The following is a 54,301-nucleotide window of genomic DNA, read 5'->3' on the forward strand; positions in this document are numbered from 1 at the left end:
GATGGGGTACGTGGTGCTATTTTTGCGCAAATTCCCGCCGTCGTGATACCTGTTTTATTGATGTCATTAATAGAGTCAAAGTTCGTTTTACCTGCACACTTAAAGCACCTAAAACCCAGAAAAGTAGCACCACAGCCAGGTCGTTTTAGTCGTTTTCAGCAGCGTTTTGCCGATGGTTTTGAACGTGCGATTTTAAAATATTATCAGCCCGCATTAAAAGTCGCTATTTCTCATAAAGCGGCAACGTTGAGTGCGTTTGCAGGTGTTTTTATTATCATTTTGACTTTGATCACCAGCGGTTGGACAAAGTTTATTTTTTTCCCGCGTATTCCGAGTGAAACGGTAAGAGCAAACTTAACGTTGCCAACGGGGACACCTTTTGAAGTAACCGCCAAATATATTGATTTGATGTCTGATAAGGCACAGGTTTTAAAAGATAAGTATGTAGATCCGAGTACTGGTGAAAGCGTGATCACCCATATTCTAGCGACTACGGGTGGACGAGGCGGTGCATCTAATTCTGGGCGCGTGCGATTTGAGATAACACCGCCTGAAACTCGTTCCTTAAGCGTCGACTCTCGCCAGTTAGTCAGAGAATGGCGAGGCCTTATCGGTACGATTCCTGGAGCAGAAAGCTTAACATTTAGAGCTGAAATAGGTCGCTCTAGTGACCCAATTGATGTGCAATTAACAGGTACTTCTTTGGTGGTGTTAAAAGAAGCGGCTCAACAAGTGAAAGCGAACTTAGCTACATTTCCGACTGTATTTGATATCACGGACAGTTTAAGTGATGGCAAAGAAGAGCTACAAATTGAGTTAACTCCACAAGGCAAAGCGCTAGGTCTAACCCGCACAGACGTATCAAGTCAGATCCGCAGCGCATTTTTTGGTGCGCAAGTACAACGGATCCAAAGAGGTCGTGATGATGTTCGAGTGATGGTGCGTTTGCCCTTGAATGAGCGCAGCAACTTAGCAACGTTAAATACCTTGCTGATCACGACTCAAAATCAAGGTGCGGTGCCGCTGAATCATGTCGCAACGTTAACTCCAGGGCAAAGCCCATCAAGCATTTACCGTATAGATAGATATAGAACGGTGAACATAACAGCCGACATTGATAAAGAAAATACCAATATGACTGTTCTACAAGAAGAGTTAAAGTTTTATCTAGACCAACTTGTGGCGCAATATCCGGGTGTCACGCATTCACTTGAAGGGGAGGCTAAAGAGCAACGAGAATCTTTTGGCTCTCTGGCATGGGCGTTGCTGTTTGTGTTTTTCATTATTTATGCGTTGTTAGCTATTCCGTTTAAATCATATGTTCAACCCTTAATTGTGATGAGTGTGATCCCATTTGGCTTGATTGGTTCAGTGATTGGTCACTGGATCATGTCTATGGAGTTGACCATTATGAGCTTATTAGGCATGTTGGCGCTAATTGGTGTGGTTGTGAATGATTCATTAGTACTTGTTGATTACATCAATAAGCAACGCGCCAAAGGCGCTGCGTTAATGCAAGCTGTGCTCACCGCCGGAGCTGCCAGATTCAGACCTGTGATGCTCACCAGTATCACCACATTTTTTGGGTTGATGCCCTTATTGTTTGAGCAGCAAACCCAAGCACAGTTTTTGATCCCCATGGCGGTTTCATTGGGCTTTGGAATTATTTTTGCCACCTTGATCACGCTTATTCTGGTGCCGGTGAATTATTTATTGGTCGAGAAGCTAAAGGAGTTTGGACGTCGTTTGAATTATAAACCTGCATAAGTTAATTGAAGAGACAGATAGTTTGTATCGTTTTTAATTTTTCCTTGGCACAGACTATCTGAGCTCTACTTTTTGAGGTTAAAAACGTTTTTTAGTTTTTGCGTTGAGGCCTTACCCATTCACTTTTAATTTTTATCATGTCTTCCTAGTGATAATTAATCACGATTAATTTTTCTTGTACGAATTACGAGCGATAGTGGCTGGGTTTTCTTTTGAGGACTTAGTTTCTAGAAGCTTTTATGGCGAAAAAAAGACTAATTTAAAAATAGCTTAAAGGTGGTTTCTATGTTTTTGTTAATGTTTTTAGTGTTTATAAAACAACATCTTATGGATTTTATAGTGTTAATCTTATTTTGTTTTTCCACTCTGTTAACTTAAGCAATGCAGATTTGCACATTGTTCTAATAATTAGAACTCTATATAATTTATATTAATTGAACGTTCAATTAAAAAAGTTATGCCTAAAATTGGAATGGAACCGATACGTCGTCAGCAGCTAATTGAGGCGACGTTAGAGTCAGTTGCGGAGCTTGGTTTGCACGCGACGACAATAAACAGTATTAGTAAACGAGCAGGGTTATCTTCGGGGATAATTAGCCATTATTTTGGTGGCAAACAAGGCCTCATTGAGGCTACGGTTCGTTATTTATTAACTAATTTAAAAACCAGTTTGTTATCAAAAACATATTCGACTTGTGACCCCAAGTCGCGGCTGATGTTCATTGTAGAGGCCAACTTTTCAGTTGTACAACAACAAACAAATGCAACGAAAACTTGGTTGAGTTTTTGGGCGCAGTCCATGCACGATGAGCAATTACATCGACTGCAAAAAATCAATTCAAAAAGGCTTTACAGTAACTTATCTTTTTCGTTTTCAGCTCTTTTGGACAAAGAAGCCGCGCATAACGCTGCTAAATTGAGCGCAGCAATGATCGATGGTTTATGGCTTCGAGCAGTGTTAAGTAAAGCTGATGAGGCTGCGTTTATAGAAGCTGAGCAGTTGGCAAAACAATACATCTTATCTCTAATTTCATCTCGTGGAGTCTAAAATGACTACTTTGATTTATCAAAATTTTATCCATGGCGCTTTTGTTGCCAATAAGTCGAAAGAAACGTTTCCAGTTATTAACCCTGCAACCGATGAAGTAATGTATCACGTTGAAGTAGCCGACGAATATATACAAAGACAAGCGATAGGCAGCGCGCAGCAAGGGTTTGCGCAGTGGTCTGCTATGACGCCTGTTGAGCGTAGTCGTATATTAAATAAAGCGGTTTACTTACTGCGTGAGCGAAATGAAGAGCTGGCCAAAATCGAAGTTTTAGATACAGGTAAGCCAATTCAAGAAGCCGATTGCGTAGATATTCAAACAGGAGCAGATGTCATTGAATATTTCGCAGGGCTTGCGCCAACACAAATGGGCGCGCAGCAGCCTGTTGGTGACGATTTTTTTTACACACGTAAAGAGCCGCTAGGGATTTGCGCAGGTATTGGCGCATGGAATTATCCTTTGCAAATTGCTTGTTGGAAATCGGGACCTGCGTTAGCTGCAGGTAATGCTCTTATTTTTAAACCTTCAGAAGAAACACCGCTGGGTGCAATTAAACTTGCTGAAATTTTTATAGAAGCAGGCATGCCTGCTGGTGTGTTCAATGTTGTTCAAGGCGCTGCCAATGTTGGTCAATGGTTGACTACGCATCCAGATATCGAAAAAGTGTCTTTCACTGGTGAAGTAGGTACAGGTAAAAAAGTGATGCAGAGTGCGGCATCTAATTTGAAAGAAGTGACCATGGAGCTTGGTGGTAAATCACCTTTGATTGTTTTTGATGACGCCGATATCACCGAGGCTGTGAGCGCTGCAATGCTTGGTAATTTCTATACTCAAGGTGAAATCTGTACAAACTGTACACGTGTCTATGTGCACAAAGATATTTATCAAGCATTTTTAACTGAACTGAAAACACGAACAGAGCAAAACATCATTGCAGGAGATCCTCTTGACCCGAAAGTTAATCTTGGGGCGCTTATCTCAAAGCAACACCAGAAATTGGTACTGGATTATATTGAGCAAGGTAAAAATGAAGGGGCAAAACTGCTAACTGGCGGTCATGCTCTAACGCCTGAGTCGGCTCCAAATGGGTATTTTGTTGCACCGACGATATTTGTTGATTGTACGGATGACATGACCATAGTGAAAGAAGAGATCTTTGGCCCTGTGATGAGTGTACTGGTTTTTGAAGATGAAGATGAAGTTATAGCCAGAGCCAACGACACTGAACTTGGACTCGGAGCAGGTGTGTTTAGTTTGAATATACAACGTGCCCACCGAGTGATCCACCAACTAAAAGCAGGTATCTGTTGGATCAATAGTTACGGTAACTCGCCAGCAGAGATGCCTGTGGGTGGTTATCAACAGTCGGGGATCGGCAGAGAGAATGGTGTTGAAACACTCAATAGTTATACGCAGACTAAGTCTGTTTATGTTGGCATGAGCAAAATTGAAAGCCCATTTTAGGGGGTCATATGTCAACATTTGATTACATTATTGTTGGGGCTGGCTCCGCAGGTTGTGTGTTAGCTAATAGATTATCTAAAAACCCCAAACATAAAGTTCTGCTATTGGAAACTGGTGGGTCAGATAAAAGTATTTTTATCCAAATGCCAACAGCGTTATCAATTCCTATGAATACCGATAAATATGCATGGCAATTTCATACCGAAGCAGAACCCTTCTTAAATAAACGTAAAATGCATTGTCCAAGAGGCAAAGTACTTGGCGGTTCGTCCTCTATCAATGGCATGGTTTATGTGCGAGGTCACGCTAAAGATTTTGATGAATGGGAAGCCAATGGCGCACAAGGTTGGAATTATCAATCTTGTTTACCCTATTTTAAAAAAGCTGAGACTTGGCTTAATGGTGAAGATGCATACCGAGGTGGAAGTGGCGAGCTAGGCGTCAACAACGGGAATGACATGGTTAATCCTTTGTATGGTGCTTTTATTAAAGCGGGTGAGCAAGCTGGTTACCCTATTACAGATGATTACAACGGCGAACAGCAAGAGGGTTTTGGGGCAATGCATATGACGGTAAAAGGTGGTTACCGTAGCTCAACCAGTCGCGCTTATTTGGATCCTATTAAAAACCGCAATAACTTAACTGTTATAACTGGTGCGCTAGTGAGTAAGGTCTTGTTAGAAGGGAAAGCGGCTACAGGTGTTGACTATTCGTATAAGGGGGAGAGTGTCACTGCGCAGGCTAACAAAGAAGTTATTTTAAGCGCAGGTCCTATTGGTTCTCCACATATTCTTCAATTGTCAGGAATAGGTGATACCGATACGCTAGAAAAAGCAGGGGTGAAGGTAAAGCATCACCTGCCAGGAGTCGGCTTAAATCTTCAAGACCACTTAGAGTTTTATTTTCAGTACAAATGCAAGCAACCTATTACACTCAACGGTAAGTTGGGAGTATTTTCTAAAGGGTTAATAGGCGCGCAGTGGTTACTGAATAAATCAGGCTTGGGCGCAACTAATCATTTTGAGTCGTGTGCATTTGTTCGCTCAAAGGCGGGTATTGAGTGGCCTGATATACAGTATCACTTTTTGCCTGCAGCTATTCGATATGACGGCAAATCTGCATTCGATGGTCATGGTTTTCAAGTACATGTCGGTCATAATAAACCAAAGAGTCGTGGATCGGTCTTGATTCAATCTGCTGATCCTAAAGTGGCACCTAAGATCCAGTTTAACTATCTACAACACCAAGATGATATTGAAGGGTTTAGAGCTTGCGTGCGTTTGACGCGAGAAATCATTTCTCAACCAGCGTTTGATGCGTTTAGAGATGGTGAAATCCAGCCTGGTGAGCACATTCAAAGTGATGAAGAAATCGATGAGTTTGTTCGCCAATCGGTGGAAAGCGCTTACCACCCATCATGTTCATGTAAGATGGGTGAGGATGAGATGGCCGTTGTAGACTCTGAAACTAAGGTACATGGTCTAACTGGCCTTAGAGTAGTCGACTCTTCAATCTATCCGACTATTCCCAATGGTAATTTGAATGCACCGACTATTATGGTTGCGGAAAGAGCCGCTGATTTAATCTTAGGCAACACTCCATTATCAAGTAATCACGTCAGTGTACATATCCCTCCAAACTGGCAAGAGCAACAGCGCTAATTAAAGTGGTTTCGTCTGATACTTTACTTCAAAGGTAAGGCATTCGTTTGCTCAGGCGATTGCATGATTTATATCAATCGACGTAAATCATGCAACTCATGCAAACGACACAATAACAACCTTATATAGGGAACAACATGAGTTATTTTTATTTATTTTGGGAGGGCGATAATGACCATTTGGCTTAGCGCAGGTGTTCTTTTTACCCTACTTTCTATTACGTTCATCCTTTACAAATGGGGAAGTGTCCAAGTCGTTGGCACGACACCCGTCAAAACTTTTACTTTTATTGCAATATTATTTACTTCGGGACTTGATGTCGGTTTAGTCATGTTCCCGTTAACTGAGTTTGCTGGTTACGCAGACATAAACACAAGCCCAGAATATGGATTTACTAACCCACTAGCCATTGAGTTTGGTTATTGGGGATTTTTGATCTGGGGGTTTTATTTCCTAACCTGTTTTTATTTCTGCGTAATTGAACCAAAAGTTCGATTTTTTGAAATTCCATTGGTGAAGCTTGTTAACAATGTAGTAATTATCGGCACTTGCGCGTTTACCGCCTATCTATTGCTCTCAAATCTACCTTGGTATTTACCCAGTGTCGGGGATGGTGAATCAGTTGTTACTGAATTTTATCTTATTGTTTTTACTGCCATTTCTTTAGCTGTATATTCAAGTACAAACATCAAATATGTAAAGCTATTAAGTATTTCGACTACCTGGGTGTTTATTGGTCTGATTGCTTTACTCTGGTTAGACGCGTTTATCTTTGGTGACAGTCCTTTAGGAGCCTATTTTAATAACTTAGCTATGATGGGCGATTACTTCGCGAATATGTATCAGTTTGTATTACCTTTGAATGATTATCATGAATTTTATTTATTTTGGTGGTTTGCATGGAGCATCATGATAGGTCAATTTACCGCACGGTTTGTCGGTGGTTTAACGACTTATCAGGTACTTGCTGCAATGCTTGTTTTCCCATCTATTCCAATCGCTGCATGGTTTGCCGTCTTATACCACTATCATGAAGCAGGCATTGCAACCGAAGGCTTAATTAATTTTGCCATGGTGTTTGTTGGAGTGGTGTTTGTGATCAACTCCTTAGACTCGCTTATTAGGTTATACACAGATAATTTAAGCCTGACAGTTAAGCGCTTAGGTAAGCGCAATTATGTGTTAATTAATATTACAGCGCTTTCGTTACTTACACTCTTGTTCCAGCTGAACTTTTTACAGATCCAGTGGGTTGGGGCGGTAGTGATTGCTATTTTCTTTGCATGTTTTGGATTTATCTTGCTGAAAAAGCGCCGTGTGGTTACAGAGATAGAGAGTTCACCAAAAGATAATGAAATCGACTTTAACAAAATAAAAACAGTGAGTTAATTATGAAAGCGTCAAATAAAGTATCAGCCCTCTCTTTGCTGATATGTTCAAACTTTGCAATGGCGGACTGGAGTACGACGCTGACCGCAGCGTCTGATTACACTTTTAATGGTGTTAGTCAAACGCAGAACGATCCTGCGATACAAGCAAGCTTAGACAAAGCTTTTGAAGGTGGTGTTTATGCTGGTTCTTGGGTATCTAATGTTGATTTTGGTGATACTGACATTGAGTGGGATTTCTATCTTGGCAAATATGTTGAGCTTGACGAGCAATGGAGTGCTGATTACGGTATCGCTTATTACTCTTACCATGGTGCGAGCGCGTCAAGCGACGGAAATTACCCAGAAGCTTATGCTAAATTAGGCTATAGAAATGCATTAGGGCAAACTGAATTTAACTTTTGGTATAGCTGGGATTATTTCGGTGAAGGTGCTGATCATGTGATTGCGATGGTTGCACATACAATTGAAGTGATGCCTAATCATGCGCTCAGAGCCAGTGTCGATGTCTCTAACTCGCTTGATGGTGACAAATGGTTATGGCAGAACACAGACAAGTCATACTATCACTATCGACTTGCTTACCAGACTAGCTTACATAAATTTAATATCGAAATAGCGGCTGAAAATACCAGCTTAGACTTTGATACAGCTGATGAAAGACTGGTTGTATCGTTATCGAGAACATTTTCGATGTAACGCCAAAGTTGATTTACTTACACCAAGGAAGGTGTTTTTTATCATTTTAGTCATCAGAGCAAAATTTTTAAATTTGTAGCTTTTTACATTCATATCAAAAGTCCGTACAATCAGCGCCCATTGAATGACCGCGCTTTATTGGCGTTTATGCACCAAATATCTGACCTAAAAAATATATTCGATACACAATTTGCAGACTCTCATAATACCCGTTTAGTAAAAGGGGATGATGAGCCTATTTATCTGCCTGCCAACGACACGTGTTCACATCATCAAGTGGTTTTTGCACATGGTTTTTATGCCAGTGCATTGCATGAAATAGCGCATTGGCTGGTTGCGGGTGATGCCCGTCGGTTATTGGAAGATTACGGCTACTGGTATTGCCCTGATGGGCGAGATAAAGCTCAGCAGGCCGAGTTTGAAAAGGTTGAAGTCAAACCTCAAGCAATAGAATGGGCACTTAGTGTCGCTGCAGGTTTCGATTTTAATGTATCGGTAGATAATTTAAATGGTGAGCAAACATGCCGTTTTACTTTTCAAAAACGGGTTTATCAGCAAGTGATGATGTTGCTAGAAAGTGGCTTTAATAAACGTACAGAGCAGCTGATAAAAGCCTTATCCGCCTTTTATCAGACAACATGGCCATTGCAAAAAGAACAGTTTTCTTGGGATTGCCCACAGGAGTTAGAAGATGTCATTTAAACTTGGTTTAATTGTTAACCCTGTTGCAGGGTTAGGTGGTTCCGTTGCCCTCAAGGGGAGCGATGGTGCTGATACAGCGCAAAAAGCTTTGTCGCTTGGTGCTGAGCCTAAATCAAATAATCGCACAAAGTTGGCACTTGAACAGCTTTTACCATTTAAAGACGGTATTCAAATATATACAGTTTCTGGAGAAATGGGTGAGCGCATTTCCCATGAGCTTGGCTTCGACACCCATGTTGTATTTAATGTCAGTGACAATACCACTGCACAAGATACCGAAATCGCGGCACAAAAACTCATTGAGCAGGGTGTTGATCTTATTTTGTTTGCCGGAGGCGATGGCACCGCGAGAAATATTTGCACTGTGGTTGATGATAAAGCGCCTGTGCTGGGTGTACCTGCTGGATGTAAAATCCACAGTGGTGTGTATGCCATTACTCCAAAAGCCGCTGGTCGCGTTGTAGAAATGCTCATAAAAGGAGAGCTTGTCACGCTTTCTGAAGCGGATGTGATGGACATTGATGAAGTGGCATTCAGAGAAGGCTCTGTCAAAGCGAAGCGCTATGGTGAAATGCAAGTCCCCAGTGAAGTGCGCTATGTGCAAAGCGTAAAAAATGGCGGTAAAGAAAGTGATGAGCTAGTGCTGGCCGATATTGCGGCGTTTGTGATCTCAGAAATGGATGAAGACGTGCGTTATATCATGGGCTCTGGCTCTACTGTAGAAGCGGTGATGGAAGAGCTGGGTTTAGACAATACACTCCTTGGTGTAGACCTGATCCAAGATCACGAGCTGCTGGGACAGGATTTAACCGCAGCGCAATTACTTGAACTCACCCAAGACCAGCCGACAAAGCTAGTTATTACGCTTATCGGTGGGCAAGGCCATATTTTTGGCCGAGGCAATCAGCAACTTAGTCCAGAGCTCATTAGAAGAATTGGAAAAGAAAACATTGTAGTCGTTGCAACAAAACGCAAACTTCAAGCATTAAATGGTCGTCCGTTAATTGCAGATACCGGCGACCAAGCACTTGATGATGAATTGAGTGGATATATTAAAGTCGTCACAGGGTATAATGACCATGTGATGTATGCCGTTGGGCATCAAGATTAAATGAGGAGACGGAATGTCATTTGAAACCTATGTAGAGGCTGCACAGCAGTTTTTTGATGAATTAGTCGATCGTGCAGATGATGATGAACTGTTTGCTGGTGGATACTTGCGAGGTCATTTTGATTTAGCAGTGGGCTATGCACAAGTTGAAGAGCTTGAATTACAGCCTGAAGAGCTGAATACGAAAATTGAAGAGAGTCTAGTAAAAGCTTACCGCAATGGTGAGTTAACAGATGAAGACAAAGAGCACGTTGTTAGCATTTGGGAGCAGGTAAAAGCACTTGCAGCCTAATGTGTGATCACTCATGACTTACTGTCATGAGTGACATTCCCGCCATGGTTGGTTATAAAAACCAGCGCCATACGATAAATAATAAAGAAAACGACACAAGGTATATGAGACCTAGTACAGCAAAGACTTTGACAGCCTTTGGCTGTGAGTCGTATATATCACCCCGTATCAAAGACAAATTAAGCCAAGCGAAAAATGGGGTAGTTAAAAACGACATCGTCATGGCAAACATTAACATGTCTTTTAAATTTCCCTTGAAGAACAAAATGACTATCATGCCAAGTGCTGATTGTATAGCAATGACCACGGACAGACTGTATTTTCTGTTGTGTGGTTTGATGATTTTTAACGATTCATCTAACGTTCTTGCGTAGCCATCTAACACAGTGAGTGTTGTGCCAAACATACACAGAAAAGCGACGACAGCAATCAACCAACGGGACCATTCTCCTATGGTAAGAGCATACATATCAATGAGTTGTTTTGAGAATGCGACACCTGCCAATTCAATTTTTTGCTCCTGACCGTATTGCAGTAATACGCCGAGCGCGAAAAACATCAAAGCCAGTATTAATGTCATGGCATAACCTAAATTAAAATCAAACAAGCTTTGCTGCTTGGTCAGTGTGCTGTTTCTTAGCTTGCTCTTAAGCCATAAAGAGTTTATCGCTGAAATTTCAATAGGGGCTGGCATCCACCCCATTAAAGCAACCATAAAGCCGAGTAAGGCCAATTCGTATGGTGAGGGCGCAACCTGTGGAGCAGGGTGTGCAGGCCCATTGGCGAGCGTAACGACAAGGGCTGCGGTTGTTGCGACACACAGCAAAGCCATAATGACTTTACTTGCGCTATCTAACACCTTGTAATGCCCAAAAATGAGGATCCCAAGGCATACAAACAGTAAGCCAAAGCTCAGTGTCGTGAGGGCCAAGTCGCCCGGTAAAATATATTGGAGTAAAGCGGCGGTAAGGAGCAAGACACCCGCCGTGTTTACCACTGCTGCGAGTAAATTGATGATAAAAAACAAATAGAATAGCGATGGATTTTTGTCTTTATAGCCTTGCACCAGACTCTGCTTACTGTGCAAGGTGTATTCAACACCAAAACGGAAAAATGGATATTTTAGAACGTTGACTATCACAATAAGCCACAATAGCTGCCAGCCGAATAGGGCGCCAGCCTGTGTTGCAGCCACTAAATGTGATCCCCCTACGGCAGCGGTGGCCATTAATATGCCAGGCCCGAGCGCCTTAGATCTTGAAATTATGCCTGATAACACGTTGTTTCCTTGTTTTTGTTTGCTATGTTAGCGCGTGTAAAAAATTATCCAAGTGAAAACTTTATAAGTACGGCTGTTTGTTTTACTGAGCAGATAGCTCTGTCTTGAAATACAATTTCACAAATTGAATAAATGTTTTTAGCTTGTGTGATGGCAATGTACTTTGCGGGTAGAAAAGATACATGCCATTGCTTTTTCGCTCAGTATATTCATCGAGTACTGTGCTCAATAAACCAGCATTCAATTCTGTATTGATAAAGTAATCTGCAATTCGAATTAAACCTGAGCCTTGCAATGCATATTGTTTGGCTAAGTTGTTGTCATTGCTAGATAGCCAGCCAGAGACAGTGACTTTTTCGCTATTAAATGGCCAACAGGACTGCCCATTGATGACGATACACTCGTGGTCAACTAAATCACTCGGGGTATTGATATTCTGATGCGTTGTTATGTACTGCTGTGAAGCAACGATAATATGTTGGTAATCAAACAATTTCGCTGCCACCATATCGAGCGGTGGAGTAGTTGTTGCTCTAAATGCTAGGTCATAATCTTTGGTATTTAAATTGTGTGTTGTGTAACTGGCGTCGATTTCAAACTCGACATTTGGGTGCTGTTTTTTAAATTCAGCACAAAGGGTTGGCAGATATACTTGAGCAAACATACGTGGCGCGGTGAGCCTTATAACGCCCTCAACCTTCTCATTGTTTATGTTACGTTCTAAATTAAACAGCTGGGTTCGAATGGCTTTTCCTTGCTCGAATACTTGCACACCGTACTGGGTTAACTTTACATTGCGAGTCGTTCTGATAAGTAAAGGGGTATTCAATACCTGCTCAAAGCGTTTAATTTTTTCAGATAACTGCCCCTTAGAAATCCCAAGCGCCTTCGCGGCCTTAGTGTAATTAAGTTCTTCAGCGAGCTTTACGAAAAGCATCAATAATTCAATTCGTTTGTGTTCATTCACAGAGTTAAGTCCAGAATTTATTGTTTGGTATTTTGAACGCAGAGTTCTTAATTAAACTGTTTTATTCAATATAAAGAACAATATCATATAGTCATCTATCTATTTCGACTAGCTGGAATAAAGTATGAAAACAATATTACCAATTCAAAAGTATTTTCCAACCGTGGGCCCAATCGCGTATGGGTGTATGGGGCTTGGTGGCCAAGGGCCACACTTAACAAGTGCAGATGTCATGCAGGCACATAGCGTGATCGATTGTGCTTTAGAGTCTAATATCAGTTTTTTTGATCATGCTGATATTTATCGTGATGGCCGTGCGGAGCAAGTGTTTGGCAAAGTGCTCTCAGAAAGGCCTGATTTAAGAGCAAAGATGGTGATTCAATCAAAGTGCGGTATTCGTAAAAAAAATGATGAGCAGGTTGGTCGATATGACTTTTCGAGCGAGTGGGTGAAACACTCTGTAGATGGGATATTGTCGCGCTTGAACATCGAATATCTTGATGTACTTATGCTACATCGCCCAGATCCACTAATGCAGATTGATGAATTGGCAGAGCAAATTTCTCGTCTTAAAAGGCAGGGGAAAATCAATCATATTGCTGTATCGAATATGAACTTGCATCAAATGTCTTTCTTACAAAGCGCTTTAAATATGCCCATAATTTCGAACCAGATTGAGATGAGTTTGGCAAAGCTTGATTGGTTGAATGATGGGGTAATGGTAGGTAGTCAGGGTAATCACTTAGTTGACTTTGTAAGTGGTACTTTAGAGTACTGTCAACAGCATGAAATCCAATTGCAAGCATGGGGTAGCATGGCAAAAGGGCAATTTTCTGAACAAGGGTTATACTCAGATGAGCTAAGAGTACGAAAAACCTCACAATTAGTTAAAAAACTAGCGCACAAATATCATGTGAGTGTTGAGGCCATCGTGCTGGCATTTGTATTACGCCATCCAGCTAAGGTTCAGCCAGTGATTGGTACAACCCAAGAGATACGGATTAAAAATGCGGTAGAGGCGATAGATGTTTGTCTTGAGAGAGAAGATTGGTACAACCTATATGTCTCCTCAAGAGGGAACCCTCTCCCCTAAAGAAGATACAGTGAAATCATAGAGTAAGGGGTATAACTATGACAACGCACCCATTTGATAAGTTACAGACAGAGTCAGGATACACATTCTTTTTGACGCCCTGCCCAGGGACCAAAGGTGTCGCGTTATTTTCAAGTTTAAAGCAGCTTAAAGAAGCGAATGTCGCAGGCGTGATCACTTTGATGAGTGATGAAGAACTGATACAAAGCGGAGTAACTGGTTTGGAAGCTGGGTGCGCAAGTGTTGAGTTATTTTGGTGGCAATTCCCTATCTCGGATGATGGTATACCTACAGAAGTATTTAAGCGGCGTTGGCACAAGCACCTACAACACATATTGCATGTCATTACGCAGGGGAAAACGGTTGCTGTGCACAGCAAGGGAGGCTCGGGCCGAACGTGCTTGATGATAGGGTTGCTATTGTTGGCACTTGGCCATACCAAAGCACAATCAAGGCAACTGGTCTCGAGGGTGTGGCCAAACGCATTGAATAACCCTCATCAATCTCAGTTTTTTGAGTGCTTCTAATCCTCTTTTTGTATTAGATGGATTTTTCCATCTAATACTTCCCAATTCGCTAAAGAACGTAATTTCTTTCTTTAACTAAATATGTTTTTTAGTATCCTTCTGTTTTTAATAAAGATTCTTTATATTTCGACGGTTTTTCAATAACTTTTATAAGTGTAAATCTTTCACTCTGGTCGTATCAGTTGTTTATTTATATGAATTTTAAGAGTTTATTCCAACTTTAAAGGTTTTTTGTTCCTTTTATGAGCTAATACCAAAAGCTCATTTTTCGCACGTTTACTAGAGCTTTTGTTTAGATATTGGTAATAATAAGTGCAACTTTTGACATGGTCACTAGCTTTAACTAGGTACTTTAGTACTGGTTTTCCAGGGATGCTTGCTTATGACAGCTCGATACACACCACTGGAGTGTTTTATGCAACTATTTGAAACTGATACAACTCGCTTTACTAACGGTGCTCGCCCATTGGCTGCCTATGTACTATTCACCTTGCTGCTTTTGTTGCTCACCCTGTTAAGTTTCCCAAGTAAAGCCATGGTTGTGATGTCAGGGGAGTTAGATAAGCATTTAAAGTCTTATAACTATGGAACAAAGGCGGACAACAAATGGGTTCAACCAAGCCATGAATATCAGCAAAATTTTCACGTTTTATTTGAGGCTTTTCATCAGCAAAATTGGTTATTAGCTAGCGATTTAGCTGATGAATTAGACTATCAAGTTATCCAATTTAATGATGTCGATACAGACAAAACCTACTTTTTATTGCAAGAGAAGTATCAATTACCGAGTGAAAGGTTCATCGGCGGCGGAACTTATGTGTTAAATACTTCTGGTACTAATGCCGTATTACAAGCGCCACATCCAAAAAGAGATTCGTTTACGGGCACACAGGCAATAGACGCATTTTTATATACGCAGACAAAGTTACTTATGTTAGCAGGTACGCGACGTGACAGCAGCCATGAAGTGAGTGAGTGCACAGGCACGAATTATTCAGCCAGTGATGTTGCGCATCAAACAGAGTCCTTGTTTCAAGTAGTACATGAATATATGAGTGACTTTGACCAAGCAACCATATTTATTCAATATCATGGTTTTGGTAAAACAACGCGTGCAAAACTTCAAGCGCAATGCGGCACTGACAATGATCTGATGCTCAATTTGAGCGAAACGGTGCGCTATTCAACGAACCCTCAAGAGCACAGCATCCTGCACTCAATACGCCGCAGTGTAGAAAGCGAAGGTGTTATTAAGGCTTGTGTCTACGGCAATGATACAAAAAGCTTAGGTGGTACTTGGAATGTACAAGGGCGTCATAGCAATGACTCAGTAGACAGTTGCCATAAAAGCGCAGATGCATCTTCCAAGCGTTTTATTCATCTTGAACAAAGCTATGGGGTTAGGAAATATCACAGGGCTGCAATGCAAAGACACCTCAAAGACGCACTAGACGAGTATTTTCAGTAATCAATCTCCCACTTCAGTAAACCAAGTTGCTAAAGAGAGTTGTCGCTCTTTAGCAACTTTTATGAACTAACACTTTGCTTTGAATAAAAAATTCTGTAAAGTTTTCTGGTCTGGAATTTAGGTACTACAGTGGACATGTATACCAGCCCAGCACTTTCTTTATTTATTTGGAGTAAACAATGAAGTTTCCATTTATTATCTCAGGGCTTGCTTTTGTTACGCTATCAGCGCATGCTCAGTTGAATATTCAATTAACAAGTCAAACAGAAAACCCCTCAATTAGAAAGGAAGGTGGTGTCCTTGAGGTTCAAAAAACGCTAAACAACAATGGTTCAACGAATGTTGCCGTCAAAGTATACAGCCATGTTACTTTCCCTGATGGCAAAACTTTTGTTGATGCGATTCCAACTGAATTATATCTTTCACCAGGTGAAAGCTTTACTGATTCTAATTCAATGTTAGAAGTGCCAGCCAGCTTTCCCCGCGGCAGTTATAGCTATCATTACAGTGTTTATAATCAGGATAATAGTCAAATACTCAGTGACAGTATTACATTTGAAAAGAAAAGTCGCATTATTGATGTGGCTGTGAGCCATGATAGCGCATGCGGTACTGACTTGACAGGTACCTTATGTTGGAAGTTAACGGATGGTCGGCTTTATACCCCGACGCCTGAGCCAATATACGATATTAAAGATATAGCAATAAACAGTAAAGGTGGTTGTGCGATTGTTGGTAAAGAAGTGAAGTGTTGGAGTAACAGACATTACAGAACGCATGTTCAGTCATTTTGGAAGGCTTTACCTTCGGCTGTGACCTTTACGGATCCACAAAAAATATTTGTGGCGCACACTTACGATAATTATTGTGCTATTGATGGCGGTGAAATTATCTGTTGGAGTTCTGGAAAGTGGAACCCAGGCGCTGTAAACACTGCTCCACCTAAATACTCTGAGCTAAAAAACCCGAGTAGAATTGAAATTGGTCGAGCTGCTGCCTGTATTCGACATGATGATGGTATTGACTGCTGGGGCGCCAAGAGTTCTCCGACAGTATCGGATGTACCTACCTTTACTAACCCAACGCACCTTATTGTCGGGTTAGATTATGCGTGTGCTAAGGGCGATGAAGGAGTAAAATGCTGGGGTAAGGCGCCAGCTTCTGACCTCAATGCGCCTGAGTTATTGCCACATACAGAGCTGAGATTCGGCTACCCAGGAATATATTCTTATGATGAACGTGGTATGTCTGGTTGGTCTACTCGCCCTGCTCAGATAGGTCCATATCAGATGCAAGAATTGATCAACCCTATAGATATTGACTTTGACTACGGGTACGTATGTGCATTAGACGATACAGGTATCGTTTGTGGGGGGCGAAATAACGCTGCTAACACTGTGCCTGAACGGTTTAAATATTAATTTTCATTGAAGCCGTGCCCAAATATAGTTGGGCATGGTTTTGTGCTTGTTTGGGAGGACAAAGTCCTCTTTTGTTAACCCTCACATTGCTTTTTATCTTCTTGTATGTAGCTTAGTATTTGTTCAATCAAATAAAAAAATATAAGGAAGTAAAAATGCGAGAGAACGAAAATTCGGCACTTATTAACCAATATATTGAAAGTTATAATGCGTTTAATATTGAGCGCATGTTGTCGTTATTGGATGACAGTATTGTGTTTGAAAATGAAGCCAATGGTGCAGTGAACGTCAGAGCTGAAGGAAAGCTGGAGTTTGAAAATCTTGCCAAAGAGTCTGCAAAGCTGTTTAGTCAAAGAAATCAAACAGTGACGAATTTGATTGTAAACGACACGACCGCCCAAATAAATATAGACTATTCGGGCGTGTTTTCTGTTGACTTACCTAATGGTATGAGGGAAGGCGATGAGCTTACGGTACAAGGTAAGTCTTACTTTGAATTTAAAAATGAAAAAATCAGCTATATTAAAGACGTAAGCTAATCAATATTAAGGAATAGCTCTTGTGTAGTTAAATATAACATTAGCTACACAAGGTTATATTAAAGTGGAATTTAACTGGGTTAAATTCATATTTACATAGTTTACCCGGACAAACTCTGCCTATTTAGAATTTATTTACCTCAATAATAATTAGGCTCAAGGCCTAAACGTTTCAATAAACTCTGACTCTACCCAATATATGTCACCATTTCCCATGCTCGTCGTTCTATTGAAAAAGAAGTATTTACCATCTGGAGACATATAGCCGCCAGTTTCACTAGCGGCTGTATTCACTGTCGGGCCTAAATTAAGTGCTTTACCCCAACTTCCACCAGACTTACGAAAACTGATATAAAGGTCAGTATCCCCAAAGCCTCCGGCCCTTTCTCCATCCCAAATAATATAGCTGTCATCACGGGCGATAAATGGATGCGCATTCCATTTACCGGTATTAATATGTGCAGGTAATGGTTTTGGCGTTTGCCGAACACCATTTTTAACCTCAGAGATCCTCAGTAAATCCCCATTTTTATAATCATCGAGGATATAGGTACCTGAAGATGATGAAGATAAACGCATAATACCCCAATCCTTGTTATCGAACATTGGACCTAAGCTTTTGACTTGTGACCAGTCGGAGTCTGTTCTACTAATATATTTCTTGCCAAGATGTAAGGTATTACCATCTGGTGAAAGAGTGGGGCGGCCTACTCTTGGTGCTACTGTGGAACCATACCAGAGATTGTTTTTTTGCTTGTACGTCATTGTCCACCACTTGTTAGTATTGGCATCCATTCGCGTAAAATAGAGTTCCTTCAAATCTGGCGTAAACGAAATAGTGTACTCTCGGTCTTTAGGTGTGCTCAACAACCCAGGAGCAAAGACAATAGCTGTTTTCCCTGGTGGTGTTTGCCCTAAGTAAGGGCCATGTAATCCAGTAGCGACCTCCTTGGCTCCAACTGAGCTGCTGGCAATAATAGCGCTTGTGGCAATCAAAAAGCAGTTCATTGTTTTTATCATGTGTTCTCCGGTTTTGTAGTGTTAATTTCACTTTCAATAAGGAGAATTTACCTGAGCTGACTTTAATGACTTGAAGAAAGAGTGACTTTTGGTTGATGTTTGGATTGTTGAAAAGTAAGTATAACTTTCATAAAGTTATACTTTTTCTCGAAAGGCTTTAACTAGGAATAGGTAGTTAAACCTTGCTAGGAAGAAATACAGCGTTTAATAAAGAAATAGTTTATCCCTAGCATTCGAAAATAGACCACTGAAATATCGCTTTTTAGCTGTTCATGATATCTCTACTATTATCTTTTAAATTTATTACAGTGTGGTTGAAAGTATTCTTGAATCAGTACTATCTGAAGGTTAAATGCAACATAGTGTGGCATTACCCGCACTCATTTCAACACGATACCACTTAACCTTTAAAATTTTGCAATGCCACAGTTATTAGTGCAGATGAAATAATTGCTTGATTTATCCTCGCTTGACTTTGTTAACAAAACGTTTAAGTATCGGTGGTTGTTTAAAAATCAACCGTTAACTTGCTTTGAAAAGGATAATTAAATAGGTGATTTATGAAAAAGTCTTTATTAATACTTTCATTGGCGCTTGGGCTGTCCGCTTGTAACATTGATGACAGGCTGCAATTAGCTCATGAAACAAAAAAGAGTGAATATGTTCATTTGAGCGCACAAAATACGGGGTTGCTCATCATTGATGCTCAAAAAGGGTATGTGATGGATAGTGACGACTTTTGGGTCAAGGTCTTCTATCCAGAGTTGGAAATACCGGCACAAAATGTCGATCCTCAATTACATTCTAGTATTGACCGTATTGCACAACTGGCGCAAAAAGCCAATGATTTAAATATGCCAACTACGATTACGTATGAAGCATTCGAATCCGATACAGGTTTGGATTATACGCCCTACATAACGCGCATTGAGCAAGTGCTTGACGAAAATACCCAAAGCTATTTTAAGCAAACGTTTAACTCTACATTAGAAGATGATATTCATGCAGCAATGCAAGCTTGGTCAGATGCCGGCATTTCGCGAGTGGTAGTTGCTGGTGCTGAAACTGATGTGTGTGTTATGCAAACCGTTTTAGGGCTTAAGAAAATGGGTTTTGATGTCTACCTGGCAAGTGACGCGACGTTCTCGACAGAAATTTATGAGCGACCTACTTTTAAGCGTTTGCAGCAAGCAGGGGTTAAGTTGGCAAAGGCCAGTGAAATTATGGAGTCGATGGACTCCAATGACAAATTGATCTATAGCCCACGCTACGCAGTTGGTAAACGAGATGAATTATATCAAGGTGAGCGTCATAAAATGGCAATGATCAATTTTAATATGGATGACGCAAGCTTGAGTAAGGCAGAGCACGACAATAAGCCTGCAACAGAGCCTAGGTTCACATTTTTAGGTTTAGAGCAGGAGTTTTTGTTTAGCTACATGCCGAGTTTTCACGTGAATAAAAAAGGGAAGCCCTACACATCCAAATATCGTAAAAATGCCAATGTTGTGAACTATAAAAATATTGCCCCTGTGATTGCTGACATTAAAGCCTCTGGTAAGACGCAAGCAGTGATTTCTGGTGTGGTCTCTCAGTTAGGCTTGTATGACGCGGTCTATAAATTAATTGCAGCAGATATTACCCCAATTATTCTCGAAGATGCGTTGCTGGGATCAGATGTAGACCCAATTCACTATTTAGATTACATCTATCAATTAGGCGCGGTGCCAAGCACACAAAAGTCGCATGGCTATGAGATGTATGTCGAGATACAGCTAGGGGACTTTACGGAAGAAGAAATCGCTGCTTACTATGAAATGATAGCGCTGAATGAAGCTGTGATCCCTGAGGTATACCCGCGTTTGCGTTAAGTCTTTTACGCTTAATTTCGAGCGCAAAAGTGCGCTCGTAATTGAAATTAATTAGTGTCGTACAACGCGATGCCAATTAATTTCATGCTGCACAGCCAAAAATTCAGTTAGCGTGTTTTTTAAGCTCGATTGTTTAACTATTCACTTGACCCTTACGGTATTCGCTTGGGGTTTGTCCTGTTACTTGTTTGAATGCTTTATAAAAAGAGGAGCGTGCGTTAAAGCCGACATCTAAAGCAATATCGAGCACAGTACTGTGATTTGCCAAAATCTGAGGTTTCGCTGCTTCAATACGCCAGTGATTCACAAAATCAAAAAAGCTCATGGATAATGTTTCATTCAATGTTTGTGATATGTAGTTTGGTGAAATATTGAGGTGTTTAGACAGCTGCTGCAACGATAGATTTGAGTCTAAATAGAGTTTGTCTTGCTCCATTGCTGAGTTGATCTTTGTTGCAATCCGATCCGACTGTGTTTTATCTAAGGCTGAGCGTTGATATTTTTTTGCTGCAACGGGTTTGTCATTTGCGTTATTTCCATCTGAGCTATTACTTTGCTCTTTGGAGGACCCTCTAGTATCACAACCACCTAACGTAGCTAACGGAGGCTTTTGTTGCAGGCCAAAGTGGCTCATGCACCATATCAACAGCAAAGATAGGAACATCTCCATATTGTTATTAAATAAAGCTTGGTCGAACAAGCTCGAAGAAAAAACCGTTACCAAGGAGCATAGCCACACACTTACTGCAATTAAAAGCAGCCAATTCATCCAGTTAAGTTCTTTTTTATCGTGATTTGAAAAAACGTCTTTGAGTTTTTTGCGGTATTGATTCAGTCGGCGCACAATTTTTAGCAAGGTATAGGCACATTGGACCAACCAAAGCAGCATCATGATTAAAAGCCCTACGAGCAAGGTGCTGACAAATGAGCTGTTTATTTCTTCGTCATGAATGAAAACGGCGGTATGAACATCGCTTGGCAAAAATAAGATCATGCCAGAAATCAGTAAAGCGGGGAGTACCAAAATGTAGCGATAAAGCCGTTTTTTATTGAACTGCCAAGGTATATCGTCTGTCAGTCCCTCGACATAACACCATAATGATGGACAAAGCAAAAAAAGGGCTGGGAATGCAATGGCTGTGCACACAGCATAGTATTCAGGTAGTAGAGAAGAGGTAACAGAGTTTAACGCCAAAATACCACTGGCGAATAGAAACAATGCCAGAGGCCAGTTTAGTGCACTTTTCACTGCACGTGATAAAAGAATCGGTACACTGATACAAACTTGTCCAACAATCATCATCGTTAGAATAATTTCGATAGGGTCAGCCAAATTCTGTTCCTTTTATTGCGTGTCCTAGGTGACTTTAATGCAAAAAAATGTCCGCACTTATAGTCTCGGACGACCTAACTATTTATAAGTTATATCGTTTAGTTTCGTCAACCGCCCAATAGCATGGGCTTAATTTAAAACAACGGAGCTAATATGAATACGACAAAGGATATCTCCTTGCCTTTTGAGGATTACCAAATAAACGTTAAGTTGAAAATCTCAGCACTTTGGGTTGCAGTGATGTTTTGCTATGTCTACGGTGATTATATTGAAGTCTTTGTACCTGGTGTTATGTCTGAGGCCTTGCTCGTCAGCGCAGATAGGAAGGGCATTCAATATGAGTTCTTTGCCGTCGCGCTGCTCATGTCCATACCAAGTGTCATGATTTTTCTAACATTGGCACTCAAACCTAATTTCAATCGAAAATTAAATATCATCATTCCAGGTTTGTTTATTGTGCTGCTGGTGTCACTTAATTTAGAAACCGGGTGGGGCTTTTATTTATATCTCACTGGGCTCGAAATTTTATTGTCTGTGATGACAATTCGGTATGCATGGAAATGGCCAAAGGCAGAAATCATGGGCTAAGTGTAGCCGTGATACCAAATCTTATCTAACAATTACAGAATAATAGCACGTATTTTTAATGGACTTCTAATATGAAAAAATTACTCACTTTAGCTGTATTTAGCAGCTTAACTTACGCAGGCGACTCAATTGATTTACAACACAAAGCCGATGACAGACTTATTATATCAGATACTGATTCTGCCTTTGTCGCCGGTAATGGTGATTCTGCTTTTTTACAAAAAATAGACCTTAAGACTCAACAAGTCACTTTATTAGCGCTACCCGAAAAGCCGATTATCTATAGTCTTGGCAAACTTAAAAGCCATCAAGGGACGCAAGCATTTGTGTTAACTGAGCAGGGCATTTTTCACGTTAATGACACTGAAGCACGTAAGCTGATAGATATTGACTCTGTATTTAAATCTGAGGCTTTTTCGCAATTTCAACATCAAGCATTTACGCTAGATGCGAATGGTGATGGCTTGACTGATTTTTACTTACCAGGCATTGAAAAACAGCATGTTTATATCCAACAGAAATCAGGCAAATTTTCCCAAGCATCACTGCCTTTACGTGCCAAAACAGTGACGCATTCTAGCGAGAAAAATTTGACCATCAGTCACACATTGCCTCAATTTCCAATATTGGCTGATGTGAATGGGGATGGTATCGATGACTTGATGTTCTATGAGCAAAAAAGGATTCAGTATTTTACATCGACAGACCATGGTCCTAGCGCTAAAGGGCAAATACTCGTTACGTTCGATGAGAGCGGCAAACAGCGTATCGAGAAACTAAGCGACTTTAATAATGATGGCTATCCTGACATCCATACGATAGAAAGCCTGTCAGAGGATACTGGCAAAGAAAAGGACTTGGACAGTGAAAGTATTCATCGGGTCTTTTTTTCACAGCAGACAAGCAGCGGGTTGGTTTTTAAAGATAGCCCTGATATTGAACTTACGTTGGAAGAAACGAGCGGCATCGCTAATATCAGCGACTTCGATGGCGACGGGCTAGATGATTTGGCAGTGATCTCTTTTGATATTGGTTTTATGGATATTCTTTCAATCGCCAGTGCTGCGATGGACAATAAAGAAGTGATGCTCGATAGCTCAATTAGTATCTTTAAAGGAAAAAACGACAACCAATTTGCAAAAAAAGCGGCGGCAAAGAAAAGCTTTGAAATCGCAATGAATATGAATGAATCAAGCAGCGGTGCAGGCAAAGGCATTATTTTTAAAGATTTCAACGGTGACGGCTTAACAGATCTATTAATTAGAGCTGATACCAATGAACTTAAAGTTTATTTTGGTGATGCAAAAAGAGGGCTATCGCGCAGAGCAAAGCGCATAAAGCGCGCTTTGCCAGCATCTTCAACAGATATTTATAGCCATGATATTAATCTTGATGGTAGAGAAGAAATTGTATTGAAGGTAAACGACAAAAAAGCAGGTTTTAGGTTAGATACGATTTTACTTGCTAAGTAGGGGGCTCATAGTGATTAACTGCCTGTTATTGAACTTACAAAAAGATCGGCGGGCAGTTTTTTATCGTAATGGCGGTTTATATAAATAATTTTTATATTATTGATTACATTGATTATATTTTTTAATCAGTAGAGGTTTATAAGCATGCAGTTGAATTTGTCTTAGATAAATTTACAGGAAAACTCAACTTGTTTTAATTTAACTGTTTACATACGTTGGATATGAAATAAAATTAGCACCCTTAGTGGGTAACTCAGCACTTGTGCTGTGAGAAACCTGTGATGTTGCGTTAATTTACGGTTGAACAAGCAGAAATATGATCAAATTTATTGAAACCACGCCTTGGTGGTTCTTAATACTTCTTTATGTCACAACATTGACCCTTGGAACCTTAATCGGGGCCCCTCTGGTGATCCAAGCTTATGATTTGCCTAATCCAGTTGAAGTAACTCGACTGTTTGTATTAGTACCGTTAATCAAAGTACACTATTTACTCCCTTTACTGTTGGCGGTCACTTTTGGCTTGAAGTTTGTTAAGAGTAAAGGTCAGAAACCACTCACGCTATCATTTATTATCGCAAGTATTATTCTTGTGCCTGTTGTATTTTATGGCTTACAACTTTCAGATATTTATTTGTACGCAGAGGCCTAAAAATCATTTTACCTCTTCACGCAAGCGTAAATGTTTGCTGTGGTTATGCTATCGACACTGTGCTTTAAGCGTGCAGTGTCGTATCTGATTTGATTGCTTGAATTCAATTAAATGGCTTTTCGGCAAAAAGAAATCAATTTTCTGTTATTCGTAATTCTTCAAGTTACTATGTCACTATTTTGTAAGGAAAGGATCTCACTGGAACTTTATTCATGGGATACAGCAAAGATCATCTTTACAGTGAATGAAAATTAGCGCTAGATCTGGAATTAGAGGTCCCATAGGGGGTTAAAAAAGCGGTTAGGGCGGATAGATACTTTCTGATATCTATCCTAAGTTACTAAAGTTTAAATACTTATTTTGACAAGCGCTTATCCACTTCAACTTTGCCATCTTTTATAACTAAAGTGACATTTTCCATTACTTGGATATCATCGAGTGGGTTACCTGGGACGGCCACAATGTCCGCAAGTTTACCAGGCTCTAAAGAACCAAGATGTTCCTGTAATTTAAGTAGGGTTGCCGAGTTGATAGTAGCGGCTTGTAACGCTTGCAGCTCGGTCATGCCAAATTGGACCATGCGACTAAATTGCTTAGCGTTATCTCCGTGAGGGTAAATACCGCCATCGGAACCAAAAACCATATTAACGCCTGCTTTGACTGCTTTAGTAAAACTATCGCGCTGAATTGAACCAACTTTGCGCTCTTTTTGCAGGCTCTCTTCTGGTATACCGGCTTTTGCACCTTCTCCTAATATGTACTCAGTTGTGTATATATCCATAGAGAAGTAAGTACCATGTTTTAGTGCAAGCTGTATTGCCTCATCATCTAAAAAACTGACATGCTCTACAGAGTCAACGCCTGCTCGGATCGCCGATTTGATCCCATTCGTACCATGAGCATGTGCTGCGACTGTCAGCCCTCGCATATGCACTTCATTCACAAGCGCTTCCATTTCTTCAAACGAGTATTGCTGAGCGCCTACTTTGGTACCTGTTGACATAACACCGCCTGTTGCGCAGAACTTGATAACATCAACACCATATTTCACATTTTCACGTACTTTATGTCGAACTGCCCATGGCCCATCTGCGACTCCTTCGGAGACAACTTTGTGCTCATGAGTAAATGCATTAATATCACAATGCCCACCGGTAATACCTATCGCGGGTCCTGATGCAAAGACTCGAGGCCCCGGGATGTCTCCATCATAAATGGCATCACGGATAGCAAGATCTGCATAGCCAGACGCGCCTAAGTTTCTAACTGATGTAAAACCTGCTTCTAGCGTACGCTTTGCGTTTATCGCCCCTGTAATCGCCGAGTGAGGAACAGTTCGTCGCAGCCTTTCATAACCATGTACGGATGCATCACCCGTAAGGTGAACATGCATATCAAATAATCCTGGCACCAATGTATGGCCCTTTAAATTGATGACTTTGGCATCTGAGCTGTTGGTATCTTTGGGAGTATGTTGAGAGACTGAAATAATGGCTTTATCTTCAACGACAATAGTTGCAGGGGTAATGAGTCGTCCCGATTTCACATCAAGTGCAGCGTCCGCTTTGAGAATAAGGGTGTTTGCGAACACGTTACTAGTGGAGAAAATGAAAGCTGAAGCTAGGAGTGTTTTATTGAACATATTTTCTTCTTATGATTATTTCTTCAAAAATAGTCTAGGCAGGCTAGCAGAGCCCTCGCAAGTATTTTACGACTGAGTGCACAATTTACCTGATGAATTTATAGGCAAGTAAAATGTAAAAAGCTCTTTGTAACAGGGTGTTAATGAGAAAACAGACTTTACTAGTTATTAGCTTACAACTGTTTGCCTTAGTTTCGTTTGCTGTAAATAATGAATGTAGTCTTGCTCTTTTAAACCAGCCTCACGACTTGAGCGCAATAATAAGTCATTCAGCGCTTGGTCATTAATACCACTTCTTAGCGCTTTACTGCACATTTTTATGGTGTCTTTATATTCACCCGAATCAAACAGCCGAGAGGCAAATTGCATATAAGCTTCCTGTTGCTCCGATTCCTCTTGGTAAATTTTAGCAAAGACTTCTCTGTGCATTAAGCCTGCTAACACATAGTGGCTATTTCTATGTTGCTTGCCAAGTGCTCTATGGGCGTTAAATAGCATTTCTCTAGCGTGCTCCATATCCTTTACGAGGAAGAATAAGTAAGCAACGAGTGTCGCCGCACTTGGATCATCTAATACACTATGGCTAAGTTGCAAAAGCTTTGCGCTGGCATCAGCCTTTTTGCCCTCTAGTAACATCATCATGATCAACAGCAAATTAAATTCATCAGAGCAGTATTTTTGCATGTTTGATGCATGTCGTGTAATGGCCGTTTTCAAATCAGTTTGAATTGATTTCAGTACTTTAGGTTCAATTGCTTCTTTATTGTCTAATGTTTCTAAGAAACGAATTTTAATCGATAAGGCCGATAGTAAAGTAGACAGAGCAGGATCTTCACTGTAAGCACGCTCTTTGCGTCTAATTAAATTATCTATGGCGTCATGCTCTTTGCAAACATGCAAAACCATCAGGCTTAGCCGGAACATACTTAGTGACATATCTTCAATAGGAAATGCCAGCACTTGAGCTGTCGCAAGATCTCGGTTGTCTGTTTGAAATGCGATGTATATTTGCCAATAGAAAACACGTACAGGGTAATCTTGTCGTGTTTGCGGCTCTGATAAAAAACCTTTACAGGCTTCAAAATCTTTTAGTTCATAGTTGACATGAAACAGTGACCATTTAGCCCATTGGATGTTGCGCTCAGCCAAAGGTAAAAGCAGTTTTTTTGCTAATGAATAGTGCCCAAGTTTAAGTAACAAGTTTACAAGTAGTTGATTACGCGCTTTTTTTAAATAGTTTGGATATTCTTGATTACGTAACTCTTTGAGTTTTAATAAGGCATTTTTGAATTTTTTTGCCCTGATGAATTGGTAAGCAAGCTTAAACTCTTTAACTTGAAGCGTATGTTCTTTCAGAATGTTCGCGAGGTCTTGTGGAGTATAAGGTACCTCCAGTAGTTGGTTACTGTGGAACGGGTACTCACAAGCGTAGTCAAATGCACTTTGCCTTTTTGCCATATAAACAAGTCTGGTCATAGGTGGCAATGTTTCGTTGTACACGAGTTCGCTGACAAGATCATAAAGGTTTTTTATGGTATCAACTTGATTATCTAAAAACACAATATCATAAGTATTTTGCTTAGCTGAACGCTCAAAAGCACTACCAGAGCGGTAAGATCGAACATGAGACACACCTTGCTTGTTTAGCAAAGCTTCTAAAAATCTAATGTTGTCGCTGTTATCGTCGACTATTGCAATTTTTAGGTCTGAATACTGCACGCTTTTTCCTTTTATCAGCCGTCGGAGATATAACCGATGCTGAAAAAAACACCTGTCTTGTAGTTAAATTTGGAACTCGCTATTCTAATCGTTTTAAACTCATAATCATAGCGTTAAATGCGTTTTCATTTACATTTATTTAAAATTTGGATGTTGGGAGTTAAAGCAGGCAGTTTTTGGGTGCGGGCTTTGGCATGTATGTGCCATAAATGAGCACGTTGCATGCCAAAAGCATTGGCAATTAATTGAATATTTCTTCTACGTCATCTTTTATGTCTTGATAGGCGTCTTCATCTAGCTCTAAAACATGAAGCACATCTGTTTTTATATATGCCCAGTCTGGTACTGAGACAAAACGTTTATTTACTTGCACCAAGTGCTCTGCCATTTTTAGCGTTGCCATGGTACAGGCGTGTTCTATGTCGTGGTTTTCTTTAAAAAACTCCATATCATGGTGTCTCAGTATGAGCTTGCAGATGGGCTTGGGCAGATTCCAGCTATTAGCAAGAAAATACCCAATGGTTGCGTGATTGGTGTTGTATATGGCTTCTTCTTGTTCTATGAGTAACATATCATAGTTGCTGTTAGCGCAAGAAAGCACATTGGCATAATCATCAAATTTTAATGCCATAGCAGGAATGCCTGCATCATGAAAGAGCCCAAGCATATGCAAACTTTCTAATGGGATTTTCACTGGAATTTTGCGGCCAATAATCATCGCGACTTCAGATATCTCGTTTGCAGTGTCCCAAAATCTTTCCAAGCTTATACAGCACCGAGATTGATCAAATGCTTGTTTTAGTAAAAAACCTGTAACAAGGTGAGTCACACTGTTTAAACCGAGAAACATTACTGCTTGACGGATATCAGTGATTGTCCGTGAAAAACCATATGATGAGGAGTTAATCACTTTTAATACGGCCGCAGAAGTCGCCACGTCTGTGGCAATAAGATCTGCAATTTGGCCAAGCTCTGGCTCGCTTGATTGTAGAAGTTCATGTAAGTGAGTAAGTAATTCTGGTTTCGGTGGAAGGGAAAAACCTTTTTCTACATCATTAAGAACAACATTGTCTATTTCTATCATAGTTCTTCCATCTCGATGCTAAACATCAAATTTAGGTGATTGCACTGACGTTAGATGAGTATAGTAGTACCTGCTAAATTTTGTGCTGATGGTATTAAATTTGTATTTTTTGCCTGTAAAGTAATCAACCAGTTGGTAATTCAGGGACGTTTTATTGCTTTCATTCGCTTTGTTAAGTTAAGGTTAGATAATTTTACTGTTTGGGAATAATTATGAGTCAATCACCAGAAGCGGCAGCGCCGAGTGGGGCAGTTGCACGTTTTCTTAACGGGATCGAACGTGTGGGGAATAAACTCCCTGATCCTGCTATTATTTTCTTGTCAGCGATGCTGCTGATATGGTTCCTTTCTTGGATTTTTTCAAGCACGACTTTTGATGCGATAGACCCACGTACTGGTGAAGCTATCGTTGTTCATAACCTACTAAGCGGTGATTCACTCGCCAGTTTCTTAGCCAATATGGTTAAGACGTTCACAGGATTTGCACCTTTAGGTGTTGTATTGGTAGCGATGTTAGGTGTTGGTGTTGCTGAGCACTCTGGTTACATTAACACGGGCTTGAAACTCATGCTAAAGCGCACACCTCAAGCATTATTGACACCATCAATCATTTTAATTGCGATTGTGAGCCACACAGCAACGGATGCAGGTTATGTCTTGGTTATTCCATTGGCAGGTGTCATTTTCTATGCCATGGGCCGTCACCCACTTGCAGGTATTGCAGCAGCGTTCGCAGGTGTAAGTGGTGGATTTAGCGCTAACTTCATCCCATCAGGTATCGACCCGTTACTGCAGAGCTTTACACAAAGCGCAGCGCATATTATCGATCCTGAGATTGCAATTAACCCGCTGAACAACTGGTTCTTCACCTCAGCTTCTAGCTTGTTCATTATCCTTCTTGGTTGGTACATCACGGACAAAATTATCGAGCCTCGTCTTAAAAATACAGAGATCGATGGTGATACAAACAGCTTACCTTCTTTTGATGAAGTGAACGCAAAAGAAAAAAGAGCATTTTTAGCTGCATCTGGTGTGATGCTATCAGGTATTGCTTTATTGGTTTACGCTGCAAGTGGTGAAGATTCAGCACTACGTAGTCCAAACGGCTCGCTGACTGAATTTACAGCGCCGCTTATGCAATCTATTGTACCGCTTATTTTCTTGCTGTTTTGGGTACCTGGTGCAGTGTATGGCTTCTTGGTTGGTACTTTTAAATCATCTAAAGACATGATTGATGCCATGAGTAAGTCAATGGGCAGCATGGCTTACTATATTGTAATGGCATTCTTCTGTGCGCTATTTATCAGTGCATTCAGCCAATCTAATTTGGGTGCATTACTTGCCATTGAAGGTGCAGAGGTACTTAAAGCGCTCGCATTACCAAGTTCAGTCACTGTAGTAGGGATTATTTTCTTGACTGCGTTTGTGAACTTATTTGTTGGTTCCAGCTCTGCTAAGTGGGCGTTGCTAGGTCCTATCTTTGTTCCAATGCTGATGCAACTTGGTCTATCACCTGATTTGACGCAAGCCGCTTATCGTGTAGGTGATTCGAGCTCGAATATTATCACACCGCTTATGCCATATTTCCCGCTTGTTGTGGTTTATTGTCAAAAGTATGTGAAGAACACAGGTATCGGTACTTTGATAGCACTGATGATCCCATACTCAATCGCCTTCTTAATCGGTTGGAGTATTTTCTTGTTGGCTTATTGGGGTTTGAGTATTCCACTAGGTCTTCAATCAAGCTACATTTATCCTGCTGGATAAATAAAAAAAGCCGCTCAATTGAGCGGCTTTTTTAATCTCGATAACTTAGCAAGATTATGCTTCAGCAATGAATATTGCGCGCAGTGGAGCAGGGTAACCCTCAATTGTTTTGCTTGGGTCTAGTGGGTCTAAGAAATCTGCAAGTGACTCAGTTTCCATCCATTCAGTCTTGCGCTGTTCATCTAATGAAGTGGTGTCTTTGTTAACAACACGAACGTTCTTAAAGCCAACGCGTTCTAACCACAGCTTGAGTGCATCACAGCTTGGGATATACCAGACATTACGCATTTTGGCATAGCGATCAGTCGGTACTAGCACTGTATTTACATCGCCTTCTATTACTAAGGTTTCAAGTACAAGCTCGCCACCTTTACGCAGTTGTGCACGCAATTGACTTAAAAAGTCTATCGGTGAGCGTCTGTGATAAAGCACCCCCATAGAAAATACCGTGTCAAATGCTTTTAGTTCGGGTAACTGCTCTACGCCTAATGGCAGTAAATGTACATTTGGATCTTGATTAAAGTGTTTAACCGCTTGGAATTGACTTAAAAACAGATCTGATGGGTCAATACCGACTACAAAGTCTGCACCAGCGCCTTTCATACGCCATAAGTGATAACCAGAGCCACAGCCAATATCTAAAACGGTTCTACCGTGCAGGTCACTAATGTGTGGCAATAGTCTGTCCCACTTCCAATCACTTCGCCATTCAGTGTCAATGTGAATGCCGTGGATATGGAAGGGACCTTTTCGCCATGGCATCATACGCTTTAATAAATGGGTAAGCTGCTTTGTATGGCCTTCTGAAAGCTCATCGCTTAAGCCAAACTCGACACGATCCTTTGTGTTGATGTGTGTTGTCCTTGACTCAGGTAAGTTTTTAAGGACCTTTTCCCACTTTGGCCAATCACCATGTTGTGCTTCTTTTTGCCAGTGTGTTAACTGGGCAGGCAAAGTATCTAACCAATGACTGAGCTGGTTTTTAGCAATGGCTGCGTAAAAGTCATTAAACCAAGTATTCATAATATCCTCGTTATTTTATTGCGACCATTGAGCAAAAGTTAAAGCACTGATACCACACTTGCGTGTTTGAAAAACCGACATTGCTCAGCCTTTCTCTATGAGTGCTAAGGGCATCAGTACGCATGATGTTTTCAATTGCGGTTCTTTTTTGGCTTATCTCTAATTCTGAATAGCCATTTTGGCGTTTGAAATCATGGTGCAGGTCAATCAACAAGTTATCTTTGATATCGTTTTCGCCTTTGATCTTTTCTGATAAAAGCAAAACACCACCGGGCTTTAAGCCTGCATAGATTTTTTCAAGTACAGCTTGTCTTTGATCTTGCGGGATGAACTGCAGCGTGAAGTTCATTGCAACTACACTGGCATTTTCAATTTGAATGTCATTAATGTCACCCAGTTGAACATTAACAGGCACTTCTGATTTAAAGCCTTTGAGGTGTAGCTTACAGCGTTCAACCATAGGCGCAGAGTTATCAATGGCGATTATCTGGCAGTTCTCTTTGTCTATGTTACGACGCATACTAAGCGTCACAGCGCCCAAAGAGCACCCTAAGTCATACAAATTTGAATTACTTTGCGCAAACTGACCCGCAAGCTTACCCATCGTACTGACCATCGTGGCGTATCCGGGTACTGATCTTTGGATCATGTCTGGGAACACTTCGACGACATTTGCGTCAAATGTAAAGTCTTTTACTTCTTGCTCTGCGGCATAAATACTGTCTTTGCCAGTCACAATACTACTCTCATACAAAAATAATCTCGCTATTTTAGCATTTTATACTGGATAGTCAGTGATAAATTGAGTAGCTTGGCTACTATTAGTCATAAGAAGTAAAAAATGAGATAAAAAATGGCGAAAAATAAAGTTGTCAGTACAGAAGATATCCTATCAACCTTGTGTCACTCAGTGACTGAAGTGCTTTCATCAGCGAGTGGAAACCAAATTTCATATTCGGCGATGGTTCAAAAGATCACGCGTACCTGTATGCGACCGGATATCGGCTGTTTTGTGTTGTTCGATGGCGGGTTTACAGGACTGGTTGTGACTAACTTTACAGCTCAGTCAGCGATGGAAATTTACCAAGATTACATGCGCAACATGGGCATGCCGGAGAGTGAAATTGCACAAAGCCACTTATCTGACGATGTATCAAATGTGATGGGTGAATTGATGAACCAAATTGTTGGTGATTTTACAGGCAAAGTAAGAGAGCAATTACATACCTCAATTACGCAAAACCAGCCGAAAATGATGGCAATTAATAAGCAGGTGCAAATCTCGGTTGATACAACCATGGACAGACCACAAGCAAGACGAGTCACATTCACGACGCAAGGGCAGAATATATTCTACCTTGAGCTAGCAATGGATAAGACTGAGTTTATTAAGCTTCATGATTTTGATATTGCCGAAGCAGTAGACCCGGACGATATTATTGCAAACCAGACTTCTTCATCTGCAAAAGCGAAGGCTGCAAAACCAGCTGAGCCACAAGAAGATGCTGCTGATGATGACTTTATGGCAGAATTAGGCTTATAACCTTCTAGGTTTTATGCATCATGCAGCAAAAAATAAGCTGCATGATGTTTTATTCGCTTTCTAACTCACCCACCGTATTTTGCAATAGGTTATATGCCTCTGAGAATTCAAACCTAGATATCATCACTTTTAGTTCTTTAATTGTTTTGTCATCTAGCGCTTCGTTGGCTTCAAGTTGCTCAACCATATCCGTCGCTTTTGAGTCATATTCTTTTAATGCCTGAGCAAATTCACCGATTGAAAATGATTGTGTTTGCTTGCTCGGAGAGTGACTTCGGTGAAGTAGTAAGGTGGCTTTATTTTTTGTATCGCTGATATAGTCAGCCAGGGTTTCGAGCAGTGCTAAGTCGATATTATCGGCTTTTACTTGCTCTTCTATATCCGCAGCCACCTCAGAGAAGTAATCCATGGACAGGTTTGCGCCAGCCCCCTTCATAGCGTGGAGTATATCCAATGCAAGTTCCATGTTTCCCATACTAATTGATTGTTGTAGGTTGATGACTTCTTCGACTTGTTGAGAAATAAACTTGTTTAAAAGCTTAAAATAAATGGCTTCGTTATTTGCAGCTCGCTCTACGCCTTCTTCAATATTGATACCGGTTAAAACAATATCTATGTCTTTTTCAGAATGTTCGGGTATATCTTCAACCTCAATCTCTGGCGTGTTTGATGTTTGCAGGGTAAGTGCTTCAAGAATTGAGCTAATAAGGCCGTCCACATCTATCGGTTTAGCGACATGGCCATTCATACCTGCATCTAGACATAATTGAATATCCGGGCCCATTGCATTTGCTGTCATTGCTAAAATAGGAAGGTGGGTATTAGGGATTGATTGGCGGATTTCTTTTGTTGCCTCTACGCCGTCCATAACTGGCATTTGCATATCCATAAGCACGATATCAAATTGATTATCTTGTACTGCTTTGAGTGCCATCTCTCCATTACACGCGACGCTGACCTGTGCGCCATGAAAGCTTAAAATCTCTACCGCAATTTCTTGATTCACTGGCTGATCTTCAGCAACCAGTATTTTTAAGTCTTTAAGCGCTTGTTGATTATCAACAGGCTTTTTCGTTGCTTGGCTTACTGTGCTTGCGCCAAAGCACTCCTGTAAACAGTCAAGCAAACTTGAAGGGTTAAAAGGCTTGAAGAGCATGCTATCTATCATGCTTTGATGCGCCTCTTTAAAGCCAACCTCATGGCCATGAGCGGTAACTAATACAAAGTAATTTTGTAAGCCGCTTTGTTTTAAGTACTCGATGGTATCTATGCCATTGATGTTGGGCATATGCCAGTCCACGAACATAATGTCGTAGCGACTGGTCGAAGGACTTAACTTGTCTATAAAATGTTTACCGCTCTCATATAACGTCACTTCAAACCCTAGCGATTCGAGCATGGTTTCTAATATATCTCGTGCATCTTCATTATCATCAATAACACAGGCTTTTTTACCACTGAAGGTATGCGACTTTTCAACGGATTTTGAGGCGTAATTGTTGATCTCCATTGGTAAGGTAAAATAAAACTGTGAGCCACAACCAAGTTCACTTTCAACGAAAATTTCTCCGCCCAATAGCTTCACTAATTGTTGAGAAATCGTTAGTCCGAGTCCAGTACCGCCGTATTTTCGCGTGGTGGATGTATCGGCCTGAGAAAAGGATTGAAAGAGCTTTGTTTGTTGCTCTGCACTCATACCAATCCCAGTGTCTTTCACTGAAAAAGTTAATTTCACTTGATCTGATTGCATATCTAAAAGAGTAATCGTTAAGGTCACACCGCCTGTTTCGGTAAATTTAACTGCATTTCCAGCCAAATTAATGAGAATTTGTGAGAGTCTCAGCGGATCGCCAATAAAGTTGTTAGGCATGTCTGTTGGCACATTAAATACTAGGTCGAGCTGCTTTTCTTGCGCCTTAAGACCAACTATGGTGGTGACATTATCGAGAACTTTATCTAATTCATATGGAATATGCTCGATTTCAACTTTGCCAGCCTCAATTTTAGAGAAATCTAAAATGTCATTGATCAGTTTAAGTAGTTGTTTTGCTGCATAATCGATTTTTGTAACATAGCCGAGTTGCTTCGGATTTAGGTTTGAATTAATCGCTAAATGCGCCATACCGATAATGGCGTTCATTGGGGAGCGGATCTCATGGCTCATATTCGCTAAAAACTCGCCTTTAATTTGCGCGTTTTTGTCTGCTTCTTCTTTTGCAGTGAGCATTTGTCGCTCTAATTCATTACGCTCAGTAACATCTAAAAAGGTGCCAACAACACCGCCTACTTCACCCGCACTGTCGAAAAATGGCGCCTCATATACTACTAATTCTCTGTGTTCATTAAGACTGTTTTCCATTGCAAGCGCAAAGGAGTGTGCGTCTTTTTCTTCAATCGTGCGCTGTGATTTTGCATCTAGATAAGTCGCAGTTCGCTGGTCAAAAACATCATTTAAATGAGAGTCTGTGACTTCGACTTCAAATTTATCAATAAAAGCTAGAAAAGCTCTGTTAACCCCCATAAAAATTCCTTTTTTGTCTCGATAATAAGTAGGATTAGGAATGGCGTTAATAATATGAAGGGTTAATTCTAAATGGGCTGCCAGTGCATTTTCTGCCTCTACTTGCTTTTGGCTGTTCTCACTGAGTCGTAACTGAATACTTAAGTCTTCACATAAAAGTTTTAAACATTGATTTTGCACCTCTTTTGGCGGGCTTGTGAATGTAATAACGACGGCGCCTGAAAGTTCTTCGTTGATGACCAAAGGGATATATAAAATAGTGTGTACTTCAAGTGTTAAGCCGTCTTTGTGCAATACTGCGTTTTGTCCGTCACTGATAAAAGCTTGCGCAGTTTGGTCTGAGACGAGCTTTTTTACTTGAATTGAGTGTTCGTCAAAATATGCAGCAAAACCAACTAAGGACTGCTGAATAAAGTGGTCATCTTCATATCGATATATGGCTACGCTGGGACTATAAAAATGCTCAGCAAGAAAGTTTGCCGCAACGGTTCTCATTTGATTGGGAGAATTACAATGACGAATATCTTCACTGAATGCATGTCTTATTTTTGCCGTATCAGCACGTTCATCGAGCTTTTGGTAGGTTTTGGAAACCGCTTGCACAATATCTGCTACTTCACCGCTAAGCTCTGCCGGCAAGGAGATACTGCGACCGTTATAATTTTTGTCTATGCAAAATGCGCGATGAAGTAATGTGAAAGGCGTTATCAAACGTTTGTTTAAGTAATAAAAAATGAAAAGTGCGAATAGCAATAAGGAGATTAAGCTCACCCAAAGATAAAATAAAAGGTTACTACTACCGTCGTGCAGTTGTTGTTTGGCATTTTGTAGCTGTTTTTTAGTCGACGTTAGAGCCGTATTTATGGCCCTTGTTGTTTGCTGGTGGACTTCAAGTAACGCGGTGTTTTGGGCGCTAGCTTTTGTTGTGTCGAACGCTTCATATACAGACTGCATGACGACATAGGCATTGAATGCTGATATTAAATCACTTTGTTCTGGGTAATTCGCTATTTTTGACTGTAGCGCGTCTAATGATACTTTTGAGCTAATGAGCTGCTGTTTAATTGATATAAATGTTTGTTCGCTTAATGCGCTATTTAGGTAGCGATTGATGTTAAAAAACAGGGAAAGGTTCATCGTGTTGAGCTTATTTAACACTTCAAATTGCTCATTGAGCTGCTCAATATGCTGCTCATGAGATCCCATTTCGTTTTCCCAATTAGACATCACTATGAGGCTGATAATAAGAAGAGCGGGGAGTAGTACGAAAAACGAATGGAACATTGTTTTTATTGACATAACTTACTTTCCGAAACTTGACTAATATTAACCATAGTCGTGCTCTCGTAATTAACAAGCGCAGTGCTTTGGCTGAGGGAACAAGTTAAATTAAGAAGGTGGTAAAGATGGCAGATATTCTCATTGTTGATGACATTGCTGAGAACTTACAAATACTTCAATTGATATTACGTAATGAAGGCCACAAAGTGTATGCCGCCATTAGTGGTGAAGTAGCAATGACAATCGCTCAAGCACATTTACCTGAATTAATTATTTCTGACATTAATATGCCAAATATGGATGGATTGGAATTATGTAAATTGCTCAAGCAATCATCAGATACAACTCATATCCCAGTTATTTTTGTCAGCGCAGAGCGAGAAACAGATCAGATTGTTGAAGCGTTGGAAGTTGGCGGAGTTGACTACATTACTAAACCTTTCAAACCAGCAGAGGTACTTGCTAGAGTAAATACCCAGCTTAAGTTAATAGAAGCCAATAAGTTAGCTGTAAGGCAGCAGCTATCTCAAGTCATGAATCAAATGGTGGTGGGCATTGCCCACGAAATTAATACACCTTTAGGTGCCGCAATCACGGCATCGACGCACTTTGATGGTGTATTGACTCAGTTAATCGAGTCATTTGATAACCAAACGCTCAGTGCTGAGCAGCTTAAAGATGGATTAGAGGAGTCAAAGCAAGGTGTTGCTTTGTGTGAGCGTAATCTTCAGCGTGTAGCTAAATTCGTAAAAGTTCTGAAAGATATTGCGCAAATTGAAAGGCCGACTTCACCTGAACCGTTAAACACCATTTCCTTCTTAAACGATCTAAAAAGCGCTTGGTCAAAAAAAGGCGTTATGCTTGAAATAAGTGCGCTAGATATGAACTTTGTAGCGGATAGAGACATATTGTTGAGTGTATTTGATAGTCTATTAGATAACTCTTTGGCGCATGCAGACTTAGTTGAAGGCAAGGCACTTACCATCGAAGTATCAATAAAGGGGCAGCATATTTGCTTTTTGTATTATGATCATGGCCATGGGTTGCAAGGTATCACGATTGATGAATTGCTCAAGCCTTTCATTACCACCAAGCGTGGTAATAGTGGTCATGTCGGGTTAAGTGCGTCCGTTACGGCCAATTTAATTGACAGTGCCCTGAATGGTAATTATCACCTGAGTGAGGATGGGAGGGGCTTGGAGTGGCAGATTGAAATTCCAATAAATTCAGGTTGATCTGAATCAAGCTAAGAGAATTATCACTATCAATGAGGACATAAGTCCTTATGTGAGAGGCTTTATTTCACTAAGCTCGCGGGCAAAGATATTATATCTTTGTTCGAGTATTAATTATAAATAATTCTTATGATTAATGTTTTGAATTGAAGTCACGCAAAAAAATTGGTGGAACCATTATGCAACAGCTACCTACAGTTGACTATAAGTCATCTACAGCAGCAAAAGAATTTGTTGAGTCTCTTCGTAACACAGGTTTTGGTGTACTTAAAAACCACCCAATTCCGAAAGAGCTTGTAGAGTCTATTTATAAAAACTGGCAAGAGTTCTTCTACACAGAAGAAAAGCACGACTTCCTATTTGACAAGGACACTCAAGACGGCTATTTCCCACCGGAAGTTTCAGAAGTCGCTAAAGGCTTTACTGTAAAAGATATTAAGGAATATTTTCACGTTTATCCAAAAGGTCGCGTTCCTGCTCAGCTTGAAGCTGAAATCAGAGAATACTACCGCCTTGCGAACGAGTTTGCAGCTGAGCTATTAAGCTGGGTTCAAGCGGAAGCGCCTGAAGATGTACGTGCTAAGTTTTCGATCGATCTTAAAGATATGATCAAAGACTCAGACCAAACGCTATTACGCGTTTTACACTACCCACCAATGACTGGAGACGAAGAGCCTGGCGCAATTCGTGCAGCAGCACATGGTGACATTAACCTACTGACTGTATTACCAGCTTCAAATGAACCTGGATTACAAGTTCAAAGAGGTGACGGCAGCTGGTTAGATGTACCATGTGATTTTGGTTCATTGATCATCAACATTGGTGATATGTTGCAAGAAGCATCAGGTGGTTACTTCCCATCTACAATTCACCGAGTGATCAACCCTACGGGTAAAGCGAGTGATAAATCTCGAATTTCATTACCGCTGTTTTTACACCCTAAACCAGAGGTTGTACTATCAGAGCGTTATACTGCAGACTCATATTTGCAAGAACGCCTAAGAGAATTGGGCGTTAAGTAATTATCTGATTTAAAAAATAAAAACGGTCTTTTTTAGGCCGTTTTTTTGTATCTGAATATGGCTGTTTTTTGAATTTTTCCTGACAATTAGTTCAAAGTGTGCAATATTAAAATTTCTCAAACTGAGAAAAAATAATAAAAAACTTAATGACAACGCTGTCATTTATTGTGTAACATCAAATCAACATGACTGAATACTGTGTCGCGGAACAATTCGCGTTCATATCTTATTTTTTAGGGGTCGCTTAATGATGGCTAAACAGGTTGAACAAGACCAGTTGTATATAGGTATTGATGGGGGCGGTACAAAATGCCGAGCCACCATCTACTCAATTAAAAACGGCGTTTTGGGAACTGGTCTCGGTGGGCCTGCTAATCCTCTTCATGGTTTTGAAAGAACCATTGAATCGATAATGGTATCGACTCAACTGGCACTGCAGGATGCAGGACTAAGAATTGAAGCAGTTCATAATCTCTATGCTGGTCTTGGCTTAGCAGGCGTTAATTTGCCCGCACTACATGAAAAAATAATGCGATGGGATCACCCATTTAAGCAGATGTTTTTAACTACCGATCTTCATACTGCTTGTATTGGCGCACATGAAGGTGGGGATGGGGCTGTAATTATCACTGGTACGGGCTCATGTGGTTTTGCAATGGTTGATGGTGTCTCCGTTAATTATGGTGGTCATGGTTTTGCACAAGGTGACATGGGCAGCGGCGCATGGATGGGACTTGAAGCTGTTAAAGCGGCACTGCTTTCTATTGACAAGCTTGGTCCAACAACCGCACTAAGTGACACGCTCAAGCAGCACTTTAATACCACAACTGCTATGGGTATTGCTGAACAAATGGCCGGTAAACCATCGAGTAGTTACGCACAATTAGCAAGGTTTGTTCTTGCTGCTGCTGAAGATAACGATGAAGTTGCATTGAGTATTGTGAGAGATGGTGCTGATTACATTAGTAAATTGGCGCATCGATTGATGGAAAATAACCCACCACGATTATCTATGATCGGTGGATTATCCGAACCATTACGTAAGTGGCTTGACCCTGAAATTGCAAAGATTGTTGAATCTCCAAAACAGCCACCAGAGATGGGCGCAATTTTCTTTGCAATCCAAAGTGTCGAGCAGCAGTCTGAAAAGGCGGTATGAGAATGAAAAAATATTTGGCGAATCAATTTTTTGATGGGCACAAATTAAAAAATAATGTTGAGTTTTTGGTTGTTGATGGAAAAATTTCCTTTGCGACCGAAAGCTGTGAAGAAAAAGCTGAAATTCTAGAAGGGTTAGTGGCTCCAGGCTTGATTGATGTTCAAGTGAATGGTGGCGGTGGTGGCTTTTTTAATGCAGAACAAACAGTTGAATGTTTGAGAACCATTGTTACAGCGCATGCTAAGTATGGTTCGACTGCGCTGATGCCTACCCTTATCACAGATAAAGTAGAGGTGATGGCACGTGCTGCTGATGCAACAGCTCAAGCAATTGCACAAGGTGAACCTGGAGTAGTAGGAATTCACTTTGAAGGGCCGCACTTATCGCACCCTAAAAAAGGAACTCACAGCGAGCAATATATCAGGCCAATTTCTGAAGAAGAATTTGCAATTTATGCGAGACAAGATCTTGGTATAAAAATGGTAACATTGGCACCGGAAACGGTACCGCTTGCAGACATAAAACGCTTAATTGACTTGGGTGTTAAAGTGAGTGTCGGCCATTCAAATGCAGATTATGAAACTACCATGGCTGCACTTGAAATTGGTGTTGATGGCTTTACGCATTTATTCAATGCAATGTCGGCTTACACATCAAGAGAGCCGGGCGTTGTTGGCGCTGCGCTTTGGGAAGATAATTCGTGGTGTGGTCTTATTGTTGACGGTCACCATGTACACCCTGCATCTGCAAAGCTTGCTATTCGCTCAAAGCAACGTGGTAAAATCATGTTGGTGACGGATGCAATGCCTCCTGTTGGCACTAATGATATGGAATTCGACTTTTTTGATGGTCGAAAGGTCATTAGAACGGGTGATAGATTGAATTCAACAACGGGTGAGTTGGCGGGCAGTGTACTTGATATGGCAAGCGCGGTTAGGAACACAGTTAACACACTTGATGTGACATTGACTGAGGCACTGAGAATGGCCTCACTATATCCTGCTCAATACTTAGGGTTATCTGACAAAGGCCACCTTTTAGAAGGGGCTGATGCAGACTTTGTAGTATTAAACAACAGTCAAGAAGTTCTGAGTAACTTCATTGGCGGAAAAGAAATTTAAAGTTCCCTGGGTAAAAAACCCCGCTGCAGTTTAGCGGGGATTTTTTGTTTTTACAGGAAAGGTATTGATGACGAATAAAAAACAACGATTGGCTTCATTGGATGCACTGCGTGGCATGGACATGTTTTGGATCCTAGGCGGCCAATCTATTTTCGCGGCACTGTTCGTGTTGACTGGGTGGCAAGGTTGGAAACTATTTGAAGCACATACTGTGCATAGTCCTTGGCATGGGTTTACATTTTACGACCTAATATTTCCTCTATTTATATTTCTATCTGGTGTTGCCATGGGCTTGAGCCCAAAGCGCATTGACCATTTACCTCTAAATGAGCGCAAGCCTTATTATCAAAAAGCAGTGAAGCGTCTGTTTCTACTGTGTGGCTTAGGCATTATGTACAACCACGGCTGGGGTACAGGCATTCCTTTAGCGCTTGATGAAATTAGATATAGTAGTGTACTCGGTCGGATTGCCATCGCGTGGTTCTTCTGTGCCATGTTGGTCTGGCATACCAGCCTCAGAACGACGGGTATTGTCGCTGGTGGTATTTTAGTTGGGTATTGGGTACTACTGAACTTTATCCCAGTCCCAGGTGGCAGTGCTGGTCAATTAGCCGCACCAGGTACGCATAGTTGGAATGCTTGGTTTGATCAAAACTTACTACCAGGTATTACTTATCAAAATAGACCGGTAGATCCTGAAGGGATACTGTCGAGTGTGCCAGCCATTGTGAATGCGATAGCCGGGGTGTTTGCAGGGCAGTTGATAGCACGTGCAGATAAGCTTGGGCAGTGGAAAACAGCAGGATGGTTATTTGGTGCAGGTGCCTTGAGTGTTGCTCTTGGTTGGTTGTGGCATTTACAATTCCCAGTGAACAAAGAGTTATGGACAAGCTCTTTCGTGCTTGTAACTGTTGGCTGGAGTGCGATTTTACTCGCAGTATTTTTCGCCTTGGTGGATATTTTGAATGGTCAAAGGTTTGCGTATCCATTTGTGATCATCGGGGCTAACTCGATCATTATTTATTTAGCATCGAGCTTGGTGAATTGGGAATTTGTCAGTAAGAGTGTGTTTGGTGGCTTTATCAATGCGGTGGGGCCTGATTGGCAGCCTCTGTTTGCTGTTATCGCGCTGCTACTCGTGCAATTACTGGTTCTTCACTGGATGTATAAACGCAAAATATTTGTCAGCGTTTAACACGTAAAATATTGAGAAAACGGCCATCTTTTGATGGCCGTTTTTTTATTGGCTCAAAAAAAATACAAATTTTTCTTCACTTTTACTTTACAAAGGCTTTTTTTCTGATAATAATGACAGCGTTGTCATAATGGTAATAACCTAATACAGTGTATCCCAATTAGGTTTAGATCTGACCTTGTTTTGATTGCACGCGAAGCAGGGTTCAGATCCCATTTTTCTTATTTCAAACTCAACAACGAGCTTTAATATCATGCAAATAGTAATTTTAAAAAATGCTGCTGAAGTCGCTGCTTATGGTGCAGATATATTTGAAAAACAATTAAATCGCAAAGCAGAGTCGGTGTTGGGTTTAGCAACAGGATCGACACCTGTTGCTTTGTATCAAAACCTTATCGAGAAGAACAAACAGGGCGATATCAGCTTTAAAGATGCGATTACGTTTAACCTAGACGAATATTTAGGTTTAGAGGGCACACACCCACAAAGTTACCGCTTCTTCATGAACGAGCAATTGTTCAATCATGTTGATATCAACAAAGACCATACTCATGTACCACCGGGTAATGCTAAAAACCCAGTTGAAGCATGCCAAGAGTACGAAGCGCATATCGCTGCTGCTGGTGGCATCGATGTTCAATTGCTAGGTATTGGTCGTAACGGACACATTGGTTTTAATGAGCCGTCTTCAGGTTTGACCTCAAGAACGCGTGTTAAAACTCTAACCAAAGAAACGATTGATGATAATGCACGTTTCTTTGGTCCAGATGAGTACCAACCGCACCTATCAATCACCATGGGTATAGGTACAATCTTAGATGCTAAAAAAGTTGTGTTATTAGCGACTGGCGAAAACAAAGCTGAAGCAATCAGAGCAACAGTAGAAGGCCCATTAACGGCGTCTTGTCCTGCATCAGCACTGCAATTGCACCGTGATGCGGTTATTGTAATTGACGAAGCTGCGGCCAGCAAGTTGGACAATATTGAGTTTTACAAACACATCGAAGCTGAAAACCAAAAGCTTCAAGCACACCTTGCCTCTCTGTAGTGTGAATTCACACTGTAGTTTAAAGCCCGAAAGGGCTTTTTTTTTGCCTAAATACTTGGCAAACAACGTGACTATTGTTAGCGTGACAGCATAGAAACTAAAATTAGTTTTTGTACATTAATAGTCGTGTTTTCTTTGATTAAATAATGACTGCTTGGCTGCACTTAATATGCTTTTTTGTAGCGCAGGACTTAGTAATTTAATCAAGAATGGGCTTCTGCTTTGATTAGGTAACCCACATTAAAGGACAAAGTGCTTGTTGTACTATACACAAATGACGCTAGATAGAGCGTCAGCTCAGCGTAAAGATAAAAACTGGCTTTTAACTCAATATGGAGAGAAAAGCCGTTGGTTGCTCATCCATCATGATCAAAATCTATTCTCAGCCGACCTAACCGAGTTGGCCTTTATTCAGCAGTCACAAATAGAACACCTTGATAGGCGGGATGCCATCTTTTTAGGTAAAGATGATCAGTTTTCCTATTTTGCTTTAGATGTGTCCAGCATTGATTTAAGCGAGTTACAAAAACAACTAGATGTTTGTACAGAAGACCATAGCGATGGGCAGTATCGCTTTGCTGACATGAGAAAAGTAGGTCCTAAGCTTGAACGCGTGAGTGGCTCTGTTGGGGTGTTAGCACGTGGGTTAAGTTATTGGCATAAAACTCATTGCTATTGCGGCCGGTGCGGTCACAAAAATATCCCTGTCGAAGCGGGTCACGCAAGGCTATGTACAAATAAAGCGTGCAAGCATATGACATTCCCAAGAACTGACCCTGCTGTGATCATGCTGGTCACGCATAGATTTAAAGATGGCGTAGAACGTTGCTTGTTAGGTCGTCAAGAGGCTTGGCCAGAAGGGGTATATTCAACGCTTGCAGGGTTTGTTGATCCAGGTGAAACATTAGAGCAAGCCGTCGCCAGAGAAGTAGAAGAAGAGGCGGGTGTTATTGTAGACGATGTACAATACTTGGCGTCTCAGCCATGGCCTTTCCCATCGTCATTGATGCTGGGTTTTATCGCAACTGCCAAGACCACAGATATTTTTGTTGAGCAGGATGAACTAGAGCAAGCACATTGGTTCTCAAGAGCCGACCTTGATACTTTTGGTCAATGGGGCGATGAAGCACCCGGTTTTAAATTGACTAGACCTGACTCAATATCACGTTTTTTAGTTGAACATTGGCGTCAACTTCCAGAAAAAGAGTAACGAATGAAAAAAAATACCAGATTAGCCAGTGCAGGCCGAAAATCTCAATATACTCAAGGAACCGTGAACCCGGTTGTGCAACGTGCATCGACTGTTGTTTTTGATTCTGTCGCGGATATGCATGAAGCGATTAAAGAGCGCGGCAATCGCACTTTATTTTATGGTCGCCGAGGCACAAACACGCATTATGCTCTGCAAGATGCCATTACTGAATTAGAAAATGGTGCAGGGTGCGCTTTGTATCCAAGCGGTGCAGCGGCCATTAGCCAAAGCTTACTGTCATTTTTAAAAGCAGGTGATCACCTATTGATGGTAGACACTGCTTATGAGCCAACTCGTGACTTATGTGACAAGATTTTAGCTGGCCTTGGGATCACCACAACCTATTATGATCCTATGATTGGTGCGGGTATTAAAGCGCTTATTCAAGACAATACCAAGGTGCTGTTTTTAGAATCACCGGGCTCAATTACCATGGAAGTGCAAGATGTCCCAGCACTGGTTAAAGAAGCCAAAGCACATGGTTTAATGACCATGTTAGATAACACATATGGTAATGGCTGGCATTATCGTCCACTTGACCATGGTGTTGATATCAGTATTCAAGCTGCGACTAAATATATTGTTGGTCATTCTGATGTGATGATGGGGGTGGCGGTTGCTAATGAAGAATATTGGCCTGTACTTAGAGAAAACTCTTACTTGTTAGGTCAGTGCACCTCAGCAGATGATGCATACCTTGCACTGCGAGGCCTACGCACGATGCCTGTGCGTTTGCAGCAGCATGAGAAGAGCGCACTAGAGGTTGCAAAGTGGGTGGCACAGCATCCACTTGTAGATCATGTTCGCCATCCTGCATTGCCTTCAAACCCTGGTCATGAACACTTTATGCGCGACTTTGATGGTAGTAATGGCTTGTTTTCATTTGTAATGAAAGATGGGAATCAAAAAGCCATTAATCGCTTCTTAGATAGTTTGCATCACTTCAAAATGGGCTTTTCCTGGGGTGGGTTTGAGAGCTTAGTGACAGCGAATCGCTCAATGGCCGCGTTAAGAACAACCACGGGCTGGGAGCATGGACCAATTATTCGTTTGCATATCGGTCTGGAAGATGTTGAAGACTTAATTGCAGACTTAGAACAAGCACTCGCAGTGTATGAATCACACCTATAAATAAATGTAAAAGAGGCTGTTTTTCAACAGCCTCTTTTTCTTTATAAGCTCTGTGCGTAGTGATAAAGCGCTTTGAGTATGGTAACTTTTTTCTCGTTGCCTTCATGCTCATAGACAAGGTTTTCAAGTGTCAGCATGAAGTCTTGCGCATTGATAGAAGGGTTGTCTTCACCATGCATCAACTTACCTTGGCAATACTTTCTCCATGTGTCCAACTCAGACTGAGATAGGCTTTCAGGCCAGTTTCTCGCGCGATATCTAAACAATAAAGTATGGAATTTCGGATCTTCAAATTCGAGCGCTAAGCTGCCTAATTCAACGGGGGAGGCATTGCGAACAATTGCCAGTTTGGCTTTGTCTGCTTTACTGATAAAGCCGTTGTAAAGCTGGTAGTCAGGGTTGGTTGTATCACTGAAGTCGCCTTGCTCAGCAAATACTTGAGAGACTTTATCACGCAATTCTGGGTGTGCTTTTAAAAACTTTAAGTGCTCCAAGCATTGCTCTCTATCAATACCTAGCCTTGCTGCATTTTCTGGCAGTAATGTTTTCGCGGGGGCAATGATTGGGCACTTGTTTAAATGTACAAGTTTTAGCCCAACAGGCAACATGCCCTCTTCAAGTTCGGCGTGTTTGGTATAGAGTCGCTCGCGCAGCTCTTCAACAGATAAATCAACTAACACGCTGGGGTCATGCGTCAAATTAAAGCACACCACGGCATTTTTATTAACCGGGTGAAAGCTCATTGGCGCAATCCAAGTCGTGCAGCCTTGTGTTGCGGGGATGCGTGATGAGGTATGCACTAGAGGTTGCATGTTAAACACATCAACAATGTCAGTGAGCGCCTTTTTGGTTCTTAAGTTAAAGAAAAACTGATAAAGCTTTGGCTGTTTTTCTTTAATTAATTTAGCAAGGGCAATGGTTGCAGTGACATCGCTCAGGGCATCGTGTGCAGCACTGTGTTCAATGCCATTTGCAACGGTGAGTTCTTCTAGTCGAAAGCTTGGTGAGCCATCTTCTTTCAATGGCCATTCAATACCTTCTGGACGCAATGCATAACAAGCTCTGACTAAGTCAATAATATCCCAACGGCTATTCCCATTTTGCCACTCGCGCTCATAAGGGTCATAAAAATTACGGTAAAGGCTGTAACGCGTTACTTCATCATCAAAGCGAATGCTGTTGTAACCCGCAACACAGGTGTTTGCTTTACTAAACTCGGCGTGAATTTTTGCCATAAACTCGCTTTCAGGCAAGCCGTGTTTCAGTGCATGTTGCGGTGTAATACCGGTGATCAAACAAGCTTCTGGGTGTGGCAAATAATCTGGTGCAGGTTGGCAATACTCAATCAGCGGCTCGCCAATAATGTTTAAATCGTAATCGGTTCTGATACCTGCAAACTGACTGGGTCTGTCTTTTTGAGGGCTTGCCCCCCAAGTTTCATAATCGTGCCAATAGATTGTGGGGATGTTTTCGTTATTGTTTTGATTCTTCATTTGGTCATTATTTGTCATAAAATCATTGGCTTATATAAAATATACTGCTTTTCTAAATATGTTCATCACGCTTACAACATCACTTAAGCGTGTATAAATGTGTGTATAAAAAACTTGTAAGTGTGTATACGGCCGTAAAATGCTATTAGATGCAAAATGCGAAAATCTAGTAATAAGAAAACGACCAGACGGTATTATCTCATAGAGATGGACTAAGGGTAAGGTGTAATAACGATACTAGGTTATGTAAATGATGTGTTTGGCGAAGGAATTCATAGAGTCACTAGTTGAGCAATTGGGGTAAAAGCAGTTCTGAAAAAAAGTTAGGTTGGGCATTAATCATCATTTGTTACCAAAACTAAAAGAGGCAATTCTCATGCACCGTCTACAGGCCTTTATAATACCTGCAGATATGCAGGCCTAAGTTTATCTGCAGGTATTATAAAGGCCATAACTTTATAAAAAGTAAGTAGTTGTCGCCGAGTGCTAAAACGGTCCTTCTCTACTTTCACCTTGGCTAATATTATGATTATCAAGCTCTCTTTGTTCTCTGGATATAAAAGATTCCATAGATTTCCTTTTTCGATTACCAGCAGTGTAGCCTTTCTTATAATCTACGCCTACATCTTGATGACAGACATGAGAGGCGCCTAAACCATCAGTCCCATGTTTATAGCCTTGTTCAAAAGTGCAATAGGCTATAAGTCCATCACTATATCCATCAACAAACAGGTCTTGTGCATTGCTATTTAGGTCTGTGCCACAGTCTTTTTTAACTGCGTCAAATGCTCTGACTTTGGTACCTGATTGAGCAGCTTTGTAGCCTAGTGCTTTCCAATCCTCATTGGTGCAGCTACTATAAGCCAGTTCTTTTTTGATTGATATGCATCCTGATAATATCACCATAAAAAGGGCAATGATGGTCCCGGTTATTTTCATGTGAATTCTCCTTATAATGTGTTGGTACTTTGAGTGTTTACAATATTGGCGAGTACTTCTATTTTGTTTTGAATTCCCGGTGTTTCAGGAAACTTATTCTTAGCATCAAGCAACAAAGTATAAGCGGACTGTAGATCATCCGTATTTATGTACAGTTGAGTTCGGCCTAGCATTGCTTGTAAGCGATGGCTATCAAACGCTTCTGCACGAATGAACATTTGCTCTGCGCTAATAAATCGCTTTTGTTGCAAAAGTAATTGAGCGTAGTTAAGTAAAGCATTGGCATTATTTGCATTTAATTCGAGCGCATTTTTGTACAAATCTGTAGCTTTTTTATGTTGTTTTTTTGCCTCTAATATCCTTGCCTGAGAGTAGGATAGAGTGCTTTTTTCGGCGTTGCTTAAAGACTTTGAATCATCGAATTGTTTGAGCAACCATTCGCTGTCTTGCCATCTGTTTGCGTCATTTAGCCAATATAAGTAATTATTGATATCTGCAAATTTTAGCTTACCTTGTTGAGCAACTCCTTTTAAGAGTTCAATTGCCCGATCATATTGGCTTTGTTCAAAATGTAGGTTTATCATCAAAAGCGTATTTTGATGGGAAATTGGCCCTAGCAAAGTTGCATACTCTAATGTCTTTAGCGCTTGTTCATTTTGCTTTTGGTCTAATTGAATAGCAGCCTTTGTTAGCCAGTAAGGTTGAGCTTTAGGGTCTTTAGCAATCAATTCTTCCAGCATCGCCAGTGCAGAAGGATACATTTTTGCTTTGACCAGCGAGGTAACTAAGCCTTGCTGCCACTGAGCGTTATTGGGCTCTAAAGTATATGCTTTTTGATATGCGTAAAGTGCACTGAAAGCACCATGTTGATGTAAGTTCAAATACCCAAGTTGGCCGTGGACCATTGCATTATCTGACCCCAATGAGATAGCTTTAGCAAAGTGAGAGCGTGCGAGCTCAAAGTTTTCTTTGATTAGGTATAGCTGTCCTAAGTCCTCGTGCGCTCTGACTAACTGAGGTTTGGCTTTTAGGATAAATTGATATAACTTTTGTGCTTTTTCGTATTCTTTTAGAGAGAAATAAACCTGAGCTTTGATCATCAAAAGTGCGGGGCTCAATTCTACATTATAAAAAGTTTCAAGTTCGTCACTGACTTGGGCAAAGTCTTTTCTATCTAATAAAGCACTAAGTTTTTCCGCCAGTTCATACTCTTCAGGTCTAAGTGTAACTTCCCTTTCTGAGTACTGTTCACTGTATGCCGGCATGACAAACTTGACTGGCTCAAGTTCTAATTGATAACTTTTTGCTATTGTTGAATCACTGAATGAAAGGCAAGCAGTGAGCAAGAAAAATGTAAACGTCCGATTCATGTTGTTATCCATAATTGAAGTTAATACCATATAAATAAACGGCTTGGACAGCCTTTCCTTCCTTTTTGGGTACCTCAAACTTGGCGTGTTGGACCCAAGTTCTGATTGTTTCAACCATTTCTGGAAATACAGGGTCGATGATTTTTTTAACATAAGGTTTGCCAGTTTGATCGATAATGAGCTCGACCGATGTCTCTATTCTCTTTTGGCCATATTTACGTACTGACTTTGGTGGCCTTACATAACGTTGTGAAACTATTTTAGGTACTCTATCTAGATGCTCGACTTTTAACATTGGTACACTTGAAGAGAAATGGCTAACAATCTCAAGCTTGTCGAGTTCTAGTTTTGGTAATTTGATGTCTTCAAATTTTGGTACTTGCATCGTGTTCTTTATGCCATATTGCACCTTTACAGGACCACCTAACCCCATCACATTAAGTGCGGTAGAATCGCTAGCTGCCTGGCTCGTTTGTGTCAATGGCGGTGGTGGTGGGGGAGGCGTAAGCATGGCTACATCAACCTGGTTCACGATTAATTTATCTGGTGTCTCTACATCTGCCTTGTCTAATACGACCATACCTATAAACAACGCAAATGCCAGCCCAATAGCGCTGATTGAAGTTATGACCTTCAAAATGGTTAGCTTAACTTTATTCATTACTGGCTCTTATCTGTCGCGAGGTTAATATTTGTTATACCAGCAAGCTTTGCTTGATCGATAACCTGAACCAGTACCTCGGTTGTAACAGACTTATCAGCTTGAATAATTAAGGGACGAGATTCTTTTCTGTTAAGGTGTTCAAGCGTACTTCTTATTCCATTGATGCCTATATTGGTGCCACCATAAACAACTTGGCCGTCACCTGTTACTGCTAATAAAAAAACATTTTTCTCAAGGTTTTCGCTTGAAACCGCAGTGGGTTTATTGATCTCCACACCAGTTTCCTTGACAAAAACAGTGGTTACAATGAAAAAGATTAACAAAATAAAAACCACATCTAACAGCGGGGCTAAATCAATTTCATTGCTTTTTTCTTGCTCAATGCGTTGCTCAAATGAAGACCTCATAAAATACCCTGCTGTTTTTTATATTTAAATAATAATAGTTGCCTTAATATTAAAGATGGGATAGCAAGTATTAGGCCCAGTTTTGTGGTGATCAGTGCGCTTGAGATCCCGCCCGACATTACGGCCTGTTGGCTGAGTGCGTCAAAAATAGAAATAAACTCAAATGTATCGAGTAACCCTTGTATTGTGCCAAGCAATCCCAATAAAGGCTGAGACGCAATCAGTGCGAGTAAACCCATTTGCCAGTTATGTGCATCATTAAGCCAGTCATGGTTTACCGGTCTAAAGTACAACGTAAGAATGATGTAATACGTATAACTCGCAATCAGCAAAAGCGCTATGATGACCTTATTTGAGAGTAAAGATGTTAAGTCATTCATGCTGCTTTCTCGCGTTACTCACTTCTAATTTGCTCAGTTGTAATGCCAGTGATTCCAAAGAAGACTGGAAACTTTTCACTTTTCTTCCTAACAAGGCGCCCATGATCAAAGAGGGGATGGCAACGATTAACCCAAGCTCTGTCGTTATTAATGCTTGAGAGATACCGCCTGACACCACTGATGCGTCCCCTGAGCCAAATATATTCATCATCATAAATGTGTGGATCATGCCAGAAACAGTACCCAATAGACCGAGTAAGGGGGCCACTGCTGCGCAGGTTGTGATAACTCCGAGGTATTTTTCGTTATGTGCTTTATGCTTCGAAAGTTCAGCAATCAATAAGTCATCTCGCTTTTGGGAGATGGCATTGCTTTCAATCACTAGCATTAGTGATTTTTGAATTGGCTCTAAACCTTTTAGCAAATTATCAAAGTCCTGTGTAGCGAGTGGTTTATTAGTATATTGCTTGACTTTGACCTCTAGCTCTTTGAGGCTAGGTAACTTTAATAGCTGAAATGATTTGAACAAAGCAATAACCAGTGCTGCTAGCGCGAATGAAATGATAGGAATGGCCCAAGTGCCACCGCGTTCTATGTATTCAATGAAAGATGTATTTGTTTGAGAAAGCTTGTTAGCATTACCGAGTGTAGGGTCAAAATGTATATAAGATCTCCCTGTTTCTTTCAGTGCCAACATATTTTCATGAAAATCATGACTTGAGTTAATAGGGGCAACACGCGCTGCTTCATTGTTGATGCTCTTTGTAACGATACCTGCTTCCTCAGCGTTCATTGCGAACTGTAAAGGACCAAGCTTGATACTATCAAACGTTTTAAGTTTATTATCGCTACCAATTAATTGCTTGGTTGAAAAAGTCGGTGTTAATAAAGCATTGAATTGACTTATGATAGTGGCGGTATTAATTCCCGAATGATCGTTTGAAATATGACTTTTCGTCTGCTGCTCAAATGATGAAATCAGCTGTAATTGATAGTTTTGCTGCGCGAGCCATTGCTGATTGCGACTTTTTAAGTTATCGATACTTAAGAGTTGCTCATCCTCTAATCTGCGTATGTTTTTAGCTTGTTCGCGCAGAGATTTTACTTTTAACAGCTGTGCTTGAAGCTTTTTGGCTAATATTTTGTGTTCTTTATCTATTTTTTTTTGTGTTTGACTTAACTTCGCAGTGGAATCTGAAATTCTCTTTAACAGTACCGAACTTTCAGTTGAAGCGCTGATAGAGGTAAAGCTTGCTGCGAGCATTAAGATGAAAATCGTCGTGCGCATCATAGTTTACCTCCTTGCTGATTGATGATTGCGAGTGGTAATTGTATAAATCTGGCATCTGTGGGTTGTTTGAGTATGTTGGTGACTGATAACACTTGCTCATTTGACAAAGGCAGATTGAGTGTTTGATTCGCTTGCTGATTATGCCACCATTGCCATTGCGCTGCGTCACTGCGCCCATACCCATAAAGTTCTTGATCAATAGATACATACCAGCCTTGGGATAGACCCAGATAAACTTGCTCTGCGAGAACTGTTTCATTTGAGTCTGCAAGTTCTATCAAGCCCGTATGGAAGACAACGCGTTCATCGAAATCATATGCCTGCTTAAAGATTTTTAGAAGCGACTCTAGCTTTTGAGAGTTTGGCTTATTTTCGATTGAGGGCAATGTTGTCTGCCATTGTTGCTGTAAGGGGGTTGGTAATCGAGCCTTAATAGTATGCACATAGCTTACAAGTGTATCCATTTCTTTGCTCAGTTTGGCATCAAACTGTTCAAATTCATTTTGCTGTGAAATTAACTCTTCTCGTTGTTCAGATACTTCATTTTTATTGCTGTTGCTTCGTGCGATGAGTTCCTCTATAGCCTTTTGTTCTCTTTGTAATAAAGAAAGCTGTTGCTCTAACCGTTCTTTTCGTTCACTCCAAGCCGACTGAAGTGCGCTATTTTGTTTCTCCAAATCTAACCATTTCTCAACAAGCTGTATATCTTCACTTTCACCGGCTAACGTTGATGAGGCCAGAAAAGTAACTGTTATACACAAAGTGCCTGAAAAAGCGCTCAGAAAAAATTTCCTTATCATTTTAGTCACATTTTAGTTTGGTTTTTATCCTTATGTTTATATTAGGAACACCCTTATTTAAATGTCAAACAGTGTATATTTTGTCCAATAATTGCATGAATTTTTCTAAAGTTCTGTTATAGAGTTTGGTGGTTTATAGCTCTAAAAATGTGTGGTAAGTATTATAATTTAGTATGTATAGTCAAAAAATCGCTGACTATAATTATATTAATGAAACAGTGTGATTATTTTTCAATCAAATTGTGACAGTGATATTTCTAAAATATAAGCCCGTTAAGTATGTACAGATAAAGCTATCAGTTTCTTAGGCTATACCATCAAAACCATAGGGCAAATACCTAAGTGGATAATGCACTGCGGCGTTGCAGATATAGTTAAGTTGGCAAAAGGCTCAATCTACAAGCCAGTAATATTTACAGTACTTGGGAGTGGATAACCGGCTGTAGCGGTAGTCACAAGTGAATCGTCACCATCCTGTAACTGGCTTGTTGTAAAGGTGATGATCTAGACCCTGTTGATTGGGCAGCTCTAACTGTGATGCTTTTTTTGGTAGGTTATATTGTGGATCTGGAATACTTGATAGAGGTTATGGGCATCCAATTTAAAGTTAAAGGAATAATGATTAATTTTAATCGACTTTCATGGTTGTTTGCCAATATTCACTGCTAAAACCAAAGTGAGAACTATGTGTTTTTACACTGCCTTGCTTAATAAGTGGAGGCTGTATATAACTTTGTGTAACTGCCACCTTTTTAAATAAAGTCTTGTAAGCGGTCTTCGAACTCAATCATAAATCTGTTCATAGCCGCTTTCCAATTCCTGATGGGCATTGTCCATTTTTTTGAAGCATCC

General features: G+C 40.7%; 46 protein-coding genes (1 of these 46 running past the window's edge). 28 read left to right on the top strand and 18 right to left on the bottom strand.

The window, feature by feature from the left end; genetic code table 11:
• From N477_RS19850 to N477_RS19890, 9 genes are all read left to right on the top strand, one after another.
• On the top strand, positions 1-1,767 hold the 3' portion of the coding sequence (locus N477_RS19850) for an efflux RND transporter permease subunit (RefSeq protein ID WP_063363094.1). 1,338 nt of this gene lie to the left of the window's left edge; the window shows 1,767 of its 3,105 coding nt (coding positions 1,339-3,105); its start codon lies off the left edge, out of view; its stop codon occupies positions 1,765-1,767.
• A gap of 457 nt (positions 1,768-2,224) precedes the next feature.
• On the top strand, positions 2,225-2,815 hold the full coding sequence (gene betI / locus N477_RS19855) for a transcriptional regulator BetI (RefSeq protein WP_063363095.1): 591 nt from the start codon (positions 2,225-2,227) through the stop codon (positions 2,813-2,815).
• A 1-nt stretch (position 2,816) separates the two neighbouring features.
• Positions 2,817-4,280: a betaine-aldehyde dehydrogenase gene (gene betB / locus N477_RS19860; protein ID WP_063363096.1), complete on the top strand. Its 1,464-nt coding sequence runs from the start codon at positions 2,817-2,819 to the stop codon at positions 4,278-4,280.
• 8 nt (positions 4,281-4,288) lie between these two features.
• Complete coding sequence (betA, locus tag N477_RS19865) at positions 4,289-5,941, top strand: choline dehydrogenase (RefSeq protein ID WP_063363097.1); 1,653 nt, start codon at positions 4,289-4,291, stop codon at positions 5,939-5,941.
• 171 nt (positions 5,942-6,112) lie between these two features.
• Complete coding sequence (locus N477_RS19870) at positions 6,113-7,330, top strand: BCCT family transporter (protein ID WP_063363098.1); 1,218 nt, start codon at positions 6,113-6,115, stop codon at positions 7,328-7,330.
• 2 nt (positions 7,331-7,332) lie between these two features.
• Positions 7,333-8,028 (top strand): TorF family putative porin, encoded by a 696-nt coding sequence (locus N477_RS19875; RefSeq protein WP_063363099.1) that lies wholly within the window; start codon positions 7,333-7,335, stop codon positions 8,026-8,028.
• Between the two features lie 147 nt (positions 8,029-8,175).
• Positions 8,176-8,730 (top strand): elongation factor P hydroxylase, encoded by a 555-nt coding sequence (locus tag N477_RS19880; protein WP_063363100.1) that lies wholly within the window; start codon positions 8,176-8,178, stop codon positions 8,728-8,730.
• Positions 8,720-9,841 carry an ATP-NAD kinase family protein gene (locus N477_RS19885; protein ID WP_063363101.1) on the top strand — a complete coding sequence of 374 codons (1,122 nt, stop codon included), beginning with the start codon at positions 8,720-8,722 and terminating at the stop codon, positions 9,839-9,841. Before N477_RS19880 ends, N477_RS19885 begins: the two co-directional genes overlap by 11 nt.
• A gap of 13 nt (positions 9,842-9,854) precedes the next feature.
• On the top strand, positions 9,855-10,133 hold the full coding sequence (locus tag N477_RS19890) for a YfcL family protein (RefSeq protein WP_063363102.1): 279 nt from the start codon (positions 9,855-9,857) through the stop codon (positions 10,131-10,133).
• A gap of 52 nt (positions 10,134-10,185) precedes the next feature.
• Here the strand turns inward: N477_RS19890 and N477_RS19895 are convergent, their stop codons facing one another.
• Both N477_RS19895 and N477_RS19900 read right to left on the bottom strand, forming a co-directional pair.
• Positions 10,186-11,361, bottom strand: a complete 1,176-nt coding sequence (locus tag N477_RS19895; RefSeq protein WP_063363140.1) for an NRAMP family divalent metal transporter — start codon at positions 11,359-11,361, stop codon at positions 10,186-10,188.
• Positions 11,362-11,494: 133 nt separating this feature from the next.
• Entirely contained in the window at positions 11,495-12,379 is an 885-nt protein-coding gene (locus tag N477_RS19900) for a LysR substrate-binding domain-containing protein (RefSeq protein WP_063363103.1), read from the bottom strand.
• Between the two features lie 124 nt (positions 12,380-12,503).
• Between N477_RS19900 and N477_RS19905 the strand changes: the two genes are divergently transcribed.
• The 5 genes from N477_RS19905 to N477_RS19925 all read left to right on the top strand — a co-directional run bounded on the left by N477_RS19905 (position 12,504) and on the right by N477_RS19925 (position 17,427).
• Positions 12,504-13,472 (top strand): aldo/keto reductase, encoded by a 969-nt coding sequence (locus N477_RS19905; RefSeq protein WP_063363104.1) that lies wholly within the window; start codon positions 12,504-12,506, stop codon positions 13,470-13,472.
• Between the two features lie 38 nt (positions 13,473-13,510).
• A complete protein-coding gene (locus N477_RS19910) occupies positions 13,511-13,999 on the top strand; it encodes a hypothetical protein (protein WP_063363105.1) in 489 nt (162 codons plus the stop codon).
• Positions 14,000-14,414: 415 nt separating this feature from the next.
• A complete protein-coding gene (locus N477_RS19915; RefSeq protein WP_063363106.1) occupies positions 14,415-15,467 on the top strand; it encodes a hypothetical protein in 1,053 nt (350 codons plus the stop codon).
• A gap of 179 nt (positions 15,468-15,646) precedes the next feature.
• On the top strand, positions 15,647-16,888 hold the full coding sequence (locus N477_RS19920; protein WP_063363107.1) for a hypothetical protein: 1,242 nt from the start codon (positions 15,647-15,649) through the stop codon (positions 16,886-16,888).
• 155 nt (positions 16,889-17,043) lie between these two features.
• Positions 17,044-17,427 carry a nuclear transport factor 2 family protein gene (locus N477_RS19925; RefSeq protein WP_063363108.1) on the top strand — a complete coding sequence of 128 codons (384 nt, stop codon included), beginning with the start codon at positions 17,044-17,046 and terminating at the stop codon, positions 17,425-17,427.
• Positions 17,428-17,583: 156 nt separating this feature from the next.
• On the opposite strand, the gene N477_RS19930 is transcribed toward N477_RS19925, so the two are convergent.
• Entirely contained in the window at positions 17,584-18,435 is an 852-nt protein-coding gene (locus tag N477_RS19930; protein WP_063363141.1) for a PD40 domain-containing protein, read from the bottom strand.
• A 572-nt stretch (positions 18,436-19,007) separates the two neighbouring features.
• Here N477_RS19930 and N477_RS19935 point away from each other — a divergent pair.
• Positions 19,008-20,318, top strand: coding sequence for a cysteine hydrolase family protein (locus N477_RS19935; protein WP_063363109.1), 1,311 nt, complete (start codon positions 19,008-19,010; stop codon positions 20,316-20,318).
• A 133-nt stretch (positions 20,319-20,451) separates the two neighbouring features.
• Here N477_RS19935 and N477_RS19940 read toward each other — a convergent pair whose 3' ends face one another.
• Positions 20,452-21,651 carry a helix-turn-helix transcriptional regulator gene (locus tag N477_RS19940; RefSeq protein WP_063363110.1) on the bottom strand — a complete coding sequence of 400 codons (1,200 nt, stop codon included), beginning with the start codon at positions 21,649-21,651 and terminating at the stop codon, positions 20,452-20,454.
• Positions 21,652-21,804: 153 nt separating this feature from the next.
• On the opposite strand from N477_RS19940, the gene N477_RS19945 reads away from it, so the two are divergent.
• The 3 genes from N477_RS19945 to N477_RS19955 all read left to right on the top strand — a co-directional run bounded on the left by N477_RS19945 (position 21,805) and on the right by N477_RS19955 (position 24,363).
• Positions 21,805-22,239, top strand: coding sequence for a DUF6326 family protein (locus tag N477_RS19945; RefSeq protein WP_063363111.1), 435 nt, complete (start codon positions 21,805-21,807; stop codon positions 22,237-22,239).
• A gap of 71 nt (positions 22,240-22,310) precedes the next feature.
• Complete coding sequence (locus N477_RS19950; protein ID WP_063363112.1) at positions 22,311-23,711, top strand: FG-GAP repeat domain-containing protein; 1,401 nt, start codon at positions 22,311-22,313, stop codon at positions 23,709-23,711.
• A 316-nt stretch (positions 23,712-24,027) separates the two neighbouring features.
• A complete protein-coding gene (locus tag N477_RS19955) occupies positions 24,028-24,363 on the top strand; it encodes a hypothetical protein (protein ID WP_063363113.1) in 336 nt (111 codons plus the stop codon).
• A 355-nt stretch (positions 24,364-24,718) separates the two neighbouring features.
• On the opposite strand, the gene N477_RS19960 is transcribed toward N477_RS19955, so the two are convergent.
• From N477_RS19960 to N477_RS19970, 3 genes are all read right to left on the bottom strand, one after another.
• Complete coding sequence (locus tag N477_RS19960) at positions 24,719-26,005, bottom strand: metal-dependent hydrolase family protein (protein WP_063363114.1); 1,287 nt, start codon at positions 26,003-26,005, stop codon at positions 24,719-24,721.
• 168 nt (positions 26,006-26,173) lie between these two features.
• On the bottom strand, positions 26,174-27,724 hold the full coding sequence (locus N477_RS19965; RefSeq protein ID WP_063363115.1) for a response regulator: 1,551 nt from the start codon (positions 27,722-27,724) through the stop codon (positions 26,174-26,176).
• Positions 27,725-27,965: 241 nt separating this feature from the next.
• Positions 27,966-28,808, bottom strand: coding sequence for an HDOD domain-containing protein (locus N477_RS19970; RefSeq protein WP_063363116.1), 843 nt, complete (start codon positions 28,806-28,808; stop codon positions 27,966-27,968).
• 212 nt (positions 28,809-29,020) lie between these two features.
• Here N477_RS19970 and N477_RS19975 point away from each other — a divergent pair, with 212 nt between their 5' ends.
• Positions 29,021-30,574: an AbgT family transporter gene (locus N477_RS19975; protein ID WP_063363117.1), complete on the top strand. Its 1,554-nt coding sequence runs from the start codon at positions 29,021-29,023 to the stop codon at positions 30,572-30,574.
• A 54-nt stretch (positions 30,575-30,628) separates the two neighbouring features.
• Here N477_RS19975 and cmoB read toward each other — a convergent pair whose 3' ends face one another.
• Both cmoB and cmoA read right to left on the bottom strand, forming a co-directional pair.
• Positions 30,629-31,597, bottom strand: coding sequence for a tRNA 5-methoxyuridine(34)/uridine 5-oxyacetic acid(34) synthase CmoB (gene cmoB / locus N477_RS19980; RefSeq protein WP_063363118.1), 969 nt, complete (start codon positions 31,595-31,597; stop codon positions 30,629-30,631).
• Between the two features lie 10 nt (positions 31,598-31,607).
• Positions 31,608-32,333, bottom strand: a complete 726-nt coding sequence (gene cmoA, locus N477_RS19985) for a carboxy-S-adenosyl-L-methionine synthase CmoA (protein WP_063363119.1) — start codon at positions 32,331-32,333, stop codon at positions 31,608-31,610.
• 117 nt (positions 32,334-32,450) lie between these two features.
• Here cmoA and N477_RS19990 point away from each other — a divergent pair, with 117 nt between their 5' ends.
• Positions 32,451-33,140 carry a DUF3334 family protein gene (locus N477_RS19990; RefSeq protein ID WP_063363120.1) on the top strand — a complete coding sequence of 230 codons (690 nt, stop codon included), beginning with the start codon at positions 32,451-32,453 and terminating at the stop codon, positions 33,138-33,140.
• 49 nt (positions 33,141-33,189) lie between these two features.
• Here N477_RS19990 and N477_RS19995 read toward each other — a convergent pair whose 3' ends face one another.
• Entirely contained in the window at positions 33,190-36,960 is a 3,771-nt protein-coding gene (locus tag N477_RS19995) for a PAS domain-containing hybrid sensor histidine kinase/response regulator (RefSeq protein ID WP_081216538.1), read from the bottom strand.
• A gap of 107 nt (positions 36,961-37,067) precedes the next feature.
• Here N477_RS19995 and N477_RS20000 point away from each other — a divergent pair, with 107 nt between their 5' ends.
• The 8 genes from N477_RS20000 (at position 37,068) to N477_RS20035 (ending at position 46,105) form a co-directional block, all read left to right on the top strand.
• Complete coding sequence (locus tag N477_RS20000; protein ID WP_063363122.1) at positions 37,068-38,177, top strand: hybrid sensor histidine kinase/response regulator; 1,110 nt, start codon at positions 37,068-37,070, stop codon at positions 38,175-38,177.
• Between the two features lie 179 nt (positions 38,178-38,356).
• Positions 38,357-39,199 (top strand): isopenicillin N synthase family dioxygenase, encoded by an 843-nt coding sequence (locus tag N477_RS20005; RefSeq protein WP_039609055.1) that lies wholly within the window; start codon positions 38,357-38,359, stop codon positions 39,197-39,199.
• Positions 39,200-39,446: 247 nt separating this feature from the next.
• Complete coding sequence (gene nagK / locus N477_RS20010; protein WP_063363123.1) at positions 39,447-40,358, top strand: N-acetylglucosamine kinase; 912 nt, start codon at positions 39,447-39,449, stop codon at positions 40,356-40,358.
• Positions 40,355-41,479: an N-acetylglucosamine-6-phosphate deacetylase gene (nagA, locus tag N477_RS20015; protein WP_063363124.1), complete on the top strand. Its 1,125-nt coding sequence runs from the start codon at positions 40,355-40,357 to the stop codon at positions 41,477-41,479. Before nagK ends, nagA begins: the two co-directional genes overlap by 4 nt.
• A 67-nt stretch (positions 41,480-41,546) precedes the next feature.
• A complete protein-coding gene (nagX, locus tag N477_RS20020) occupies positions 41,547-42,674 on the top strand; it encodes a transmembrane glucosamine N-acetyltransferase NagX (RefSeq protein ID WP_063363125.1) in 1,128 nt (375 codons plus the stop codon).
• A gap of 253 nt (positions 42,675-42,927) precedes the next feature.
• The gene (gene nagB, locus N477_RS20025; protein ID WP_063363126.1) at positions 42,928-43,722 is read left to right on the top strand and encodes a glucosamine-6-phosphate deaminase; all 795 of its coding nucleotides are present in this window, start codon (positions 42,928-42,930) and stop codon (positions 43,720-43,722) included.
• Positions 43,723-43,978: 256 nt separating this feature from the next.
• Entirely contained in the window at positions 43,979-44,932 is a 954-nt protein-coding gene (gene nudC / locus N477_RS20030; protein ID WP_063363127.1) for an NAD(+) diphosphatase, read from the top strand.
• Between the two features lie 3 nt (positions 44,933-44,935).
• Positions 44,936-46,105, top strand: a complete 1,170-nt coding sequence (locus N477_RS20035) for a cystathionine beta-lyase (protein WP_063363128.1) — start codon at positions 44,936-44,938, stop codon at positions 46,103-46,105.
• Positions 46,106-46,146: 41 nt separating this feature from the next.
• Here N477_RS20035 and sbcB read toward each other — a convergent pair whose 3' ends face one another.
• From sbcB to N477_RS20075, 8 genes are all read right to left on the bottom strand, one after another.
• Positions 46,147-47,616 carry an exodeoxyribonuclease I gene (gene sbcB, locus N477_RS20040; RefSeq protein ID WP_155731969.1) on the bottom strand — a complete coding sequence of 490 codons (1,470 nt, stop codon included), beginning with the start codon at positions 47,614-47,616 and terminating at the stop codon, positions 46,147-46,149.
• Between the two features lie 468 nt (positions 47,617-48,084).
• Positions 48,085-48,537 carry a DUF2799 domain-containing protein gene (locus tag N477_RS20045; RefSeq protein WP_063363129.1) on the bottom strand — a complete coding sequence of 151 codons (453 nt, stop codon included), beginning with the start codon at positions 48,535-48,537 and terminating at the stop codon, positions 48,085-48,087.
• A gap of 11 nt (positions 48,538-48,548) precedes the next feature.
• On the bottom strand, positions 48,549-49,907 hold the full coding sequence (locus tag N477_RS20050) for a tetratricopeptide repeat protein (RefSeq protein ID WP_196760666.1): 1,359 nt from the start codon (positions 49,905-49,907) through the stop codon (positions 48,549-48,551).
• A 4-nt stretch (positions 49,908-49,911) separates the two neighbouring features.
• Complete coding sequence (locus N477_RS26370; protein WP_063363131.1) at positions 49,912-50,568, bottom strand: hypothetical protein; 657 nt, start codon at positions 50,566-50,568, stop codon at positions 49,912-49,914.
• A complete protein-coding gene (locus N477_RS20060) occupies positions 50,568-50,978 on the bottom strand; it encodes an ExbD/TolR family protein (RefSeq protein ID WP_063363132.1) in 411 nt (136 codons plus the stop codon). The genes N477_RS26370 and N477_RS20060 overlap by 1 nt, the downstream gene beginning before the upstream one ends.
• Positions 50,975-51,358 (bottom strand): MotA/TolQ/ExbB proton channel family protein, encoded by a 384-nt coding sequence (locus N477_RS20065; RefSeq protein WP_063363133.1) that lies wholly within the window; start codon positions 51,356-51,358, stop codon positions 50,975-50,977. The genes N477_RS20060 and N477_RS20065 overlap by 4 nt, the downstream gene beginning before the upstream one ends.
• The gene (locus N477_RS20070; protein ID WP_063363134.1) at positions 51,351-52,649 is read right to left on the bottom strand and encodes a MotA/TolQ/ExbB proton channel family protein; all 1,299 of its coding nucleotides are present in this window, start codon (positions 52,647-52,649) and stop codon (positions 51,351-51,353) included. Before N477_RS20070 ends, N477_RS20065 begins: the two co-directional genes overlap by 8 nt.
• Positions 52,646-53,449, bottom strand: coding sequence for a DUF3450 family protein (locus tag N477_RS20075; RefSeq protein ID WP_063363135.1), 804 nt, complete (start codon positions 53,447-53,449; stop codon positions 52,646-52,648). Before N477_RS20075 ends, N477_RS20070 begins: the two co-directional genes overlap by 4 nt.
• Positions 53,450-54,301 lie beyond the last annotated feature (852 nt).

The organism is Pseudoalteromonas luteoviolacea H33-S (genome assembly GCF_001625695.1).
GTDB classification, from domain to species: Bacteria; Pseudomonadota; Gammaproteobacteria; order Enterobacterales; family Alteromonadaceae; genus Pseudoalteromonas; species Pseudoalteromonas luteoviolacea_B.

Excerpts from the sequence above, each read along its gene's own strand:
- N477_RS20070 (WP_063363134.1), bottom strand. The coding sequence starts at position 52,649 with ATGATGCGCACGACGATTTTCATCTTAATGCTCGCAGCAAGCTTTACC.
- betI (WP_063363095.1), top strand. The coding sequence starts at position 2,225 with ATGCCTAAAATTGGAATGGAACCGATACGTCGTCAGCAGCTAATTGAG.
- nagK (WP_063363123.1), top strand. The coding sequence starts at position 39,447 with ATGATGGCTAAACAGGTTGAACAAGACCAGTTGTATATAGGTATTGAT.
- sbcB (WP_155731969.1), bottom strand. The coding sequence starts at position 47,616 with ATGACAAATAATGACCAAATGAAGAATCAAAACAATAACGAAAACATC.
- N477_RS19890 (WP_063363102.1), top strand. The coding sequence starts at position 9,855 with ATGTCATTTGAAACCTATGTAGAGGCTGCACAGCAGTTTTTTGATGAA.
- N477_RS19915 (WP_063363106.1), top strand. The coding sequence starts at position 14,415 with ATGCAACTATTTGAAACTGATACAACTCGCTTTACTAACGGTGCTCGC.
- N477_RS20065 (WP_063363133.1), bottom strand. The coding sequence starts at position 51,358 with ATGAATGACTTAACATCTTTACTCTCAAATAAGGTCATCATAGCGCTT.
- N477_RS19970 (WP_063363116.1), bottom strand. The coding sequence starts at position 28,808 with ATGATAGAAATAGACAATGTTGTTCTTAATGATGTAGAAAAAGGTTTT.
- cmoB (WP_063363118.1), bottom strand. The coding sequence starts at position 31,597 with ATGAATACTTGGTTTAATGACTTTTACGCAGCCATTGCTAAAAACCAG.
- N477_RS19935 (WP_063363109.1), top strand. The coding sequence starts at position 19,008 with ATGAAAAAGTCTTTATTAATACTTTCATTGGCGCTTGGGCTGTCCGCT.
- N477_RS19995 (WP_081216538.1), bottom strand. The coding sequence starts at position 36,960 with ATGTCAATAAAAACAATGTTCCATTCGTTTTTCGTACTACTCCCCGCT.
- N477_RS20005 (WP_039609055.1), top strand. The coding sequence starts at position 38,357 with ATGCAACAGCTACCTACAGTTGACTATAAGTCATCTACAGCAGCAAAA.
- N477_RS20050 (WP_196760666.1), bottom strand. The coding sequence starts at position 49,907 with ATGAATCGGACGTTTACATTTTTCTTGCTCACTGCTTGCCTTTCATTC.
- N477_RS19880 (WP_063363100.1), top strand. The coding sequence starts at position 8,176 with ATGCACCAAATATCTGACCTAAAAAATATATTCGATACACAATTTGCA.
- N477_RS19925 (WP_063363108.1), top strand. The coding sequence starts at position 17,044 with ATGCGAGAGAACGAAAATTCGGCACTTATTAACCAATATATTGAAAGT.
- N477_RS20075 (WP_063363135.1), bottom strand. The coding sequence starts at position 53,449 with ATGATAAGGAAATTTTTTCTGAGCGCTTTTTCAGGCACTTTGTGTATA.
- nagB (WP_063363126.1), top strand. The coding sequence starts at position 42,928 with ATGCAAATAGTAATTTTAAAAAATGCTGCTGAAGTCGCTGCTTATGGT.
- N477_RS19950 (WP_063363112.1), top strand. The coding sequence starts at position 22,311 with ATGAAAAAATTACTCACTTTAGCTGTATTTAGCAGCTTAACTTACGCA.
- N477_RS19930 (WP_063363141.1), bottom strand. The coding sequence starts at position 18,435 with ATGAACTGCTTTTTGATTGCCACAAGCGCTATTATTGCCAGCAGCTCA.
- N477_RS20060 (WP_063363132.1), bottom strand. The coding sequence starts at position 50,978 with ATGAGGTCTTCATTTGAGCAACGCATTGAGCAAGAAAAAAGCAATGAA.
- N477_RS20045 (WP_063363129.1), bottom strand. The coding sequence starts at position 48,537 with ATGAAAATAACCGGGACCATCATTGCCCTTTTTATGGTGATATTATCA.
- N477_RS20000 (WP_063363122.1), top strand. The coding sequence starts at position 37,068 with ATGGCAGATATTCTCATTGTTGATGACATTGCTGAGAACTTACAAATA.
- N477_RS19920 (WP_063363107.1), top strand. The coding sequence starts at position 15,647 with ATGAAGTTTCCATTTATTATCTCAGGGCTTGCTTTTGTTACGCTATCA.
- N477_RS19905 (WP_063363104.1), top strand. The coding sequence starts at position 12,504 with ATGAAAACAATATTACCAATTCAAAAGTATTTTCCAACCGTGGGCCCA.
- N477_RS20035 (WP_063363128.1), top strand. The coding sequence starts at position 44,936 with ATGAAAAAAAATACCAGATTAGCCAGTGCAGGCCGAAAATCTCAATAT.
- nagX (WP_063363125.1), top strand. The coding sequence starts at position 41,547 with ATGACGAATAAAAAACAACGATTGGCTTCATTGGATGCACTGCGTGGC.
- betA (WP_063363097.1), top strand. The coding sequence starts at position 4,289 with ATGTCAACATTTGATTACATTATTGTTGGGGCTGGCTCCGCAGGTTGT.
- N477_RS19910 (WP_063363105.1), top strand. The coding sequence starts at position 13,511 with ATGACAACGCACCCATTTGATAAGTTACAGACAGAGTCAGGATACACA.
- N477_RS19870 (WP_063363098.1), top strand. The coding sequence starts at position 6,113 with ATGACCATTTGGCTTAGCGCAGGTGTTCTTTTTACCCTACTTTCTATT.
- N477_RS26370 (WP_063363131.1), bottom strand. The coding sequence starts at position 50,568 with ATGAATAAAGTTAAGCTAACCATTTTGAAGGTCATAACTTCAATCAGC.
- N477_RS19975 (WP_063363117.1), top strand. The coding sequence starts at position 29,021 with ATGAGTCAATCACCAGAAGCGGCAGCGCCGAGTGGGGCAGTTGCACGT.
- N477_RS19990 (WP_063363120.1), top strand. The coding sequence starts at position 32,451 with ATGGCGAAAAATAAAGTTGTCAGTACAGAAGATATCCTATCAACCTTG.
- nagA (WP_063363124.1), top strand. The coding sequence starts at position 40,355 with ATGAGAATGAAAAAATATTTGGCGAATCAATTTTTTGATGGGCACAAA.
- N477_RS19945 (WP_063363111.1), top strand. The coding sequence starts at position 21,805 with ATGAATACGACAAAGGATATCTCCTTGCCTTTTGAGGATTACCAAATA.
- N477_RS19885 (WP_063363101.1), top strand. The coding sequence starts at position 8,720 with ATGTCATTTAAACTTGGTTTAATTGTTAACCCTGTTGCAGGGTTAGGT.
- N477_RS19875 (WP_063363099.1), top strand. The coding sequence starts at position 7,333 with ATGAAAGCGTCAAATAAAGTATCAGCCCTCTCTTTGCTGATATGTTCA.
- N477_RS19960 (WP_063363114.1), bottom strand. The coding sequence starts at position 26,005 with ATGTTCAATAAAACACTCCTAGCTTCAGCTTTCATTTTCTCCACTAGT.
- betB (WP_063363096.1), top strand. The coding sequence starts at position 2,817 with ATGACTACTTTGATTTATCAAAATTTTATCCATGGCGCTTTTGTTGCC.
- N477_RS19895 (WP_063363140.1), bottom strand. The coding sequence starts at position 11,361 with ATGGCCACCGCTGCCGTAGGGGGATCACATTTAGTGGCTGCAACACAG.
- N477_RS19955 (WP_063363113.1), top strand. The coding sequence starts at position 24,028 with ATGATCAAATTTATTGAAACCACGCCTTGGTGGTTCTTAATACTTCTT.